We start from the raw sequence: 46917 nt of genomic DNA, 5'->3' as shown, positions 1-46917 counted from the left end.
CTACGCGGACTAACTGCGCCTGGGGCCCCTCCAGCTGTCGGCCCCCGCCGCCCGGGGCACGGCGGCGGCCGGGGCTCAGGGCAAGGTGAAGGCCTGGGCCCGCACGGAGGCGAACCTGCTCTATCCGGCCATGGATCCCCTGCAGACCCTCGACAAGCAGCAGAAGATCGCCCTGCTCGAGCAGATGGACAAGTTTGCCCGCAGCCTGGATCCCGCCATCAATCAGGTGATGGCCTCCATCAGCGGCGTCTATGAAGAGATCCTGGTGGCGGCTACCGATGGCACCCTGGCCGCCGACGTGCGCCCCCTGGTGCGGTTGTCGGTGACCGTCATCGCCGAGAAGGGCGACAAGCGTGAGCGCGGCAGCGCCGGTGGCGGTGGCCGTTTCGGCTATGACTATTTCCTCGAGCTGGATGGTCTGGAGAGCCGCGCCTTCGGCTATGTGCGGGAAGCCGTGCGCCAGGCCCTGGTGAACCTGGAAGCCATCGATGCACCGGCCGGTGCCATGCCCGTGGTGCTCGGCGCAGGCTGGCCCGGGGTCTTGCTGCACGAGGCGGTGGGTCATGGGCTGGAGGGAGACTTCAACCGCAAGGGCTCCTCCGCCTTCGCCGGTCGCATCGGCGAGCAGGTCGCCTCCAAACATTGCACCATCGTCGATGATGGCACCCTGCCGGGTCGACGTGGCTCCGTCTCCATCGATGACGAAGGGACGCCGGGTGGCTACAACGTGTTGATCGAAAACGGGATCCTCAAGGGTTACCTGCAAGACAAGCAGAATGCCCGGCTGATGGGGGTGCCGCTGACCGGCAACGGCCGCCGTGAATCCTACGCCGCCCTGCCCATGCCGCGCATGACCAACACCTACATGCTGGCGGGTCAGTACGATCCGGCGGAAATCATCGCCTCGGTGAAGAAGGGGATCTATGCCCCCAATTTCGGTGGCGGCCAGGTGGACATCACCTCCGGCAAGTTCGTCTTCTCCGCCTCCGAGGCCTACCTCATCGAGGATGGCAAGATTGGTGCTCCCATCAAGGGGGCTACTCTCATCGGCAACGGCCCGGAGGCCATGAGCCAGGTCTCCATGGTGGGCCGGGATCTGCAACTGGATCGCGGTGTCGGCATCTGCGGCAAGGAGGGGCAGAGCGTCCCGGTCGGGGTCGGCCAGCCGACCCTGAGACTCGACAGCCTGACCGTGGGCGGCACCCAGTAAGTCCGCCGTCGACAGACTTGCCTGCAAACCCCGGCCTTGGCCGGGGTTTTTGTTGGGGCCGTGGGTGGGCAATAAAAAGCCCCGGCGAAGGCCGGGGCTGGACAGAGTCGGGTCAGTTGACCGAGATGGCGCGAGCGTCGATGTAGTAATGGGTATTGCCTTGAGGATCCTTGCTGATCCTGGCGATCAGCCGGTTGGCGCTCTTGTACTCCCAGTCCTGTGCGATCTGCGCGGGGTTGGGGCTGGTGACGCCCACCACGTTCAGGTACTCATGAAACAGACTGTAGCCACGGATCTCGGTCAGCAGGTTATCCATCTCATCTCTCCCAGGTGGTCATTAATCGGGCAATACCACTCTAGGCTTCACAAGCTGAACCCGTCATGTACAAAAAACAAACTATCCGGCGAGGCTGCCGCGCCCTCACAAGGTTCAGGATTTGGGGGCAACCTGGCCGGGTTCAATGTGTCTGTCGCCGGTGGGGATATGGTGCTGGACCTGGGCCGCCGGGGCGCCGTGGAATACCGGATCCTGCGCCACTTCCTTGATGCCGTTGATGCAGAACTGCATGCCCATGCACACCAGCAGGAAGCCCATGATGCGGGTCATGGCGTCGATGCCGGTGGCGCCGAGGAGCTTGCACACCGGGTCCGCCAGCTTGAGCACGCCCCAGCTCAACAAGCTCATCAGGGCGAAGGCGGTGACCATGCCGGAGTAGATGACGAAGCGGTTGTAGTCAGCCGGCAGCTCGGCGATCTGGGCGGCGCCGCTGATCACCAGCGCCATGGTGCCGGGACCGCACATGCTGGGCATGGTGAGGGGGACGAAGGCGATGCTCTGGTTGATGTCGTTTTCGGTGGCCTGCGCCGGCGCCGGGAACAACATGCGAAAGCCGATGAAGGCGATGATGAGGCCGCCGGCCAGACGCAGGCCGGGGATGGAGATACCAAACAGATCCAGGATGGAGGAGCCGATGAAGAAGCTGACGCAGAGGGTTGCGAACAGATAGAGGGCGGCCAGATTGATCTGGCGCCGGACATGTTCGCGTGACATGCCTTTGCTCAGGCCCAGCAGCAGGGTGGCGGTGGTGGGCGGGTTGACCATGGGCAGCAGTGCCAGCAAGGCGATGAATACGACCTGGAAGAACATCTTGCACCTCAAGTTAGTTGGCTGAAACGGGAGCCAGACACGGCTCTGGCGAAAGAGGTAGGTTACTCTACTGAGCCTGCCTGAACGGAGGCATAACAGCGAGCCCCGAAAACCGGGGCTCGCTGTCTGAATCGGATCAGGGCTCAGCAACTGGCAGGCCAGTGCGACGCGTCTGGCCTGGGGTTGCTCAGGCTGTCTGTGGCCGGGTCTGATGCTGGCTACGCTGGCGGAGCCAGAAGATCAGGCCGAGAACGAAGCCAAGGGCAGCCAGACTGACCACATAGTGTGATGGTGCCAGCATGTCCTCCTTCATCCACAGGGTCACCAGCATGGGGGTCAGGCCGCCGAAGATGGCGTAGGCCACGTTATAGGAGAAGGACAACCCGGAGAAGCGCACCACGGCCGGGAAGGCGTTGACCATCACATAGGGTACGGCCCCGACGATGCCGACGGCGAAGCCGACCAGGACGTAGAGGGGGATCAGCTGATCCATGCCCGCCGCCAGACCGTGATAGAACGCATAGGTCGTGGCAGCCAGCAGCAGGGAGCCCAGCATGAAGGTGGGTCCGCTGCCGATGGCATCAATGAGGCGGCCATAGCAGATGCAACCCAGGGTCAGGGCCAGGATCGCCAGGGAGTTGGCGGTCAGGGCGTCGGTCGGGGTGATGCCATGCGCCTTCTGCAGATAGGTCGGGGTCATCAGGATCACCACCACGATGCCGGCGGAGAGCAGCCAGGTCAGCAGCATGGAGACGATGACGCTGCCCTTGTGTTCACGGAGCACCGTCTTGAGGGGCAGCTCCTCGGCCAGCGCCTTGTTGGCCTGCATCTCGGCAAACACCGGGGTCTCGTGCAGCCAGCGGCGCAGATACATGGCGACGATGCCAAAGACACCGCCGAGCACGAAGGCCAGACGCCAGCCCCACTCGCTCACCTCGATCGGGCTCATGCCGCGGTTGATGGCGGTGGCGACCAGGGAGCCGAGCAGGATGCCGGCGGTCAGCCCCGCGGTGAGGGTGCCGCAGGCGACGCCGACCCGCTTGGCGGGCACATGTTCGGCCACGAACACCCAGGCACCCGGCACCTCGCCACCGATGGCGGCCCCTTGCAGGATCCGCAGCAACAGCAGCAGCAGGGGAGCGGCGATGCCGAGGGCCGCATAGGTGGGCAGCAGGCCGATCAGCAGGGTGGGCAGGGCCATCATGATGATGCTCAGGGTGAACATGCGCTTGCGGCCGATGAGATCGCCGAAGTGGGCCATGATGATGCCGCCAAGGGGGCGGGCCAGATAACCGGCGGCGAAGATGCCGAAGGTCTGGAACTGGCGCAGCCACTCGGGGATATCGGCCGGGAAGAACAGCTCGCCGATGACCACGGCGAAGAAGACGAAGATGATAAAATCGTAAAACTCGAGGGCGCCGCCGAGGGCCGCCAGGCTCAGGGTCTTGTAATCCTGTCGGTTGAGGGGGCGATTATGCTCACGCGGTGTGGTGACTGTAGTCATATCCTTATGTTTCCCATCGTTTTTTTAGTTATTGTTCCCCATCATCTGCGGGGATACGCTCACCCACGAGGGTATGCTTTTGTATCCTGCAATGTAAATCGCACAATTCGCAACACAGTCTTGCAACACCGAGCTCACAAGCGGGCCGGAGATAGGCTGGCCGTGGATCCCGGATCCGTGGCGGCGGCGATGGTTGCGTGGCTCCCATCTACGAGGGTTGGATAGAGAATGACGAAGACCAAGGTGCTGCTCTCCTGGAGCAGCGGCAAGGACAGCGCCTGGGCACTGCATCGGCTGCGCCAGGACCCGGCCATCGAGGTGGTGGGGCTGTTCACCACCCTCAATCAGGCGTTCGAGCGGGTCGCCATGCACGGGGTGCGCAAGCAGCTGCTGATGCAGCAGGCCGAGTGTGTGGGACTGCCGATAGAGACCATCGACCTCCCCTGGCCCTGCAGCAACGAGGATTACGGCCGCATCATGACCGGTTTCATTGAAGGGGTGGTGGCGCGGAGGATCCGGCACATGGCGTTCGGGGATCTCTTCCTCGAGGACGTGCGCGCCTATCGGGAGCGTCAGCTAGAGGGGACCGGGATCTCGGCATTGTTCCCGCTCTGGGGCAGCGATACTCGCACCCTGGCGGGAGAGATGATGGCGGCCGGGCTGAAGGCGCGGATCAGCACCCTCGACCCCAAGCGGCTGGAGATGAGCCTGGGGGGGCACGAGTTCGACGAGGCTCTGCTGGCGGCCCTCCCGGAGGGGGTGGATCCGTGCGGCGAGAACGGGGAGTTTCACACCCTGGCCTATGACGGTCCCATGTTCTCGCGGCCGCTGGCCATCGAGACAGGGGAAACCGTGGTAAGAGACGGATTCGTCTTTACGGATCTGCTGCCTGCGGGCCACCAGGCGAGATGAATGACAAGGGTGATGCCAGCTGGCCAGATAAAACGGCTGATAACAAAACGCCGACCCCAGGGTCGGCGTTTTTGTTGGCGTCAGCCGGTGGCTAGCGGGCGGCGAAGGTATCGCAACTGGCGGGTTTGCCGCTGTCGAAGCCCTTCTTGAACCAGGCCAGACGTTGGGCCGAGCTGCCATGGGTGAAGCTGTCCGGCACCACCCGGCCCTGTCCCTGCTGCTGCAACCTGTCGTCGCCGATGGCCTGGGCGGCGTTGAGGGCCTCTTCGATATCCCCGTGTTCCAGCACCTGCTCCCGCTCCATGTAGTGGCCCCAGACCCCGGCGAAGCAGTCGGCCTGCAGCTCCAGCTTGACCGAGAGTCGGTTCTGGGCGACCTGGCTCAGTCCCTGTTGCTGCTGGCGCACCTTGGTGGAGATGCCGAGCAGGTTCTGGACGTGATGGCCCACCTCGTGGGCGACCACATAGCCCTGGGCGAAGTCACCGTCGGCCCCGAGCTTGTCGCGCATGTCCTGATAGAAGGAGAGATCGATGTAGACGGACTTGTCCGCCGGGCAGTAGAAGGGGCCCATCACCGACTGACCCTGACCGCAGCCGGTGCGGGTGGCGCCGCGATAGAGCACCAGCTTGGGGGGCTGATACTGGCTGCCGTTCTGGGCGAAGATCTCCCCCCAGGCATCCTCGGTGGAGGCGAGCATCACCGAGGTGAACTTGGCCAGGGGATCGTTGGCGGGTTGAGACACATTCTGGCGCGGCGCCTGGGTTTGCGGGGCCGGATCGTTGAGCAACGGGCTGAGATCCACCCCGTAGTAACCGGCGATCATCACTACGACCACCAGGATGAGGCGTCCCTTGCCGCCGATGGGCAGGCCGCCACCTCCGCTGCCGCCCCCATCCTGACGCCTGTCTTCTACGTTGTTGCTCTCCCGACGATTTTGCCAGCGCATGTCTGCCTGCTCCCGTGATTGGTCGTGGCAGTAATGATAATGGCTGCGGGCGTGCCTTGCCTAACGGATGGCCTTACTCGGCCCAGGGCATCTCGGGCAGGCTGTCGAGGAATTCGGCGTAGCGGGTCAGGTTGAAGGGGCCTTGATCCGCCTCCATCGCCATCAGCTCGGCGCCGAGGGCGCAGGCGATGTATTGCAGCGCCTCTTCCCGCGGGGTGCCTTTCATCACCAGCCGCATCAGGGTGGCCTTCACCTCTAGGGGGTTGCCGTCGGCGAGCTGGTTATCCACCATTTCCAGCAGGGTCTGTTCGTCGAAAAATTCGGTGCTCTCTGTCATGTCTTGTTCCTGAGTCGAAGGGTAGGAGTGTCATTGGGCGGGCATTATAACCGCATCCGGCCCGGGCCTAGGTAGCGCGGTGCCAAGTATCCGCGTCAGGCGGCACTTTTTACCCGCCCCCCTTGCCAAGGGGAAAGCGCGGGGGCAGTCTTGTTGGCTTCTCTCGTCCCCGTTTTCCGACTAGAAGAGCCTTGCCATGATCCTCTCCGAGCGCCTCGCCCTGCGCGAGCTCAATCTCACCGATGCCCCCTTCATCCTCGAACTGCTCAACGATGGCGACTTCCACCGCTGGATAGGCGATAGGGGCGTGCGCACCCTGAGCGGTGCCGAAGAGTATATCCAGCAGGGGCCGGCGGTCAGCTATGCCCGGCATGGTCATGGTCTCTATCTGGTGAGTCGGCGGGAAGATGGCGCCAGGATAGGCATCTGCGGCCTCATCAAGCGCGATACCCTGCCGTGCGAAGACATCGGCTACGCCTTCTTGCCGGCTTACCGCGGTTTGGGATACGGGGTCGAGGCGGCGCAGGCCGCGATCCGGGATGGGCGTGAGCGGCTCGGTATCGAGCGGGTCATCGCCATCGTCACCCCGGGCAACGAGCGTTCGGTTGCGCTGCTGGCCAAGCTGGGGCTCACTCAGGGCAAGCTGATCAAACTGGGTGACAGTGAGGAGGAGTGTCTGCTGCTGGAAGCATCGGACCAGGAGCCGTGCGTTTTATCGTGAGACAAGGGAGGCCGCCGTGAGTTGCGGCCTGTTTGCATCGGGTCTGCCATGGGCAGTGCTGATCAGTTGAGATCCTCGATGGAGAACTCGCCGGGGATGCCGTCACAGGAGATGGCGAAGCCACCACTGAAACGGGTGCTGAACTGGATCAGGAAGGCATCATAATCCTGCTCTTGCGGGGGCAGGTTGACGGGCTTGCTACGACGCAGGGGTTTGTGTGTTTGTACTGCTTTCATCATGGTATTTCTCTATATCAATGAGGTGTTTGCTCCTTGTTTTTGCAAATGTCAGGTCAATGGGCGTGGTCAGATCCACGCAGGAATACCCAGCCCTGTCAGGGGCGTCTGCACTTTTCAAGGAAATGCGCCAAGGATCACGCGGATGCATGATGCTACTTGGAAGTGGGCAGATCGGGTCTGCGCCGTGAAAACCGGGCAACGCAGGCAGACAGCCTGACGGTTTTCGAGGCGAGTAAATCAGAGGGAGGTTATGTGTGTACTGGCAGGATTCATCTAACGGTGAAGCATTGCGAACATAATCAGGGCTGATTAACTAGCCGGCGCGCATTCTCTCCTCGATTTGCCTGAAAAGCAAACAAATATTTGGTGCCATCATTTCACCCCCATGTTTTTCACTGCCGCATCAGACAAAAAAGGGCTCCCGTCGGGAGCCCTTGCTGTTGGCCATCATGGTTTGAGGCAATGGCTTGGTCGCTGCCGCTCGCCTGCTTGGCCGCAGTGATCCATAGGGTGTGATGGCCATGCTCATGTTGGAGATGCCGGATAGAAAAAGGGCTCCCGCCGGGAGCCCTCTCTGTTGGCCATCATGGCTTGAGGCAATGGCTTGGTAGTTGCCGCTCGCCTTCTTGGCCGCGGTGATCCACAGGGTGTGATGGTCATGCTCATGTTGGGTATGCCGGATAGAAAAAGGGCTCCCGCCGGGAGCCCTCTCTGTTGGCCATCATGGCTTGAAGCAGTGGCTTAGTAGCCGCCGCTCGCCTTCTTGGCCGCGGTGATCATGGGGGTGATGGTCATCCCCTGCACCACGATGGAGAACATCACCACCGAGTAGGTCATCACCAGGATGACTTCCCGCAGGTCGACCCCATGTTCCGGCAATATCATGACGCCGGAGGGCAGCGCCAGGGCCATGGCCATGGCCAGGCCACCGCGCAGGCCACCCCAGGTCAGGATGCGGATGGAGAAGGTGTTGTAGCTGCGGAAGCGACGGAAGGCCACATAAGGCAGGGACACGCTGATGAAGCGGGCGGCCAGACAGAGCGGCACCGCGATGACCAGCAGGATCCAGTCACGCCAGGCCAGATCCAGCAGCACCAGCGCCAGACCGATCAGCAGGAACAGCAGGGCGTTGAGGAACTGATCCATCAACTCCCAGAAGTGATCCAGGTGGTGGCGGCTCTGCTCGGAGAAGCCGGAGTGGCGGGTCCAGTTGCCGATCATGATGCCGGTCACCACCATGGCCAGGGCGCCGGAGACGCCGATCATGTTGGCGAAGGCGAAGCCGGCGGTCGGGATGCACAGGGTCAGCAGCAGCTCGAGGGAGCCGTCGTCGGTGGCGCTGATCATCACGTGGGCGATGAGGCCCAGCACGGCGCCGAACAGGATGCCGCCGAGGGCTTCATGCAGGAACAGACCGGCCACGCTGGTGAAGGTCGGTTCTACGCCACCGAAGGCCACGGCAAAGACGGTGGCAAAGATGACGAGGCCGACGCCGTCGTTGAACAGGGATTCCCCCTCGATCTGGATGGCGATCTGGGGTGGCGCCTTCATCTTCTTGACGATGGCCAGCACGGCGATGGGGTCGGTGGGGGAGATCAGGGCACCGAACAGCATGCAGTAGATCAGCGGAACGTCCCAGCCCAGCAGGCTGGAGATGAACCAGAAGCCGTAGCCGATGATGAAGGTGGAGAGCAGGGTCGCGACGATGGAGAGAATGGTGATCTCCCACTTCTGGCTGCGCAACGCCTTCAGATTGATGCCGAGCCCGCCCGCGAACAGCAGGAAGCCCAGGATCCCTTTCAGCAGGAAGTTCTGGAAGTCAATGCTCTCCATGGTCTTGACGGCCAGAGGTTCCAGATTGAACCAACCCAACTTACCAAACAGCACCATCAGGGCGGAGATCAGCATGGATCCTGCGGTGATGGCGATGGTGGTCTGGATCTTTACAACATACTGGTTGGCAAAGGCGATGAAGATCGCCAACGCTGCCAAGAAACAGAGTGTGTAGTAGACGCTCATAGTTATTTTTTCTCGTTTTAGTAGACAGCAAGCACGTATCCCTATCAAGGACGGGCATAGGGTACTCTCGGGACACATCTTACTCATTACCTATTTGTGAGTATATGGCGGTCGGTTACGGACAGATAGACGGCTAGATTTCCATTTGATTTTTTTGCTGTTAGGATGGAGGCCACGTAGTTGCATGGATGTGAGAGGAACGAGCGGTGTCGAACATAAAAAAGAAGCTGGAAGCCTGCCTCAGGGAACGGATCCTGATCATCGACGGGGCCATGGGCACCATGATCCAGGGCTACAAGCTCGGTGAATCGGACTACCGGGGTGAGCGCTTCGCCGACTGGCATACGGACATCAAGGGCAACAACGATCTGCTGGTGCTGACCAAGCCCGCGGTGATCCGCGAGATCCACGATCAATACTGTGCCGCCGGGGCCGACATCCTCGAAACCAACACCTTCAACGCCACCCGTATCGCCATGGCCGATTACGAGATGGAAGAGCTCTCCGCCGAGATCAACCGGGAAGCCGCCAGGCTGGCCCGGGCCGTGGCGGACGAGTGGACGGTGAAAGAGCCGCACAAGCCTCGCTTCGTGGCCGGTGTGCTGGGCCCCACCAACCGTACCGCCTCCATCTCGCCGGACGTCAACGATCCCGGCAAGCGCAACGTCACCTATGACGAGCTGGTGGCCGCCTACACCGAATCGACCCACGCCCTCATCGAAGGGGGGGCCGACATCATCCTGATTGAAACCATCTTCGATACCCTCAACGCCAAGGCTGCCGCCTTCGCGGTGGAAGGGGTGTTCGAGGCGCTGGGCCATGCCCTGCCGGTGATGATCTCTGGCACCATCACGGACGCCTCGGGTCGCACCCTGTCCGGCCAGACCACGGAAGCCTTCTACCATTCCCTGCGCCACGTCAAACCCATCTCGTTTGGCCTCAACTGTGCGCTCGGTCCGGACGAGTTGCGCCAGTACGTGGAAGAGCTCTCCCGCATCAGCGAATCCTGCGTGAGCGCCCACCCCAACGCCGGCCTGCCCAACGCGTTTGGCGAGTACGATCTCGACGCGGTCGAGATGGCGGAACACATCCGCGAGTGGGCTTCGAGCGGCTTCCTCAATCTGGTGGGGGGCTGCTGCGGCACCACCCCGACCCATATTCGCGCCATGGCGGACGCCGTGGCGGGCATCAAGCCCCGCGTCTTGCCAGAGATCCCGGTGGCCTGCCGGTTGTCCGGTCTCGAACCCCTCATCATCACGGCGGAATCCATGTTCGTGAACGTGGGGGAGCGCACTAACGTCACCGGCTCGGCGCGGTTCAAGCGCCTCATCAAGGAGGGGCTCTATGACGAGGCCCTGGATGTGGCCAAGCAGCAGGTGGAGAGCGGCGCCCAGATCATCGACATCAACATGGACGAGGGCATGCTGGACGCCGAGGCGGCCATGGTGCGTTTCCTCAACCTCATCGCCGGCGAGCCGGACATCGCCCGGGTGCCGGTGATGATCGACTCCTCCAAGTGGGAGGTGCTGGAAGCCGGCCTCAAGTGCGTGCAGGGCAAGCCGGTGGTCAACTCCATCTCCATGAAGGAGGGGGAGGAGAAATTCATCCAGCAGGCGAAGCTGCTGCGTCGCTACGGCGCCGCCGTCATCGTCATGGCCTTCGACGAGGTGGGCCAGGCGGACACCCGCGCCCGCAAGTTCGAGATCTGCCAGCGCGCCTATCGCATCCTGGTGGATCAGGTGGGCTTCCCGCCGGAAGACATCATCTTCGACCCCAACATCTTCGCGGTGGCGACCGGCATTGACGAGCACAACAACTACGCGGTGGACTTCATCGAGGCGGTGAAGGACATCAAGGACAACCTGCCCCACGCCATGATCTCCGGCGGCGTCTCCAACGTCTCCTTCTCCTTTAGGGGCAACGAGCCGGTGCGTGAAGCCATCCACGCCGTCTTCCTCTACCACGCCATCCAGAACGGCATGGACATGGGCATCGTCAACGCCGGTCAGCTCGCCATCTATGAGGACATCCCGGCTGAGTTGAAAGAGAAGGTCGAGGCCGTGGTGCTCAACCTCAACCCCGATGCCACCGAGGCGCTGCTGGCCATCGCCGAGAAGTATCGCGGTGCCGGTGCCCAGGCGGAGGATCCGCGGGATCAGGAGTGGCGCAGCTGGCCCGTGGGCAAGCGGCTCGAGCACGCCCTGGTCAAGGGACTCACCGACTTCATCGAAGAGGATACCGAAGAGGCGCGGGCCGGAGCCGAGCGGCCGCTGCACGTCATCGAGGGGCCCCTGATGGACGGCATGAACGTGGTCGGCGACCTGTTCGGCGCGGGCAAGATGTTCCTGCCCCAGGTGGTGAAGTCCGCCCGGGTGATGAAGCGGGCGGTGGCCTATCTGCAGCCCTACATAGAGGCGGAGAAGCAGGGGGGCTACAGCAACGGCAAAATCGTACTCGCCACCGTGAAGGGGGATGTGCACGACATCGGCAAGAACATCGTCGGGGTGGTGCTGCAGTGCAACAACTTCGAGATCGTGGATCTCGGGGTCATGGTCTCCTGCGAGACCATCCTCAAGACGGCTCGCGAGGTGAACGCAGACATCATAGGCCTGTCCGGCCTTATCACCCCCTCGTTGGATGAGATGGTGCACGTCGCCAAAGAGATGGAGCGTCAGGGCTTCAAGCTGCCCCTGCTCATCGGTGGCGCCACCACCTCCAAGGCTCATACCGCGGTCAAGATAGAGCAGAACTACAAGGAGCCCGTGGTCTATGTGTCGAACGCCTCGCGCGCCGTGGGGGTGGCCCAGAGCCTGCTGAGCCCAGAGCTCAAGCCCGCCTTCGTCGCCCGCATCGACAAGGAGTACGAGATTGCCCGCGAGCAGCATGCTCGCAAGCAGCCGAGATCCAAGCCGGTCAGTCTGGCCCATGCCCGCGCCAACCGTCATCAGCTGGACTGGGTCGGCTATCAGCCCCCGGCACCTCGCGAGCCCGGGGTGCAGCAATTCGAGAACGTGCCCATTTCGGTACTGCGTCCCTACATCGACTGGACGCCGTTCTTCCTGAGCTGGGAGCTGGCGGGCAAGTATCCGCGCATCCTGGAAGATGAAATCATCGGCGAGGAGGCAACCAAGCTGTTTGCCGATGCCAACGCCATGCTGGACAAACTCGAGCAGGATCAAAGCGTGCGCTGCGCCGGCATCGTCGGCCTCTTCCCCGCCAACGCCGTGGGGGACAGCATCGAGGTCTACACCGACGAGTCGCGCACCCAGGTACGCAAGGTGCTGCACCACCTGCGCCAGCAGAGCGAGAAGCAGGGCTTCCCGAACTACTGTCTGGCGGACTATGTGGCACCGAAAGAGAGCGGCAAACCGGACTGGATCGGTGCCTTCGCCGTCACCGGCGGCATCGGTGAAGAGGCCATCGCCAACGCCTATAAAGCGGAGCACGACGACTACAACGCCATCCTCATTCAGGCAGTGTGCGACCGTCTGGCCGAGGCCTTCGCCGAGTACCTGCACGAGCAGGTGCGCAAAGTGCACTGGGGCTATGCCCCGGACGAGGCGCTCAGCAACGAGGAGCTGATCCGCGAAAATTACCAGGGGATCCGCCCCGCGCCGGGTTATCCGGCCTGCCCCGAGCACACCGAGAAGGGGAGCATCTGGGAGCTGCTGGGGGTAGAGCCGGCCATCGGCATGAAGCTCACCGAGTCTTACGCCATGTGGCCGGGGGCGGCGGTCTCCGGCTGGTACTTCTCCCATCCAGACAGCAAATACTTCGCGGTGGCGCAGATCCAGCAGGATCAGGTGGAAGACTACGCCGTGCGCAAGGGCATGACTCTGGTGGAAGCCGAGCGCTGGCTGGGGCCTAACCTGCATTGATCGACAGGGTCTGCGGACCCTGTATCGAGGTAATGATGAAGATTGGATTTGTCGGCCTGGGGGCCGTGGTGCAGACGGCCTATCTGCCTGCCCTCGCAGCATTGGCGGAAAATGCTGAAATATGGGGATTTGACCCGGCGCAGACGCTGCCGGGGGTGATGCAAACCCAAAGTCTGGAAGCCTTGCTGGCGCTGCCCCTGGACCGGCTGGTCATCGCGACCCCCTCTTTGCTGCACCTGCCGGTGCTGGAGCAGGCGCTGGCGAGCGCCATCCCCTTGATCCTGGTCGAAAAACCCGTGGTGGCCAGCCTGGCCCAGCACGACCGCCTGCTGGCCCTGCTGGCGGATCCTGCCGTGGCGAGTCGGGTGTTGGCGCTGGATCACTGGATGGCGCGCCGCGCCGCGCAGCAACTGCTCGGTGAGGGACTGGATGCCGGCTGGCAGCCTCAGGGGGCGGCCGTTCGGCCCGCGACCCTTGAGGATGTGGCTGAAGTGGAAGGTTTTTTGCTGGAGCCTTGCGGCATCGACGCACAGGGTCATCCCTTCGCCCTCAACTTCGCCACCGGCGAGCCGGATCAGCGGACCTTCCGCCATCCGGATGGGGTCATCCTCGACATCGGCACCCATGTATTGGCGATGATCCGCGAACTGCTGGTGGCCCTCGGCGGGGATGACAGCCTGCACCTGGTGGCGGAAGGGGTCTGCGATCGGCTGGGGCGGCCCATCGCACGGGGCGATCTGAGTACGGCGGAGGGACGTGCCTGCCTGCGCGGGGAAGCGGCCGGGGTGTCCGTCACCCTCTGGCTCGACAAGTACGCCGGGCCCGGTGTGGAGAAGAAGGGATTACGCCTGACGCTCAAGGATGGCCGGGTGATCGAGCTGCTGCGAAGCGGCAACCTGGCCTGGCTGCACCATCATGAAAACGGGGGGGCGCAACGCTGGCAGCTGGAGGGATCCCTCTATCGTCACTGCATCGCCCAGACCCTGCTGGCGCCAATCCCTGTCGGGGGATGGGGCGGGGTCACCGCCCGCCGCCTGCAGGAGGTGGGGCTGCTGCTCGGCCTGCAACAGCAGTTGCGCGGCCCGCACTGAAACGGCCTTAGAGGGCATTGGCAAGACGGCGCTCTTTGTCCAGGGCCCTTCTTGCAGAACGGCACATGGTGAGGGGAAAGGATTGGCGTTGCCAGTCGTTCATGGCACCTTATACTCTCCAGTCCGATTATCAGGTCTGCCATTTCCATGAATATTGCCATTTTATCCCGTGAGCCCAACAACTACTCCACCCGCCGCCTGGTCGAGGTGGCCCGGGCCCGTGGTCATCAGGTCGAAGTGCTCGACACCCTGCGCTGCTACATGAACATCGCCTCTCACAGCCCCTCTATCCACTACGAGGGCCGGGAACTGGCGGGCTATGACGCCGTGATCCCGCGCATCGGCGCCAGCATCACCTTCTACGGCACCGCCGTGCTGCGCCAGTTCGAGATGATGAACACCATGGCCCTGAACAGCTCGGTGGCCATCTCCCGCTCCCGGGACAAGCTGCGCGCCATGCAGCTGCTCTCCCGCCATGGCATCGGCCTGCCCATCACCGGTTATGCCCACAGCACCCACGACGTGCCGGATCTCATCACCATGGTGGGCGGCGCCCCCCTGGTGGTGAAGCTGCTGGAGGGGACCCAGGGCATAGGCGTGGTGCTGTGCGAAACCCAGAAGGCCGCCGAGAGCGTGATCGAGGCCTTCATCCAGACCAACAACAACATCCTGGTGCAGGAGTATATCCGCGAGGCCAATGGCGCCGACATTCGCTGCCTGGTGGTCAACGGCAAGGTGGTGGCCGCCATGCGTCGTCAGGCCCAGCCCGGTGAGTTTCGCTCCAACCTGCACCGTGGCGGCACCGCCGAGGCGATCAAGATCAGCCCCGAGGAGCGGGCGACCGCGGTGCAGGCCGCCAAGATCATGGGGCTGGACGTGGCCGGGGTGGACATCCTTCGCAGCGCCCGCGGCCCTCTGGTGCTGGAGGTGAACTCTTCCCCCGGCCTGCAAGGGGTGGAAGCCGCCTCCGGCAAGGATGTGGCGGGCAAGATCATCGAGTACCTGGAGCTCAAGGCGAGCCGCAAGCACAAGCCGGCGGAGTGACGGCAAAGCCGATGGTTGGAGATGACAAGGCGCCTTAGGGCGCCTTGTCGTTTTCTGGCCTCAATATTCTATATATGGGCAGGTTGCTGTGGGCAGTCTTCCAATTGCGCAAGATAGCACTCAAGGTTGCTTGAGACTTTTTCCAAAACCCTTGGTAGATAGGGTATTAGGTCTGTGAATCCAGAGCGTTCTGGGCCGCCATGATAGTATCTGCAGTGCCCCAGAATGGCTTCTCGCTCTTCGGCTGCTATTTGCTGCAGCGGGTCACGGTCGTTGTAATCGTGCAAATTGGATAAGTGAATGAATGCGCATCCAAGGTTGTACACAGACTTTGTCCAACCTTGTAGTTGCTGAGCCAGTTCAACCATTTCGCTATCTGTTACACGAGCGCGGCCGCGAGATTGCTGCCATCGTTGGCCATTTACGGAAGCTTCTATCAGGAGAGTTTGTCGATAGGGCTCCTGACTCAGTAAGTAAATGACTCGCACCATTGAGTCCAGCTCTTGACGAAGCACCGCAATCATTTGGCTAGGGATGTTCGCTGATACCAGGAGCTGCATAGCTCTTTTATGGTCGTTAGAACGGTTTCGTATCTGTCTTATAAAAATGGATTTTTCATTCATGTAACATTGCTCCCCATCTCCAGCTTGGCGCTGAACACCCCCTCCTCCAGCCGGGTGATGATGTGCCAGTCCAGCTTCTCGCAGATGCGCTGGATGATGGTGAGGCCGCAGCCATAGCCCAGGATCTGATCCGGCGCCGCCGCCGTGGGGTTGCTGATGGTGAGGGTCTGCCGGCTCAGGGCGATCTCGATGTGGCCATCGGCGTAGCTGAGGGCATTCTTGAGCAGGTTGCCGAGCGCGATGGCGAGCAGGGAGAGGGGGGCCTGCACCTCACTCTGTTCGTCCAGATTGAGCCGGATCTCGACGCTCTCCCGCTGCAGCAGAGGCGCGAGACGGGCCAGCTCCCGGCGGATCAGCGGGGCGACCAGCTGGGGCGGGCGTTCCACCGCCTCCTTGCGACCCAGCAGCAGGAAGGTCTCGGTGAGCAGGGCCATCTCGTCGCTGGCGGTGCGGATGCGCCCCGCCGCCCGGGCCGCCGGAGCAGGCAGATCGCTGACCTTGCCGAGCAGGGCCGCCGAGCCCTGGATCACCATGTTGGGGGTGCGCAGCTCGTGGCTCGCGAAACGGCTGAACTCCTGCTCCCTGGCGAACACGGCGGCGACCTCCTGCTTGCCGGCCAGCAGTGCCTGTTCGATGTCTCTCAGCTCCTGCCAGGGGGCGTCCGGCACGAAGTCGGCCCGATCCGGGGTGAGGTGGGCAACCCGCTGACGCAAGCGCTCCAGCGGCCGGGTGATGTGACGCACCAGCCAGATGCCGAAGGCGACGCAGCCGAGCAGCAGGGTGAGGCCGATCAGTCGGGTGATCAGGTGCAGCCTGTCTTCGTAAGGATCCAGGTAGTCGTCGGCGTCGTCGTTGAAGACCAGATAGAGCAGGCCCTGGCCGGAGGGGTGAGGTCGCACCAGGAAGTGTTTGTCCTCCTCGCCGAGCTGATGCTCATAGAATCCCGGGGTCTGGTAGGGCCTCAGCCAGGCGGGGAGGCGCCCGGCCTGGGTCCAGTAGCTGGAGAACTGGCGCGGGCTGGGGGCGGGGGCCAGTTCTCCCAGCCGCAGCCAGTCATCGCCATAGCGGGTGACCTCGGCCTCCAGCCAGTGGCGCAGGCTCAGCTCCTCCATTTTGCTCTCCGCCGCCACCATCAGCAGGCTGAGGGTGGTCAGCAGCAGGAGCCCGGCTCCCCCCAGTATCAGGATCAGCCGTTTGCGCAGGCTGGGCAGCTTGCTGGCGCTCTCCTCGTGGTCGCGGTTCATGACGAGGCGGTCAGCCGGTAGCCCTGACCGTGCAGGGTTTCCAGCATGGGGGTGGGAAAGGGCTTGTCGAGGGCGTTGCGCAGGGCATAGATGTGGCTGCGCAGGGCGTCGGAGTCCGGCTCCTCATCGCCCCAGACGGTGTCCAGCACCTCCTGACGGGTGACCAGCTGGGGGGCCCGTTTCACCAGCAGACTGAGGATCTGAAACGGGATCTTGCCGAGCCTGAGCTCCACCCCGGCGCGGTGGGCGCGGCCGCTGGCGGGATCCACCGTCAGCTCGCCGAAGCTGAGCGTTCCCATGTCTCCTCTGGGTCCGCGCAGGGCCAGGGCCTGCAACCTGACTTCCAGCTCCTCCATGGCGAAGGGCTTGACCAGGTAGTCGTCGCCGCCGGCGCGAAAGCCCGCCAGCTTGTCGTCCAGGCTGTCGCGGGCGGTGAGAAACAGCACCGGGGTCGGGATGCCATCGGCCCTCAGCTGCTCCACGGTGCGCAGGCCGTCGAGGCGCGGCATCATGACGTCCATGATGATGACGTCGAAGCGCTGCTCCGCCAGCAGCTGCAGGGCGGCCTGGCCGTGGTAGGCACAGTCCAGCTGGTGCCCCGCGAGCTCCAGGTAGTCCATGATGGTCTCCGCCACCTGGGGATTGTCTTCCACCACCAGTATTTTCATGTTCTGATCTCCTGGTTGTGGCCGCGATTTCACGGCCGCTTCACACCGGATGAGGCATGCTGTGTGCCAGTGTAACCCCGAGGATCCCCGATGACGAAGCCCCTCTGCGCGCTCTTGCTATTGATTTTGCTGCCCTTTGGGGCGGCTCATGCGGCTGAGTTCAAATTGATCGGCCGCACCAGCTGGCAGCTTGGCCAGCTGATGGTCAATGGCATCCCCTTTGTCATCGATGAAGATACCCGCTTCAAGGACGGTCTGGACGAGGACGATCTCGGCGGAACCTGGGTCGAGCTGGAAGGGGAGATGCGAGGGGATCGCCGCCTGATCCACAAAGTGGAGGCGCTGGAAGAGGATGATGAGATGGATCTGGAGGGGCCGGTGGCGCAGGGGCGGATCTGGGGCTATGCCGCCTCGGACGGCAGCCTGGCCCCTTTTGAAGGACGCTGGCTGGAGCTGGAGTGCAAGTTTGACGGCATGCGGCTGAGTCGTTGCCAGGAAGAAGATTGAGCCACCTCGACCGTAGGCCGGAAAAAAGAGCGGATCCGGCCCATAGTTAAACCTCGCGTCACCACGACCCCGAGGTCCCCATGACAAACGCCCCACTGATCCTCTGTCTGCTGCCCCTCGGCGCCCTGGCCATGGAGCCCGAGCTCTGGCTGGTGGAACTGGAACATAACGATGGCATTCGCCTGCAGTTTCAGGGGGCCGAGCTGGAGCTCGGCAGCGCCGATCTGGTGGGGATCGACGGGCCGGATGCCCTCCAGCCGGGCATGCGCCTCGCCATCGAGAGTCGTCATGGCGTCGCCGAGCAGATCCGCTTGCTCACCTCGGCACCGACCCTGACCCAGAGCAGCCAGTGGTCACGGGCAGAGGACAGGCTGCTGGCCGCAGCGGGGCAGACCCTGTTGCTGCAGGAGCTGGGAGTGCTGGTGTTCGATGGGAACACGCGCTGGCAAAATGGCAGCCCGGCGGATCTGCAATCGGGACGCAAACTGGTGCTGACCCGTGACGAAGAAGGGCACCTGACGGACATATTGATCCCCAACCCGGAAGAAGACCCTGAATAGGGCTAAATAATATTCAGATATGATGGGTATTATTTAATCGTATTAACTAGCACACATGGCTCGTCGGTAATTAAAAACTTAAACACCACGAAATTCATAAAATAAATAATAAAGTAATAGCTCTGATATCAAGCTTGTCATTATTAAATAAGCTCAATGTTAATTGCCGGATTCACGGTTTATATAAAGTAAACTGTGGACTCGATCGCAATTGGCTTTGTTCTTCGCTGATATTTTCCCTCTTGCATGCAGCAAGAAAAATAATTTGCATGCCAAACATTAAATATTGGGGGAGCTATGGATAAATTAAAAACAAGCAGTTTGGCGTTGACCATCTCGACGCTGCTGATGAGCCAGGCCTATGGGGCTGAGCCCATCTACCCTGATCAGCTGCGCCTCTTCTCACTCGGAACCGGGGTATGCGGGGATAATTACCGCCCCGTAAATCGGGAAGAAGCACAGAGTGTCCGCAATAATATTGTGGCCATGATGGGGCAATGGCAGATCAGCGGGCTGGCCAATAACTGGGTTATTATGGGGTCAGGCTACAATGGTGAAATAAAACCCGGAAACGCATCTGATACCTGGTGTTATCCAACCAATCCGGTCACCAGTGAAATACCCGTATTGCCTGCGATGAATATTCCAGACGGCGATGAGGTGGACGTACAATGGCGGCTGGTGCATGACAGTGCCAATTTCATCAAACCCGCCAGCTACCTCGCCCATTATCTTGGCTATGCCTGGGTGGGGGGTGACCACAGCCCCTATGTGGGCGAGGACATGGACGTGAGCCAGGATGGCGACAGCTGGCTCATCCGCGGCAACAACAGCGGCGGTTGCGACGGCTATCGCTGCGGCGAGAAAACCAGCATCCGGGTCAGCAACTTCGCCTACACCCTGGATCCCGAGAGCTTCAGTCACGGCGAGGTGACCCAGTCCGATCGCACCCTGATCAAGACGGTCGTAGGGTGGGCCGTCAACGACAGCGACACCCCCCAGTCCGGCTATGACGTGACCCTGCGCTACGACACGGCCACCAACTGGTCCAAGACCAACACCTATGGTCTGAGCGAGAAGGTCTCCACCAAGAACAAGTTCAAGTGGCCCCTGGTGGGGGAAACTGAGCTCTCCATCGAGATCGCCGCGAGCCAGTCCTGGGCCTCCCAGAACGGGGGCGCGACCACCACCTCTCTGTCCCAGTCGGCGCGCCCGACCGTGCCCGCCCACTCCAGGATCCCGGTGAAGATCGAGCTCTACAAGGCGAACATCTCCTACCCCTACGAGTTCAAGGCGGACGTCAGCTACGATCTCGCCCTGAACGGCTTCCTGCGCTGGGGCGGCAACGCCTGGCACACCCATCCGGACAACCGCCCGACCTGGAACCACAGCTTCGTCATGGGCCCGTTCAAGGACAAGGCGAGCAGCATTCGCTACCAGTGGGACAAGCGTTACATCCCGGGTGAGGTGAAGTGGTGGGACTGGAACTGGACCATACAGCAGAACGGTGCCGATACCATGAAGCAGGCCCTGGCCAGGGTGCTGCGCCCGGTGCGCGCCAGCATCACGGGTGACTTCCACGCCGAGAGCCAGTTTGCCGGCAATATCGAGATCGGTGCGCCCGTTCCCATCGGGAGTGACAGCAAGGTGCGCCGCGCCCGCAGTGTTGACAGCCAGGCTGGCGGGCTGCGCCTGGAGATCCCCCTGGATGCCGGCGAGCTCTCCGCGCTGGGCTTTGACAACGTCCAGATCAAGCTGGAACCCGCGACCAACCAGTGAATTCGTGGCAGTGAAATAAGTATGTTAAACCGGGCTTTTGCCCGGTTTTTATTTGTGAAAAATAAGATAAACAGTGCTTTCCACTGCCCTGATCACGTCGCCCGTTTGCCGCTTATACGTGTTTCCGAGTGCAAGCAGGGCGCATCCCGCCGACTTCCCTTGCTGGCGGGCGACCTGAACGATATAAATTCAGCTCAAATGGGGCTATTGATGAGCCATTCCCCTATCAAAAGAAGGTCAATAGGGATTGCCGCAGAAGTGGCTTCTACACTCAATGCCAGGCCCGCAAGAGGATGCGGGCCGCGAGAGGACAAGGATGAGCTGCGATGGAACAAGAGACGGACGGGATCAGGATCTCCGATCTCAATGAGGCAGTGGTGCACGGCATCCTCGAGGTGATCAGCGAAGGGATCTGGGACTGGAATGCCAACACGGGGTTCGTTTACCGCAATGCCGGCTGGTATCTGATGCTGGGTTACGATCCCCACTCCCTGGAGAACACGGTATTCACCTGGGAGAGCGTGATCCACCCCGACGATCTGGCCCACGTCATGGCCTGTTTCGATGACTGCCTGAACGGCAAGGCCTCCGACTACAGGGCCGAGTACCGTTGTCGCTGCCGCAATGGGGAGTACCGCTGGATAGAGGACAGCGGCCGCATCATAGCGCGCAACCCCGATGGTTCCGTGGCCCGGATGATCGGGGCCCATCGTGATATTCACGCCCAGCGCGAGCTCTATGTGCGGCTGGAGCTGCACAACCGCAGCCTGGAGCAACAGGTCGCCGAGCGCACGGCCGAGCTGGAGTGCCTCAACCGGGCGCTGCAGCATCAGGTGGAGGAGAACCGCCGCCTGGCGGAGACGGATGTGCTGACCGGTGCCGCCAGCCGGTATCGGCTGGAACAGGCGATCCGGCTGGAACACGAGCGGGCGCGGCGCTTCCAGGAGCCCTTTTCCGTGATCGCCATGGATGTGGATGACTTCAAGCAGATCAATGACAGTCATGGTCACGGGGTGGGCGACAAGACCCTCATCGACATCGTCAAGGCGACCCGGGGCGGGATCCGCGAGATCGATCTGCTCGCCCGATGGGGAGGCGATGAGTTCATGCTGATCCTGCCCAACACCCGGCTGGCGGATGCCCTGCTGGTGGCCGAGAAGCTGCGCCTGCGACTCGGGCATCTGCGGGTGATGGAGCGGGACCCCATCACCCTGAGCTTCGGGCTGGTGGAGTCGCAGCCCGAGGAGGCGGTGGCCCAGCTGATGGCGAGGGTGGACAGGGCGCTCTACCGGGCCAAGCTGGCGGGCAAGGACCAGCTCTGTGGCTAGACATGGGCCGGGCCGAGGGGCTGCCATGGGCCTCTCTTCCCCCGAATGCGGCTTGATCTCGCTCTCTGCTTGACGCCAACCCGGCTCACTGGTCTGATGCGCGCTCTTTTCATACCTGTGAGATATACCTTGATGAAGAAGTGCCTCCTGATTGCCCTGACCGCCCTGCCGTTGATGGTCCACGCCGGCCTGATGGACTCCCTGACCGATACCATGACCAGCAGCCTCACCAACAGTGCCAAAGAGATGGCCGGTACGGCCATGGATGACGCCGCCAATGCCGCGGTCAAACGGGCGCTGGAGATCAAGGAAGGGGGCTCCAGCAAGGATGCCATCAAGGCAAAGCTGGGAGCGCCGGCCAGCACCGAGACCGTCGAGGGGCGGGAAGTGTGGCGTTATGACCTGACTGCCCTGAACAAGATCTCTCCCACCCTGGCCGAGACCAGCAAGGTGCTGTTCAAGGATACCGAGATAGAGAACAAGCACGTGCTCATCCAGTTCGACGGCGAGACCGCCAAGACGGTGAGCCTGGCGGACAAGGCCAGGGCATAAGCCAGACAACAAGGGGCCATGGGCCCCTTGTTGTTATCGATGGCCAGGGCTCTGCCTTGGCACCATGACAAAGAGGGTGGCCATGGCCACCCTCTTTGGGTTGTCGGAGCGCTTACTTGTTCGCTTCGGCAAACTGCTTCATCACTTCGGCATGCTTGGTCATGCCGTCGGCGCGCAGCTCCAGATTCTTGACGAACTCGGCCTTCTTGGCCGGATCTTCAATCTTGTCGTAGCGCTGCTGCAGGTGGGCCTGGATCTGCTCCGGGGTCATGTTCTTCATGCGGGCCATCTTGTCGTGGCGACCGCCATGATGCTTGCCATCCTTCATGGCACAATCGGCCATGGGGGCACCGGGCTGCGCCGTGCTCACGGCTTCACTGGCGGCATAGGCGCCGAGCGGCAGGCCGAGGATCAGGGTGGCGGTCAACAGGGTCTTGGTCAGCTTTTTCATAGGTAACTCCTTTCGGATGAATGCGGGATTCGGCTCGTTCGCCTTGGTACTCAGTAAACACCGAGGAAGTGTCTGAAATTTGCCAGTTGAAGCCTATTTTGTAGCAGAGTGTGGCATCCAGGCACGTTGGCACACTTTGACATAACCCCCAAGACCGATTTTCGTATAATCGTCCCAGCTCGATAACGGGAGAGACAGTGATGAACCAAGGCAGCCCTCATATTCTGGTGGTGGACGACCACAGCGAGATCCGCGATCTGCTCAAGCGCTTTCTGGAACAGCACGGGATGCGGGTCAGCTGTGCCCGCGATGGCAAGGAGATGAAACGCCTGCTGGAGGAACGGGAATTCGACCTGCTGGTGCTGGATCTGATGATGCCGGGGGAGGATGGTCTGACCCTGTGCCGCGAGCTGCGCGTCAAATCCAGCCTGCCCATCATCATGCTCACCGCCATGGGGGAGGAGACCGACCGCATCATCGGGCTGGAGATGGGGGCCGACGACTACCTCGCCAAGCCCTTCAATCCCCGCGAGCTGCTGGCCCGGATCAAGGCGGTGATGCGCCGTACCCAGGCCGAGCCCCAATCCCTGCCCGAGACCCTGACCCGGGATCTGCGCTTCGATCGCTGGCTGCTGGACATCCATCGCCGGGAGCTGGTGGATGAGGAAGGGGTGGGGATGAGCCTCTCCACCGCCGAATTCGATCTGCTGAAGGTTTTCCTCGAGCGCCCCCAGCGGGTGCTGAGCCGGGATCAACTGCTGGATCTGGCCCGTGGCCGGGAGGCGGTGGCCTTCGATCGCGCCATCGACACCCTGGTGAGCCGGCTGCGGCGCAAGCTGGAGCGGGATCCCAAGAACCCGGAGCTCATCAAGACCATCTGGGGTGGTGGCTACCTGTTCGCCGCCGACGTGACCCAGGAGTGAGCCGGTGACTGCCTTCAAGCGACTCTTTGCCAGGCTGTGGCCCAAGGGGCTGACCGGCCAGATAGTGCTGGTGGCCCTGGCCGGGCTGGTGTTGATCCAGCTGCTCAGCATCCAGATCTACCGCACGGATCGGGAGGAGGCGCTCGGCTACGTCAACAGCCGCAACGCCATGCAGCGCATCGTCTCCGTGGTGCGCCTGCTGACGCTCTCTCCCCCCTCTCTCTATCACGAGATCCTCAAGGCGAGCCGCAGCGAGACCCTGTTGCTGCGCCTCTCCGATGAGCCGCTGCAGCCGGACAACCGCAGCCCCCGCTTCGAGCGGCTGGTGCGCTCCAAGCTGGATTACCCGCCCCAGCTGGCGGTGGAGATCAGTGCCGAGCTCAAGCAGGAGTTCCAGCGCAGCCAGGCCTGGCGCCACCACAACCGCATGATGAAGGATCGCGCCGGCATGCCGCCGCCCCAGGACATGCGGCTCTATGGCTCCATCCAGTTGCCAAACGGGGGCTGGCTGCAGTTCAGCTCTCTGGTGGACAAGGAGTCGGCCAGCTGGTCCTGGCAGACCACCCTCAACCTGCTGCTGGTGGCGAGCCTGGTGATCGGCCTGATGATCTGGCTGTTCCGCCGTGCCACCCAGCCGCTCAAGCAGTTGGCGGCCAACGCGGATCGGCTGGGACGCGGGGAGGACATAGAGCCCCTGCGGGAAGCCGGGCCGACGGAGATCCGTGAATCCATCCAGGCGTTCAACCGCATGCATACCCGGCTCGATCGCTTCGTGCAGGACAGGACCCGGATGCTGGCGGCCATCTCCCACGACCTGCGCACCCCCATCACCAGCCTGCGCCTGCGCAGCGAGTTTCTGGCGGATGGGGAAGACAAGGATCGCTTCCAGCAGACCCTGCAACAGATGGAGCAGATGCTGGCGGCCACCCTCAGCTTCGCCCGGGAGGAGGGCTTGCAGGAGGCGACCCGGGAGCTGGATCTGGTCAGCCTGCTGGAGAGCCTGTGCGACGACTATGCGGATACCGGCCAGCCGGTCACCTGCCTGGCACAGGGCAAGGAGGTCTATGCCTGCCGTGCCAACACCCTGCGCCGGGTGCTGCAAAACCTCATCGGCAATGCCATCAAGTATGCGGGGTCGGCCGAAGTGTCCCTGGATCGCACTGATGGCGAACTGCTGATCCGGGTCTGCGATCGAGGGCCTGGCATCGAGCCGGGTCAGCTGGAGGAGGTGTTCAAGCCCTTCGTGCGTCTCGACGGGGCCCGCAATACGGAGTCCGGCAGCGTGGGGCTGGGGCTTGCCATCGCCCGCACCCTGGTGCATCAGCACGGCGGGGAGCTGACCCTGCACAACCGGGACTGCGGGGGGCTGGAGGCGAGGATCAGCCTGCCACTGTGAAAAAGAGTGAATGAAGAAGGGCGCCGATGGCGCCCTTCTTGTCGATGGCATCGTGAGCCCTTGGTCAGAACAGGAAGGTCATGCCCAGGTTGTAGCGGCGCCCGTCCAGCACGGTGCCGTAGCTGCCATAGTCTACCGTCTTGTCGAACAGGTTGTAGATACCGGCGGTGACATTGAGCTGCGCATTGGCCTTGTAGACCAGGCCGGTGTCGAAGAAGGTGTAGGAGGGGGTGCCTTCGGCCATCCGGGTGCGACTCAGGTAATCAGAGGTCTTGCTGCGGAAGTTGACTCTGGACCAGAGGCTGACCTCGTCGGTGGTCTGCCAGTCGACCGAGCCGTTGAACATGTGGCGTGGCATCTGGTTCAGCGGCTGGCCTTCCATGGGGCCGCTCTTCTGCTCGGACTGGGTGTAGGTGTAGCTGGTGGCCAGGGACCAGTCCTGGTTGATGGCCCAGTTGGCCGTGCTCTCCACCCCGCGCATATTGGCTTTGTCGACGTTGATGCGATCGCTGATGAAGTCGTAGGTATGGCCGTTGAAGGTACAGACCGGGTCGCTCTTGCTGGAACAGCGGCGGATCTCGGTGAGCATGTCTTCAAAGTCGGTGTTGAACAGGGTCAGGCTGGCGCTGAGCCCTTCACGCCCATCCCATAGCAGGGCTATCTCTTCGCTGACGCTGGTTTCAGGTTTGAGGTCCGGGTTGCCGATGATGATCCCATCCTGGGTACCACCGCCGCTGGCCTGACCCCAGTTGGCAGCGGACATGCGCAGATCCGGCGAGCGGTAGCCGGTGGAGACGCCCCCCTTGAGGGTCCAGAACTCGGCGGGATGCCAGACCCCGTACAGGCGCGGACTCCAGTGGCTGCCGTAGTTCTCGTCCCTGTCCATGCGAACGCCGCCGGTCAGGGCGAAGGATTCCGTCAGGGACCACTCATCCTCCACGAAGAGGGCCCAGCTCCAGCGTGTCAGCTGATCAGCACGATTGCCCACCTTGAGCTGATTGCCCTGATCCTGCAGATCCTCATAGCGATACTGGCCCCCCACGCTCAGATAGTGATCCCCCAGGATGAACTGGGTGTGGGTATCGGCAATGCTGTTGATCATCTTCATCTGGCGGCCGGGATTGGTGTTCTCCTCCCGCTGCAGGTAGCTGCTGGAAGAACCGAACTCGTACTGACCGTTGTGGGTGATGGCGTAGTTGGTGCGCTCGTAGGTATTGAGGCTCGGCTTGGACGTGGCCGACAGGGAGTTGCCCGGGGTTCTGTCCCTGTCCTGCAGGGTGCGGCTGATTTCGACGTCGAAGCCGTTGTGCTCATCCGGCGTGAGGCTGAACACGGCGGTGCCGCTCTTCGTCTCCTGCTCGGCGAAACCGTTCTGGAACTGATCCTCGCCCCGATGGGAAAGTTGACCGTTCAGGCGCATTCCCAGCAAGCCGTCCACCAGATTGCCCGCGGTGTAGCCATCGGTCTGGAAGATGTCGCCAGACGCCTTGTTCTCCTGGAAGGTGGAGTCGGCGTGCAGGGAGCCTTGCCAGGCGCTCATGTCGCTGGTCTTGCGGGTGATGACGTTGATGACCCCACCCATGGCATCCGAGCCATAGCGGGATGACATGGGGCCGCGCACCACTTCGATGCGGTCGATGGCCTGCAGCGGGGGCAGCCAGCCCTGTTCGATGCCGGGGCCGTCGCTGTTGGGACGGGTGCCCCGGCTGTCGACCCGTTTGCCGTCGACCAGCATCAGGGTGTATTTCGACCCCATACCGCGAATGCTGATGTCGCTGCTGCTGCCACCGCCGGTGATCACCACACCGGGCACGTCTTTCAAGGCATCGGTGACATCGCGATAAGCGCGTTTCTCCAGTTGCTCGCGGGTCACCACGGAGATGGACGCCGCCGTGTCCTCGATCTTCTGCTGGAAGCCGGAAGCGGTCACGACCATGACCTCCGGCTCGTCCGCATAGGCAGGGGGGGCGAGTGAGACGAGCAGGAGAGGCGTCAGCTTGTGAGGGGGGATCTTTATCATCTTGGCCTGAACTCTTGAGTGAGAGACAACGGCGCTCTTGGCGGTGCCGCAGGGTGACGCCGCGGTCGGTGTGCCGCAAAAAATAAGCGTCAAACGGATAACTAATTAATCCGTCGGCGGCATTGTAGAGATCCATTCAATGCATGTAAATGATAATCAATATCATTTAATTGTTGTGGGAATTCAGGGAAGGGACAGATGAAAATAGGGGAGAGGGGCTGAGCCGGGCGGGCTCTGGTTGCGGTGACGGGGAGAAAAAGCGTAAGGAAACGGGCAACAAAAAAACCGCCGAAGCGGGTTTTTTCAATTCTTGCAGAAGGTCTTGTCGATGAACGGCAAGGCTTCCTGGCTTGAATTACAGACCAACTACGTTGGCAGCAGCCGGGCCTTTCTGGCCTTGCTCGATGGTGAACTCAACGCGCTGACCTTCTTCCAGGGTTTTGAAACCGTTGGACTGGATGGCGGAGAAGTGTACGAACACGTCTTTGCTGCCGTCAGCCGGGGAGATGAAGCCAAAACCTTTCTCAGCGTTGAAGAACTTAACGGTACCAGTCATTTTGTTGGACATGATAATTTCCTTGAATAGTGATATTGAAACGCCACCTGGTGTGGCAATCCATGATTTTTCGTCAGCAATACGTATGGGGAGCACTAAAGAAGGATAATTATTTGGCGTGAATCTTCTATGAAGAGCTCATGCACCAATCACTGCTTTAAAATGACTGCCTAACATAATCAGGTCTGAACTACCGAACCATCGAATCGATTAGAACACGCACACCTCGTCATGGCAATCTTTATCTCGGCGTTAACTGCCTGCCTTCGTCCGCTTTGGAGTGGTTTATGTGGCGAAAACCGGGTTCAACCGCATGAATCGGGGCGGCTTCTGGCCGCCATTCCGGTGGCAGGATAGTTGATATCCAGATTGCCATATTCCTATCTGGACAGGCCATGCGGGGTTAGCGTTTGCTTCGATATTTGTTGCTGACGGAGTCTGACCAACTGAAAGTTTCAGACGTCGATTGCTCCTTGGCCCGTGCCTTGGCCTTCTCTCTTGCCTGGGCCGAGGCTGCCTTGGCGGCCTTGTTGCGATCGGCCTCGATTTTCTGGCGCCCCTCTTCGCGGATCTTGTTGCGTTCCCCGTTGCTCAGGGTGTGATCCGCGTTGGCTTGGGCTTTTTGCAGCAACAAGGTGATCTCGGCTTTTTCGGCCTCGGTGAGATCCTTCATCTCGAGTTTCTTCATGGGGCACTCCTTTGGCAGGGATGGTTCACCCTAGCACAGTCGGCTGAAGCATCTCTTCTGGAATCGCCATTTCCATCATAAAAATGAATATGCCGACAGCGTCTGACGGGTTGCAGATGACCAGCTGGGTGGCTGCCCTGCGAGCTCATGCCGTGAGGCTGGATCCGGTCGGGAGGTTGGGGGTATGCTGAGGTGAGTGCGATCCAGGATCGTCACTGCAAGCGTACTGAAGTCTATGATTCGGATGGCATGCTGGAACTCTGGTTCCAACTGTCTGGGTAACATTTTTGGAGTCTGATGATGAGTAACAAAGAACAGCATCACGGCAAAGATGCCAAGAAAAAACCGCAGATGTCACTGAAAGAGAAACGCGAAGCCAAGCGGCAGAAAGCCGATCTGAAAAATGGCGGCGCGATGAAGTAACGCTCCTACACTGTTGTTCCTTTGGAGCCAGTATCAAGCCAGCCTGTCATGGGCTGGCTTTTATGTTTTCAGCGTTCGGTGATGCGCCATAGGTGGCGAAGATCCGGGCATAACGACCATCCTCCCTCATCCTGGCCAGCTGGCGATCGAACCACTGTTGCTGCGCCGCCTCGCGAAAGGCGAAGTGGTAGTGGGTGGGAGGAAACAGATCGTGCCGGCGTACCCGTCCGGGGTGATAGAGCCCCTGGTTGCGCCTATCCCGATTGAGTTGGGCCAGATAGTAGTAGAACACCCGCTGCTCCAGGATCACCGCATCCGTGCGCCCCAGCAGCAGTTTCTGCACCTGGCTCTCTTGCCGTGCCACTTCCTCATACCGCGCATTCCGTGTGCTGATGCGGGCAAACTCCTCCCCCAGGATCTGTTGCGCTCGCTGAAAGGCGCTGACCCTCAGGGTGGTCAGGTCTGACAGGGTTCGCACAGAGACCTCATCCAGCGTAAACACCCGGTTGTAAAAGGTGATCACCGGTTGGGAGAGATGCACCCGCGTCAGCATGCCGGGTCTCACATTGATGACGGCATCCAGCTTGCCTTCTGCCAGCATGCGGAAGGTGCGCTCCAGCGGCAGATAGATGAACCTGGGTTCATAGCCGCTGCCGGCGAAGGCGGTCGTCAGCAGATCCAGCTCTATGCCCCGGCCTTGTTCCTGTATCACATAAGGGGGAATGGCAAAGCTGACCCCAACGCGCAATGGCTCGGCCAGCAGCGGGCTCATATAAAGCAGCAGGATGCCGTACAGCAGATGGTTGAACCGGGTCATCGGGGATCTCGGATGGGATTTTTCCTCATGGTAGCCACAAGGGGCGGCAATGGCGCCCAGACGGAGAAGTGCAGCCCTCCAACGTGCAGAACAGGACGCTGGCTGCGTCAGAAGCGGACAAAAAAAGGCCCTGAATTGTCAGGGCCTGTGTGTCTTAGAACGGAATGTCGTCGTCGAAGTCCATCGGCGGCTCGTTGTAGACCGGCGGCGCGGACTGCGGCTGTTGCTGCGGACGGCCATAGCCACCCTGTTGCTGTTGCATGTTCTGCTGCGGTGCGGCGGCAGGGCGTTGCATGTTCTGCTGGGGAGCCTGCTGTGGCTGGCCCCAGTTGCCCTGGGATTGCTGACCACCCATGCCCTGACCGCCTTGCGGGCGACCACCCAGCATCTGCATCACGCCGGTGAAGCTGTCGACCAGCACTTCGGTGGTGTAGCGCTCCTGGCCGCTCTGATCCTGCCACTTGCGAGTCTGCAGCTTGCCTTCGACATAAACCTGGGAACCCTTCTTCAGGTATTCACCTGCGACCTCGGCCAGCTTGCCCATGAACACGACGCGGTGCCACTCGGTGCGCTCTTTCTGCTCACCGGTCTGCTTGTCACGCCAGGTCTCGGAGGTGGCTATGGTGATGTTGGTCACGGCACCGCCACTCGGCATGTAGCGCACTTCAGGATCCTGCCCCAGGTTACCGATCAGAATGACTTTGTTGATGCCTCGACTGGCCATAATCTCTCTTCCACCTTTATATGCCGACCAGCTGACTGGTCTGGGTTCACTCACAATATTGCTGCCGTACAAGTCCATCATCGTCTTGTCTGACGCGGGATTGCCAGCGGGTCGCTGATGGGGCCTGGCCCTGTCATCGACCTACGGATTAGCTCGCCATAGTAACAGTTGATGTGCGGGTTCGCACATCTTTAGCGCCGCAGGAGCGGTTTGAATCAGGGCCCTGGCGGATGGGAATACGCTATCGCAGTTGCCGCGATCCCGGCAAGTGCGGTCATGGGGGCTGGCTCACGTCCTGGTATTTTTGTGGGGATCAGGAGAGTGATCACAGTTCGTGCAATCATGTCTCATTTGCCCCCCCAAATAGGGGGGATCTCCTAGTTCACTGTATTGCCTGATAAAAAAACGATTTTATTGCGGTTCGAACGAGGCCTAATGCTTTTTTAATGCTGTGTAAAAACTTCGACTTGTTACTCTCTTGCGACCATAGCTGGCGTATGAAACGACGATTCAAGCCGACAGGCACACAGTTCAAGGAAGAGCCCCATGAAGACCGAGACTCCGCTGGTACTCGTGACCGAAGGCAACGTTCAGGCAAGTACCTTTACGAGCTATCTGATGGTTCAACTGGGTCAGCCCATATGTCTCATCAGCCATCCGGATCAACTGCTGACCATCACGAACTGCAGCCTGTTTCTGGTCGATCTGGACTACCTCAAGTCAAGCCAGCAGTTTGGCTGGCATCGGGACATCGCCGCCTTCGATTCGGCCCATACCGTGTTGCTCAATGCGCCGACCAACACGGACCGGGATCTGCTGCTGATGTGGCCCAACACCAGCGGTCTCTTCTTTCGTCAGGATCCTCTGGATCGGCTGGTCGCCGGCATCAAGAAGGTGATGCAGGGGGAGTTCTGGATCCCCCGTCATCTGATGTGCGAGCTGGTCAGCTATTACCGTCAGGGGATCGAGCCGACCCAGCGCAGCCAGAGCCTGTTGACGGTGCGCGAGCGCGAGATCATCCGCTATCTGATGACGGGAGCCTCCAACACCGAGATCGCCGACAGCCTGTTTGTCAGTGAGCACACCATCAAGTCCCACCTTTATAACGTCTTCAAGAAGTTGAACGTCAAAAACCGGCTGCAGGCGGTGAGCTGGGCCAAAGAGTACCTCGACATGACGAGCTCCCACTGATGCGGGCCTGGGGGCTGTGCCTCTGGCTGCTGTCCGGTGTCGTGCTGGCCAGCGAAGGGGGGATCAAGGATGCCAACGCCCCGCTGGAATCCCTGCAACCCGAGCAGGAGAACGATCGCATCGAGATCGGGGGTCTGGTGATAGATCGTACTTTCACACGCTTTGGCCAGAGTTTTTATCGCCACTTCAGCCGGCTTCGAGAGGATGAAGATCCTGCCGGACGGGATAACCTCACCATACACGAGCGGCCGACGGCACGCTGGGGCAGCCTTATCTGGATCACCGCCAATCGCAAGGTGCTGTTTCGCACTAGCCTCTCACCGGTGCGTAGCCAGGGAGAGGAGAGTGCGCAGCAGGCCTGGGGGCAGGTGAAGACGGTTTTACAGCAGCAGAAGGTGGCCATGCTGTTCATGGATACCTTCGATCTGGAACACGATGAACTATAAGGACATGACATATGTGCTCACGCCTGCTGCTCCTGGCGTTGACGGTCGGCATGACGGCCTCTGCCTCGGAGCTTGTGTATAAGCCCATCAACCCCAGTTTTGGTGGCAACCCCCTCAACAGTGCCCATCTGCTGGGCACGGCGAATACCCAGAACGACTACAAGGATCCGTCTGCCGGCAGCAGCTCGGGGGGAACCTCGGCTCTGGACAGGCTCACCTCCAACCTGCAGTCGCGGCTGGTGAGTCAGCTGCTTGCCGATATCGGCAGGGATGGCAGTCAAAGTGGCAGCCTGGTCACCGACGAGTTCGCGATCAATGTGCTGGATCAGGATGGCACCCTGGCCATCTCCATCACGGACAGGGCAACGAACGAAACCACCCTGATCGAAGTCAACGGCCTGATAGCCGACTGAGGATGCCATGACAAGGATACAGTTATGCGCGGCCTTGCCCGTGCTCGCCAGCTTGCTCCTCGGGGGGTGTGCCACCCATATCGGCTCCCCGGAGCCGGAGGAGAAGGCGACCCTGATGCCAAGATCCATCTCCTACAAGGAGCTCATCAGTCTGCCCAAGCCCAAGGGCAAGATAGTGGCGGCGGTCTACGATTTTCGCGATCAGACCGGCCAATACCTGCCGGCGCCCGCCTCCAACTTCTCCACGGCCGTGACCCAGGGCGGTGTCGCCATGCTGAGCACGGCGTTGTGGGATTCCCAGTGGTTCGTGCCACTGGAGCGGGAAGGGCTGCAGAACCTGCTGACCGAGCGCAAGATAGTGCGCGCTACCCAGAACAAGCCCAATGTGCCCGGCAACAACCAGCAGCAACTTCCCTCGCTGGTGGCGGCCAATATCCTGATCGAAGGGGGCATCGTGGCCTATGACAGCAATGTGCGGACCGGCGGGGCGGGGGCCAAGTACTTTGGCATCGGTGCCAGCGGGGAGTACAGGGTCGACCAGGTCACGGTCAACCTGAGGGCGGTGGATATCCGCTCCGGCCGCATCCTCAACAGCGTGACCACCTCCAAGACCATCCTCTCCCAGCAGGTGCAGGCCGGGGTGTTCCGCTTCGTCGAGTACAAGCGGCTGCTGGAGGCGGAGGCGGGCTTCAGTACCAATGAACCGGTACAGATGTGCGTCATGTCCGCCATCGAATCGGCGGTGATCCGGCTCATCGCCAACGGGGTGCGAGACAACCTCTGGCAGCTTGCCGACAATCGCGATCTGGAAAACCCCATCCTGCAGGGCTATCTGCAAGACAGCGCCCCCATCCTGTGATCCGGATGCGCGGCGTGCGCTGCGCAAGTCGACGTGAGAATGACAGACCTTCAGGGGTCTGTTTTTTTATGCCCGATACCTCTTGGCCGCAACCCTACCCGCCCCATCAACGGACTCAGCATGAGCTCACACTTTCTGCTCAGAAAGTGAACGCTTGAGAATCATTCTCGAATCAGCTTTGTGCCTGATAGCCGCCTTTCAGGGGGCTGGTGATACTGGTTCGGCACTCCAAAAAGGTAATCAACGATGAAATACCTGCAACGCTTCCTGTTGACCCTGAGTCTGCTCGGCCTGCCCGTGCTGGCGCAGGATCTGGCGTCGCTGAATGAACTCGACACGGGCAATGAGCTCGAGCTGGTTCAGCGTGGGGACGCCAATCAGGCACAGCTTTGGCAACTCGGATCGGACAACAAGCTGCAACTCGGCCAGCAGGGCAATGACAACCGGCTGCGTCTGGTGCAACGGGGCTCACAGCAGTCCCTGAGTCTGGATCAGGTCGGCGATCAGCACTGGGTCGAGGCCGTGCAGCTTGGCGTGGGCAACAGCGCCGAGCTGTATCAGGCGGGCATCGGCAACCAGATCTGGCTATGGCAGCAAGGAGTGGATAACCAGGCCTGGATCAGCCAGAGCGGATATGACAATCGGGCGCGGGCCGTGCAGCTCGGTGATGGCAACCTGGCCAGCATAGAGCAGAACGGCACCAGTCTGTCGGCCACCGTCATTCAGGCGGGCGCCAACCAGCAAGTGAAAATCGTTCAAACCAACTGAGCTTCGGCTCACCGCAAAGCACGAGAGGGAAATCATGTTCAAACGTACCATTATCGCCTCTGCCGTATTACTGGCGACTTCCAGTGTCTGGGCCGCTTCCGCCAACAACCAGGCGACGGTTGCCCAGTCCGGCAGCAACAACCTGGCCACGGTCGAGCAGATCGACAACAGCAACCACAACGAGGCCAGCATCAGCCAAATCGGGGCTGACAACCAGGCGAAAACCGTCCAGAAGAACACCAGCCAGTCTGACGCCAAGGTGGCCCAGACCGGCGCGGGCAACGATGCCCTGGTGACGCAGGAGTCCAGCACCGCCGGATCCCTCGCCGAGGTGGCGAGCACGGGCAACTTCAACGTCGCCACCGTGACCCAGCAGGTGTTCAACGAAGGCTCCCATGCCTCGGTGAATCAGGTCGGCAATCACAACGTCGCCGATGTGAAGCAGGACAACGGTGATGGTGCCAGCTCCATCGTGAGCCAGGTGGGCAACAACAACGATGCCAATATCGACAACTACTGGTCCGATAAAGCCATTGCCAATGTCAGCCAGACCGGCAATGACCATGAGGCCCGGGTCTCCCAGCAGATCGCCGACGGGGCGGAAGCCCAAGTGAGTCAGAGCGGCAACCTGAACAAGGCGACCGTCACCCAGGCCACTGGCAGCTATGGCTACACCTACCCGGAAGGCACCCTGGCCAAGGTGACCCAGTCTGGCAACGGCAACGAGGCCGTGGTCGATCAGCGTGACCTCGACAACAAGGCCTATGTCACCCAGAGCGGCGTCGACGGCTATGTGAAGACGGCGCAATCCGGCTCGGCGGCCGGTGAAGGCAATACCCTGACGGCCATTCAGGGCGGGATTGGCGAGAGTGCAACCCTGACCCAGACCGGCAACCGCAACGACATCCAGAGCAACCAGGCGGGGCAGGATGACGTGCTGACCGTCCTGCAGTCGGGCGATGACAACCGGGCGATTGCCTATCAGAACGGTCTGGGCGAGCAGGCCAGCATCATTCAGGTCGGGGACGGCAACGAGGCCGATACCGAGCAGCGCGGCGCGGGCAACCAGGCGCGGGTGGATCAGCTGGGTGAGGGCAACGAGGCTGTGGTCAAACAGCTGGCGAGCAGTACGGACGGGGTTGTAGCCATCGATCAGCAGGGTAACGACAACTACGCCAATGCGGTGCAGGAAGCGGGCAGCAACAACCAGATCGCCATCGAGCAGACCGGGGATCGCAACCAGGTGGCGGCCGCCCGTGACGTGGAAGGCAAGGGGGCCTGGACCTGGGGGTCGGACAACGAGCTGACCGTGACCCAGACCGGCAACGACAACTGGGCCTATGCCGATGCGTCCCACTCCGGGTCGACCGTTACCGTGACCCAGACTGGCGAGCTGAACAACGCCTCCGTCGAATCCTACCTGGGTAGCGACAACGTGCTGACCGTCAGCCAGACCGGCAACCATCATGTGGCCGATGTCTATGTCAACGCCGGCAGCAATGGCGGTGGCAACCTGGTCGACGTGGTCCAGACCGCCAGCTACAACACGGCCCAGGTCGATGTGTATGGCAGCAACAACACAGCCTATGTCTATCAGGGCGGCAATTGATGAGTCTGTGTGCATCCGGGGGCCTGCGGGCCCCTTTCTCATTGGGGGCGGGTCGGCGCCGAGGGTGGCATGCCGGATGGGCAGGCGCCCTGCTCTGCCTCTGTGCCCTGATGCCAGCGCAGGCCGCGCTGCAAGGTCCGGCCCCCGAGGTCACTCTCAATGCCTTGCAGGACAAACATGGCCTCTCGCTGGCACCCATGCTGCTGAGCAAGCAGGGGCAAACCCTCTATTATCGACTGGATCTCTGGAGCCAGAGCGGGGCCGGACAGAGCCATCAACAGCAACGAGGACGGCTCGTGCTGGCGGCGGATCGCCCCCATGGACTGGGGCGACTGACCCTCGGCCTGAGCTGCCCGTATCACGTCAGGTTCAGGCTGCAACTGTGGCAGGAGGAGCGATTGCTGAGTGAAACAGAGCGACCCTTCCAGTGCGGGTCGGCCCCATGATTTCCGCTGCTAACTGTCTATTCATCCAGTAGTCTCTATGCCATACTGGTTCGCTCTGGTTTGTGTATCGAGCGTGCAAGAAGATGGAAAAAATCGTGATTCGGGGTGCCCGCACCCACAATCTCAAGAACATCAACCTGATCCTGCCCCGCGACAAGTTGATCGTGGTGACGGGTCTGTCCGGATCCGGCAAGTCTTCGCTGGCGTTCGATACTCTCTATGCCGAGGGGCAGCGCCGTTACGTGGAGTCTCTCTCCGCCTATGCCCGCCAGTTCCTCTCCCTGATGGAGAAGCCGGATGTGGATCATATCGAGGGGCTCTCTCCGGCCATCTCCATCGAGCAGAAGTCCACCTCCCATAACCCGCGCTCCACCGTGGGCACCATCACCGAGATCTACGACTACCTGCGCCTGCTGTTTGCGCGGGTGGGTGAACCCCGCTGTCCGACCCACGCCATTCCGCTCACCGCCCAGACCATCAGTCAGATGGTGGATCAGGTGCTGGCCCAGCCGGAAGGCAGCAAGCTGATGTTGCTGGCCCCCGTGGTGCGCAACCGCAAGGGGGAGCACACCAAGCTGCTGGAGAACCTGGCGGCCCAGGGTTACATCCGTGCCCGCATCGACGGCGAGGTGTGCGATCTCTCCGATCCCCCCACCCTGGAGCTGCACAAGAAGCACACCATCGAGGTGGTGGTGGACAGATTCAAGGTGCGCGATGACCTGGCTCTGCGTCTGGCCGAATCCTTCGAGACGGCGCTGACGCTCTCCGGTGGCATCGTGCTGGTGGCCCCCATGGACGGTGAAGAAGGGGTGGAACCCATGACCTTCTCCGCCAACTTCGCCTGTCCGGAGTGTGGCTACTCCATGTCGGAGCTGGAGCCGCGGATCTTCTCCTTCAACAATCCGGCCGGTGCCTGCCCCACCTGTGACGGCCTCGGGGTACAGCAATATTTCGATCCCGCCAAGGTGATCAGCGATCCGGGCCAGAGTCTGGCCGGTGGTGCCATCCGCGGCTGGGACAAGCGCAGCTTCTACTACTTCCAGATGCTCAAGTCCCTCGCCGAACACTACAAGTTCGATCTGGAGAGCCCCTGGGAGGATCTGCCCCTCAAGACCCAGGACGTGATCCTGCGGGGTTCCGGCAAGGCCGAGATCGAGTTCCGCTACATGAACGATCGCGGCGATGTGGTGGTGCGCAAGCACCCGTTCGAGGGGATCCTGCACAACATGGAGCGCCGCTACCGGGAAACCGAGTCCAACTCGGTGCGGGAAGAGCTCTCCAAGTACATTGCCAACAAGTCCTGCACCAGCTGCGGTGGCAGCCGGCTGCGGGAAGAAGCGCGCCACGTGTTCGTGGACAACCGCAACCTGCCCGCCATCGCCGAGCAATCCATCGGCGACGCCCTGGCGTTCTTTGCCGGTATCAACCTCACCGGCCAACGCGCCCAGATCGCCGAGAAGATCTTGAAAGAGATCGTCGAGCGACTCGGCTTCCTGGTTAACGTGGGCCTCAACTATCTGAGCCTCTCCCGCAGCGCCGAAACGCTGTCCGGCGGTGAGGCCCAGCGGATCCGGCTGGCGAGCCAGATCGGCGCCGGTCTGGTGGGGGTCATGTATGTGCTGGATGAGCCCTCCATCGGTCTGCACCAGCGCGACAACGAGCGGCTGCTCAAGACCCTGACCCATCTGCGGGACCTCGGCAATACGGTGATAGTGGTGGAGCACGACGAGGACGCCATTCGCCTCGCCGACCACGTGCTCGACATCGGCCCCGGCGCCGGGGTGCACGGCGGTGCCATCGTCGCGCAAGGGACGCCGGCAGAGATCATCGCGAATCCCGAGTCCCTGACCGGTGACTACCTGTCCGGCCGCAAGCAGATCGCCATCCCTGCCGAGCGTACCCCGCTCACCGGCAAGTGGTTGAAACTGAAAGGTGCGAGCGGCAACAACCTGCGCAACGTCAACCTGGACCTGCCCATCGGGGTGATGACCTGCGTCACCGGCGTTTCCGGTTCCGGCAAGTCGACCCTGATCAACGACACCCTGTTCCGCATCGCTCATCGGGAGTTGAACAAGGCCACCGAATCCACCCCGGCGCCTTATCGCAGCGTGGAAGGGCTGGAACATCTGGACAAGGTGGTGGACATCGATCAGAGCCCCATCGGCCGTACCCCGAGATCCAACCCGGCGACCTATACCGGCCTGTTCACCCCGATCCGCGAGCTGCTCTCCGGTACCCAGGAGGCGCGCTCCCGCGGCTATCAGCCGGGCCGTTTCTCCTTCAACGTCAAGGGGGGCCGCTGTGAGGCCTGCCAGGGGGACGGGGTCATCAAGGTGGAGATGCACTTCCTGCCGGATGTGTATGTGCCCTGCGACGTCTGCAAGGGCAAGCGCTACAACCGCGAGACCCTGGAGGTGAAATACAAGGGCAAGAACATCCACGAAATCCTGGAGATGACGGTGGAAGACGCGCGCGAGTTCTTCGACCCCGTACCGGCGGTGGCGCGCAAGCTGCAAACCCTGATGGACGTGGGCCTCTCCTACATCCGTCTCGGTCAGTCGGCCACCACGCTCTCGGGCGGCGAGGCGCAGCGGGTCAAGCTGGCACGGGAGCTCTCCAAGCGGGACACCGGCCAGACCCTCTACATCCTGGATGAGCCGACCACGGGCCTGCACTTCCACGACATCCAGCAGCTGCTCAAGGTGCTGCACCAGTTGCGGGACAGAGGCAACACCATCGTCATCATCGAGCACAATCTGGATGTGATAAAAACCGCAGACTGGATCGTCGATCTGGGGCCGGAAGGGGGGTCTGGCGGTGGCCGCATCCTGGTCACCGGCACGCCGGAGGAGATGAGTCGCTGCAAGGAGTCCCACACGGCGCGCTTCCTGGCACCGCTGCTGGGAAAATAGAGCGAGCAAGACGAACAAGGGGCCTTTATGGCCCCTTTTTCATGGGGGCTCAAGGCCGGAAAATCTCGAGGGAGGTGGCTGACAGGGGTCAGTGGGTCAGCATCAGGAAGGCGAGGGCAACCACGAAGCCCAGCAAGATAAACAGGAAGGAGCCGATGCCCCAGATGGCTGCCAATATACCCAGTATTTTGTCTTTTCGAGTCTGTGGTTTCATAAATCTTCTATTACAGCCTGCTTACACCGCATTAATAAAATACGCCGTCAGCGACAGTTAAACAACATCCAGGCGGGGTAGTCAGCAAATTAAACATATATTTCATTGGTATTTATAGCGCGATTTATAAATGCGTTCCATGTATAAGTGTATGTATACAATGTAGTTTTTATTGGAGGCTGATGGTTTCGTGATCAAGCAAAGTTGCGGTGTCAATCCATCTATTTCTTGATAACTATTGAGCTAAATCAATAACTCTTCATTCACATCCTTTTATAGTTTTCGCGCTTACAACATAGAAAGAAAACAAAAAAAGGGAATTAAGTGATGAAAAAGATCCTTCCTCTGGTAATCGCAGCCGCCTTTGCTTCCCCCCTCGCCATGGCACACCAGGCCGGTGATATCCTGGTGCGTGGCGGGCTGGCATTTGTCTCCCCCCAGACCAGCAGCGACGATGTGCTGGGCACGGGTGAGCTGGATATCGACAGCAACATGCAGCTGGGGCTGACCCTCTCCTACATGATCACCGACAACTGGGGCGTCGAGCTGCTGGCGGCAACGCCCTTCTCCCACTCGGTATCGACTCCGGGGCTGGGTGAGGTGGCCAAGGTCAAACACCTGCCGCCGACCCTGATGGCGCAATACTATTTTGGCGATGCCAACAGCAAGGTGCGTCCCTACATAGGGGCGGGCGTCAACTACACCTTCTTCTTCGACGAAGAGGGCCGCGGCGCACTGGATGGCACCGATGTCAGCGTCGACTCCTCATGGGGGCTGGCGGGTCAGGTGGGGCTGGATATGGCCATCAACGACCGCTGGTTCGTCAACGCCTCCGCCTGGGTCATGGACATCGACACCGATGTGCATACCGCGGTGGGCACCATCAACACCTCCATCGACCCGGTCGCCTTCATGTTCGGCGTTGGCTACCGCTTCTGATCCCCATCGGATTGGCCCATCGTGGCCAACTAACCCAGCACGTCTCTTTGGCCCGGCACAGTCCGGGCCTTTTCTATTCACGGCCGGACGACGCCTTCACGGCAGAATCCTCCCGGGCCAAGAGGTCTTCATCAGGTTTGCCAGCGGCACAGACTGCCGATGCGGGCGACGGGGACGAAGCCCAGACTGCGATAGATGCGCTGGGCATGATAATGCTCGTCGGCAACTATGATGAGGCGTTCGACCTGCGTCAGACCCTGGCGTGATACCTGGCTCAGCAGCTGGCGACAGAGCCCGCGGTTGCGCCAATCCCTGTGGGTACGCACCAGTTGGAAGCGTCCCTGGGTAGCGGTGAAGAAGAGGCCGCAGCTGGCGAGCAGCTCGTCTCCTTGCCAGATCCCCCACCATTGCCCGAGCCCATCGGCAATCATGCCCTGATAGAGATTGCGCCGCGCGTGCAGATACGTGAGGTAGTGTTCGGCGGGGTGAGCCGGCTCCCGCTCGGCCATCTCCAGCGCCAGCCAGTCATCCCAGTCTGCGGTGGTGAAGGGACGCGCGGGGGCAAACGTCGTCTGGGCCGGGGCCTGCCAGCGAGGGGACTCCAGCGCTAGCACCACGCACTCCATGTATTGGTAGCCCGAGGCCACGAAGCCCGCGACCCGGCTGTTCTGCCCCTCGGCAAGGGGCCACTGGAAGGTGCGGTGACGGATCCTGGGATCCTGGCCTATCCAGTGATCGAAACTGGCTTCGAGCCAGCCCTTGTCACGGTCATTGGGCGGGGAGGGGAGCAGCAGATAGTTGCCGAAGTAGTAATCCGGCGCCGACGGGGTACGCACAGCCCAGAACTGGCCGTGATCCCTGACCTCGCCTTGATAGCGGTCAAACAGCAAGTCGGTGGCAAAGCCGGGGTGATCTTCCATGATGGATTCCTGCAAGTGACTCAAATGATTATCGGCAGGAGGAGGGGAAAGTTAAAAAAAGGCCGGGAAGACCCGGCCAAACAATCACACGCAGATTCAGAACGTCCTAGACGATCCGCCCGCATCATAGCGTGCCTGAGATCATTTTGGGATGGGGGTTCATGTTTACTTAAGTCGAATTGCCGAATAAAAAAACCATCGATCCGAAATTCGATGCAAATCGATGTTGACTTTGATCGGTTTTCTCATAAAGATAGCAAGACGTTTAGACGTCCAAACATCCGTTTTGACGTACCAAAGCAGATGGCAGGACAGGGAGAGAACAGATGGGATTTCACAGCGCGCGTCAGGTTGAGGCTCTCAACCAGAGTCTGGCGGATTTGGGTAACAACATTTCGGTCAGCTTCGAATTCTTCCCCCCCAACAGCGAAGGGATGGAAAATACTCTGTGGCAATCCATCGAGCGGCTGCAGGTGCTGGAGCCCAAGTTCGTCTCCGTGACCTATGGCGCCAACTCGGGTACCCGGGATCGCACCCACAAGGTGATCAAGGACATCAAGGAACGCACCGGTCTCATCGCCGCGCCGCACCTGACCTGCATCGACGCCAGCCGTGACGAACTGCGCACCATCGCTCGCGACTACTGGAACAGCGGCATCCGTCATATCGTCGCCCTGCGCGGTGATCTGCCGCCCGGTGTCGACAAGCCGGACATGTATGCCACCGACCTGGTTGCCCTGCTCAAGTCCGAGGCGGATTTCGATATCTCGGTGGCCGCCTATCCCGAGGGTCACCCCGAGGCACGCAGCGCCCAGTCCGATCTGCTGAGCCTCAAGCGCAAGATCGATGCGGGTGCCAACCGTGCCATCACCCAGTTCTTCTTCGATGTAGAGACCTACCTGCGTTTTCGGGATCGCTGCGCCGCCATCGGTATTGACGCCGAAATCGTGCCGGGGATACTGCCGGTTTCCAACTACCAGACCCTGGCCAAGTTCGCCGGTTTCACCAACGTGAAGATCCCGCGCTGGATGCATCAGCGTTTTGAGGGGCTGGACAACGACCAGACCACCCGCAACATGGTGGGGGCCAGCATCGCCATCGATCAGGTGCGGGTGCTGAGCCAGGAAGGGGTGAAGGATTTCCACTTCTATACCCTGAACCGCTCCGAGCTGACCTACGCCATCTGCCACACCCTGGGGGTGCGGCCCAAGTCCCAGGCCTGATCCCGGCAGGCAGCGCAATGAAAAAAGCCAAGGAGTCACCTCATTGGCTTTTTTGCTATGGCTGGGCGTCAGGGCCGGGTCGGCTGTATCTCCTTGGGCTCCAGGGTCATGACGGCATTGCCGGCAGCCCCCGGATACTGGTCATAACGCTGGTCTTGCTCCAGGGTGTAGAAGGTATCCAGGTAATCGTCGTTGTTGGTCATCCAGGAGTCAGGCAGGGCCTTGACGATGCGGCCACCGAGGTCGAGGAAGGGCAGGGCTTCCGGCACGCCGCCGGCGGTGAAGCCGAGTTTGAGCGCCTCGATCAGCAGGGCGCTCAGCTCCTTGTAGTTGACGTTGTCATCCTGCTCCATCATGACGAGATCGACGGCCCCCCAGCGATAGCGATCCCAATACACCAGGATCTGGTTCGGGCTGTAGTCCGTGTTGTCGTAGTCGAGATAAGGCATGTCGACGATGTCCACCACGGGCTCATCCCGGCTGGGATTGACCCCGGCCACCACGGCGTAGACTTCGGCGGCCCCGAGCAGCCAGGGTTCCTGGTCATCGCTTAGTCTTATCTTCTTCAGGATGCTGGTTTTAAGGGGGGTTGTGCTGCTTTTCTCCATGGGGGCAGCTTGCAACTCTGCGGCGGCCAGCGCTTTTCGCATCACCTGCAGCCCGGCGTTCTTGGCCTTGACGGGATCGGCCTCCACCACCAGAACCGGCCGTGCCGGCGCTTGGTTCACATCGAGATAGACGGGGTTGCCAGCCGTATCGAAGGCTTCGATGGCGCTCCAGCTCTGTTCATCTCCACTGGGCACATAGGCGATGAGCGGTTCACTCCCTTGCTTGAGTGCAGTCGCCTGCTCGGGGTTGGCCAGCCTCAGCTGCATCAGCTGCTTGACCTCTCCCTCCAACCCTTGCCGGCTGATGGCCGCCTGGTCGGCAGCCACGGCCTGCCGCTTCAACCTGGGGCTGGCTTTTTGCAGCAGATCCGGCAGCGGGGCCTGGTAGTGCTGATTGGCGAGCAGGGGATGCAGGTTCTTGTGTTGCAGCGCCAGCTCCCGCGCCAATTCCCTGTCCCGATCGGCGGCGTGAGCCGCAGTGGTGCCCAGTAGGGCCAGTAATAATATGACAGCCTGATTCCTCATTATCTTTCTCCAGTATTGAGTCTGACGAGGCACATCCCGGGAAGAATGGACGCCTCCAGCCCACTAGACGGCAATGAGTTTCAGCTGTGAACAATATTCTCCGAATTATGTGCGGAGTCTCACTGGGGTCTCCCCAGATGGTCAGGTCAGCCGCGCAGTCGATTGACTTGATGCAGGACTATGCCGACCAGCAGGCCCCAGCAGGCGGAACCTATGCCGAGCAGGGTGATCCCGGAGGCGGTGATGATGAAGGTGAGCAAGGCGGCCTCCCGCTCCTCATCCTGCTGCAGCGCTCCCTGCAGGCTGCTGCCTATGGTGCCGAGCAGCGCCAAACCGGCCACGCAGGTCACCAGCGCACTGGGGAAAGCGCTGAACAGTGCCACTACGGTGGCCCCGAAGCAGCCGGTGAGGAGATAGAAGCAACCGGCCCAGACGGCGGCGGGCCAGCGGCGGTTGGCATCGGGATCCACCTCTTTGCCCATGCAGATGGCGGCGGTGATGGCGGCGAGGTTGAAAGCATAGCCACCGAAGGGAGCCAGCAGCAAGCCGGTCAGGCCGGTCCAGGTGATGAGGGAAGAGGTGGCGGGCTGATAACCGTGGGCCCGCAGGATGGCGATGCCGGGCATGTTCTGCGAGGTCATGGTGACGATGAACAGCGGCAGGGCTATCCCCAATAGGGCATCAAGGGAGAATGTCGGGGTGGTCCAGACCGGGCTGGAGAGTTGCCAGCTGACGCTGCTCAGCTGCAGCTCCCCTCTGAGGGTGCAGAGCAGCATGCCGGTCACCAGTACCAGCACCATGGTATAGCGTGGCAAGCAGTGACGACCTATCAAAAATGCTGCTAACAGTGTTCCCAGTAGCAAGGGATCCTGCGGTGCGACCTTGAACAGGTCGAGTCCGAAACGGAGCAGCACCCCGGCCAGCATGGCGGCGGCCAGAGGGGCGGGAATGTGGCGCATCAGCCGATCGAACCAGCCACTGATGCCACACAGGGTGATCAGCAAGGAGGAGATGGCGAAGGCGCCGATGGCCTCCGCTAGGCTGAAGTTTCCCAGATTGGTAATGAGCAGGGCGGCGCCGGGGGTGGACCAGGCGGTCAATACGGGGACGCGATAATAGAGGGAGAGGCCGATGCAGCTCACCCCCATGCCAATCCCAAGGGTCCATAGCCAGGAGGAGACCTGGGCGACATCGGCTCCTGCGGCGGTTGCCGCCTGAATGATCAATACGACGGAGCTGGTATAGCCAACCAGCACGGCGATCAGGCCTGCGGCCAGATGGGGTAGGGCGAGGGGCATGGGACTTCCTTGTGCAGGCTGGCGGCCTGTGCGTTATTGCGTACAATGTGATCCTGACTATAGCCTTGTGCGTTATTGCGCACAAGATGGTGGAATAAGATGTCGGGGAGGAGTGATGCAAGAGATGAGTCAGCACCTGGCGACGCGGTTGAAGGCACTGCGTGCCGAGCTGGGTTGGAGTCTGGATGCCGCCGCCCGGGAAACCGGGGTCAGCAAGGCCATGCTGGGGCAGATTGAGCGGGGGGAGTCGAGTCCGACGGTGGCGACCCTGTGGAAGATTGCCACCGGTTTTCGCGTCTCCTTCTCCAGCTTCATCGAGCCGACCCCGAATGAACAGGAGCGGACCCTCTATCGCGTCGCCGATGCCATTCGCCAACAGCCGGCGGGGGAAGGCATGCAGGTGGCGCCGCTCTTTCCCTATGAGGGGCGATTCGGCTTTGAGCTGTTTGAGCTCACCCTGCTACCCGGTTATCAACGGGAGTCCGAACCCCACGAACCAGGTGTCACCGAGCATGTGATCGTCATCAGTGGCGCCATGGAGGTGCTGACTGACGGAGAGTGGCGGGCTCTGGAACAGGGAGAGGCGGTACGTTTCGCCGCCGACCGTCCCCACGGGTATCGCAATCTGGGCATTGCTCCCGCCGTCTTCCACAACCTGATCCACTATCCCGCCCGTTCCTGATGGATTAGCCCGGGCGCCCATCCACCCTCGGGCTCATTAGTATGGGGGTGTAGACCCAGACGAACAGTCCGTAGGCCAGTATCCAGCTCCAGCCACTCAGATTCCACCCCGTCAGGGTCAATGCCGGCCAGAGCTGAGGGATCAGGACCCGCATCAGCGCAGAGAGGATGATCAGGGCGAAAGCCGCCGTGATCCTGCGGCCCACTTGCAAGGCTCTGCCACTATGGCCGAGGGAGACTCTGGCGATCATCCCGAGGATCATGGTACCCATGCAGCCCGCACTCAGCAGATGGCTGGCCAGCGATAGAGTGATGGGCCAGCCAGCGGCCTGGGCCGCGAAGGCGAGCAAGCCCAGCGGGATGAACAGATATGCCAGATGCAGGGACCACAGCAAAGGGTGAGGAAGAGTGGCTGCAGGGCGCCAGCGCAGTTGCCGCCACAGGTGCAGGGATGCCGCCACTATATATAGAGGGAATGTATAGAGAGGGTTGATCCCGGCAAGGGGCTGCAACAACCAGAGCAGCAGGATCAGCCACAGGGATGCCAAGGCTCCGCGTTCCAACCAGAGGCGGGGAATGGCTTTCTCCGTGTTGGTGGCTCTGGCGGTAAAGAAGGGGATGACCCGGCCTCCCATCACGGCGATCAGCGTCGTGAAGAGCAACACAGTGGTGATCAGCAGATGCTCGGTGATGAGCCAGTCGCTTCGCCACCACCAGCTGGCGCCATTGAGCAGGGTCAGCAGGATAAGTAGAGGGACAAAGAAGAGGTTGCGCCACTGACGGGTCAGGATGATGGGCTTGGCGAGAAACCAGGCGCACAGTGGCAGCCAGATGAGGTCGGCCAACATCAGCGGAATATTGCCCTCCCCCAGCCAGGGTAACAAAACCCTTGGCAAGGCCCAGAGCCCCACCACCAGAGCCAGCGACCAACTGCGTACGCCAGGGTGGGCCGTCCAGTTCTGGACTGCGGTCAGCAGAAAGCCTGCGACGATGGCCGCACCGAAGCCGAACAGCATCTCATGAGCGTGCCACCAGATGGGATTGGTTAGCCCGGGCAGACTGAACCAGCCGTTGAGTTGCCCCAACCACCCTATCATGGCCAGGATCGAAAACAGGGCTCCAAGCAGAAAGAAGGGCCTGAACCCCAAGCGAAACAGGGGGACTATCCGTTCTTCCTTGCGGCTATCCAGAATCTGATGCATGGCGACAACCTAATTGGGTATTTGAAAAGTTAATTATAAAGTGACTTTTCAAATGTTCAATTGGAATTCGGCCCGAGAGAGAGCAAGAGTGGGGCGGTCGGAGTGAAAAAGAGTCGATTTGTTTCATATGTGAGCGAACGGACGCCGAATGCGAACTTTATGCGAAATCGCTCTTGCCAATGTGATCTATGTCTCTATAATGCGCCTCCATCGACAGGGCAAGCGGCAACGCAAACAACCCCGGTCGGTGCCTCGAAAAGCCTCGTAAAATAAGGCTTGACTCGAGAAGGCGGTTGAGTAGAATGCCACTCCCGCAGCAGCCAAAAGCTGCGTCGCTCTTTAACAATTTGAATCAA

45 protein-coding genes and 1 pseudogene are annotated in these 46917 nt (G+C 61.2%); 25 read left to right on the top strand and 21 right to left on the bottom strand.

Annotated features, from left to right (window positions below; all coding sequences use genetic code 11):
• Positions 1-13 precede the first annotated feature (13 nt).
• A pseudogene (tldD, locus tag ACW5W7_RS20440) lies at positions 14-1210 on the top strand (metalloprotease TldD); the annotation flags it as partial.
• Positions 1211-1322: 112 nt separating this feature from the next.
• Here the strand turns inward: tldD and ACW5W7_RS20435 are convergent.
• The 3 genes from ACW5W7_RS20435 to ACW5W7_RS20425 form a co-directional block, all read right to left on the bottom strand.
• Positions 1323-1526 (bottom strand): hypothetical protein, encoded by a 204-nt coding sequence (locus ACW5W7_RS20435; protein ID WP_349920717.1) that lies wholly within the window; start codon positions 1524-1526, stop codon positions 1323-1325.
• A gap of 114 nt (positions 1527-1640) precedes the next feature.
• Positions 1641-2357, bottom strand: a complete 717-nt coding sequence (locus tag ACW5W7_RS20430; RefSeq protein WP_456502889.1) for a MarC family NAAT transporter — start codon at positions 2355-2357, stop codon at positions 1641-1643.
• Between the two features lie 187 nt (positions 2358-2544).
• The gene (locus ACW5W7_RS20425) at positions 2545-3861 is read right to left on the bottom strand and encodes an MFS transporter (RefSeq protein ID WP_456502888.1); all 1317 of its coding nucleotides are present in this window, start codon (positions 3859-3861) and stop codon (positions 2545-2547) included.
• 228 nt (positions 3862-4089) lie between these two features.
• Here ACW5W7_RS20425 and ACW5W7_RS20420 point away from each other — a divergent pair, with 228 nt between their 5' ends.
• Entirely contained in the window at positions 4090-4773 is a 684-nt protein-coding gene (locus tag ACW5W7_RS20420; protein ID WP_456502887.1) for a Dph6-related ATP pyrophosphatase, read from the top strand.
• A gap of 91 nt (positions 4774-4864) precedes the next feature.
• Here the strand turns inward: ACW5W7_RS20420 and ypfJ are convergent, their stop codons facing one another.
• Positions 4865-5719: a KPN_02809 family neutral zinc metallopeptidase gene (ypfJ, locus tag ACW5W7_RS20415; protein ID WP_456502886.1), complete on the bottom strand. Its 855-nt coding sequence runs from the start codon at positions 5717-5719 to the stop codon at positions 4865-4867.
• Between the two features lie 73 nt (positions 5720-5792).
• A complete protein-coding gene (locus ACW5W7_RS20410) occupies positions 5793-6056 on the bottom strand; it encodes a hypothetical protein (protein ID WP_434665240.1) in 264 nt (87 codons plus the stop codon).
• Positions 6057-6252: 196 nt separating this feature from the next.
• Between ACW5W7_RS20410 and ACW5W7_RS20405 the strand changes: the two genes are divergently transcribed.
• Positions 6253-6777 carry a GNAT family N-acetyltransferase gene (locus ACW5W7_RS20405; RefSeq protein WP_456502885.1) on the top strand — a complete coding sequence of 175 codons (525 nt, stop codon included), beginning with the start codon at positions 6253-6255 and terminating at the stop codon, positions 6775-6777.
• 62 nt (positions 6778-6839) lie between these two features.
• Here the strand turns inward: ACW5W7_RS20405 and ACW5W7_RS20400 are convergent, their stop codons facing one another.
• On the bottom strand, positions 6840-7016 hold the full coding sequence (locus ACW5W7_RS20400) for a hypothetical protein (protein ID WP_100858785.1): 177 nt from the start codon (positions 7014-7016) through the stop codon (positions 6840-6842).
• A gap of 741 nt (positions 7017-7757) precedes the next feature.
• Positions 7758-9035 (bottom strand): cation:proton antiporter, encoded by a 1278-nt coding sequence (locus ACW5W7_RS20395; RefSeq protein ID WP_456502884.1) that lies wholly within the window; start codon positions 9033-9035, stop codon positions 7758-7760.
• Between the two features lie 206 nt (positions 9036-9241).
• Between ACW5W7_RS20395 and metH the strand changes: the two genes are divergently transcribed.
• The 3 genes from metH (at position 9242) to rimK (ending at position 15048) form a co-directional block, all read left to right on the top strand.
• Complete coding sequence (gene metH, locus ACW5W7_RS20390) at positions 9242-12913, top strand: methionine synthase (RefSeq protein ID WP_456502883.1); 3672 nt, start codon at positions 9242-9244, stop codon at positions 12911-12913.
• A gap of 35 nt (positions 12914-12948) precedes the next feature.
• Complete coding sequence (locus tag ACW5W7_RS20385; RefSeq protein WP_456502882.1) at positions 12949-14004, top strand: Gfo/Idh/MocA family oxidoreductase; 1056 nt, start codon at positions 12949-12951, stop codon at positions 14002-14004.
• 147 nt (positions 14005-14151) lie between these two features.
• On the top strand, positions 14152-15048 hold the full coding sequence (gene rimK, locus ACW5W7_RS20380; protein WP_349920727.1) for a 30S ribosomal protein S6--L-glutamate ligase: 897 nt from the start codon (positions 14152-14154) through the stop codon (positions 15046-15048).
• A 68-nt stretch (positions 15049-15116) separates the two neighbouring features.
• Here the strand turns inward: rimK and ACW5W7_RS20375 are convergent, their stop codons facing one another.
• The 3 genes from ACW5W7_RS20375 to ACW5W7_RS20365 are packed head-to-tail and all read right to left on the bottom strand — an operon-like array spanning position 15117 to position 17583.
• Positions 15117-15671 carry a hypothetical protein gene (locus ACW5W7_RS20375; RefSeq protein WP_456502881.1) on the bottom strand — a complete coding sequence of 185 codons (555 nt, stop codon included), beginning with the start codon at positions 15669-15671 and terminating at the stop codon, positions 15117-15119.
• Entirely contained in the window at positions 15668-16915 is a 1248-nt protein-coding gene (locus ACW5W7_RS20370) for a sensor histidine kinase (RefSeq protein ID WP_456502880.1), read from the bottom strand. The genes ACW5W7_RS20375 and ACW5W7_RS20370 overlap by 4 nt, the downstream gene beginning before the upstream one ends.
• Entirely contained in the window at positions 16912-17583 is a 672-nt protein-coding gene (locus ACW5W7_RS20365; protein ID WP_434665253.1) for a response regulator, read from the bottom strand. Before ACW5W7_RS20365 ends, ACW5W7_RS20370 begins: the two co-directional genes overlap by 4 nt.
• A gap of 90 nt (positions 17584-17673) precedes the next feature.
• Between ACW5W7_RS20365 and ACW5W7_RS20360 the strand changes: the two genes are divergently transcribed.
• The 5 genes from ACW5W7_RS20360 (at position 17674) to ACW5W7_RS20340 (ending at position 22309) form a co-directional block, all read left to right on the top strand.
• Positions 17674-18090, top strand: coding sequence for a DUF5666 domain-containing protein (locus tag ACW5W7_RS20360; RefSeq protein WP_456502879.1), 417 nt, complete (start codon positions 17674-17676; stop codon positions 18088-18090).
• Between the two features lie 80 nt (positions 18091-18170).
• Entirely contained in the window at positions 18171-18650 is a 480-nt protein-coding gene (locus tag ACW5W7_RS20355) for a hypothetical protein (protein ID WP_456502878.1), read from the top strand.
• A 297-nt stretch (positions 18651-18947) separates the two neighbouring features.
• The gene (locus ACW5W7_RS20350; RefSeq protein WP_456502877.1) at positions 18948-20429 is read left to right on the top strand and encodes an aerolysin family beta-barrel pore-forming toxin; all 1482 of its coding nucleotides are present in this window, start codon (positions 18948-18950) and stop codon (positions 20427-20429) included.
• A gap of 326 nt (positions 20430-20755) precedes the next feature.
• Positions 20756-21757: a sensor domain-containing diguanylate cyclase gene (locus ACW5W7_RS20345; RefSeq protein ID WP_349920733.1), complete on the top strand. Its 1002-nt coding sequence runs from the start codon at positions 20756-20758 to the stop codon at positions 21755-21757.
• A gap of 132 nt (positions 21758-21889) precedes the next feature.
• Positions 21890-22309, top strand: a complete 420-nt coding sequence (locus ACW5W7_RS20340; RefSeq protein WP_456502876.1) for a hypothetical protein — start codon at positions 21890-21892, stop codon at positions 22307-22309.
• A gap of 112 nt (positions 22310-22421) precedes the next feature.
• On the opposite strand, the gene ACW5W7_RS20335 is transcribed toward ACW5W7_RS20340, so the two are convergent.
• On the bottom strand, positions 22422-22760 hold the full coding sequence (locus tag ACW5W7_RS20335; protein ID WP_349920735.1) for a hypothetical protein: 339 nt from the start codon (positions 22758-22760) through the stop codon (positions 22422-22424).
• 200 nt (positions 22761-22960) lie between these two features.
• On the opposite strand from ACW5W7_RS20335, the gene ACW5W7_RS20330 reads away from it, so the two are divergent.
• Both ACW5W7_RS20330 and ACW5W7_RS20325 read left to right on the top strand, forming a co-directional pair.
• Positions 22961-23683: a response regulator gene (locus tag ACW5W7_RS20330; RefSeq protein WP_349920736.1), complete on the top strand. Its 723-nt coding sequence runs from the start codon at positions 22961-22963 to the stop codon at positions 23681-23683.
• Between the two features lie 34 nt (positions 23684-23717).
• Positions 23718-25079 carry an ATP-binding protein gene (locus ACW5W7_RS20325; protein WP_456502891.1) on the top strand — a complete coding sequence of 454 codons (1362 nt, stop codon included), beginning with the start codon at positions 23718-23720 and terminating at the stop codon, positions 25077-25079.
• A gap of 64 nt (positions 25080-25143) precedes the next feature.
• On the opposite strand, the gene ACW5W7_RS20320 is transcribed toward ACW5W7_RS20325, so the two are convergent.
• From ACW5W7_RS20320 to yjbD, 3 genes are all read right to left on the bottom strand, one after another.
• On the bottom strand, positions 25144-27090 hold the full coding sequence (locus ACW5W7_RS20320) for a ligand-gated channel protein (protein ID WP_456502890.1): 1947 nt from the start codon (positions 27088-27090) through the stop codon (positions 25144-25146).
• Positions 27091-27454: 364 nt separating this feature from the next.
• Entirely contained in the window at positions 27455-27667 is a 213-nt protein-coding gene (gene cspE / locus ACW5W7_RS20315) for a transcription antiterminator/RNA stability regulator CspE (protein ID WP_349920739.1), read from the bottom strand.
• Between the two features lie 391 nt (positions 27668-28058).
• Positions 28059-28343, bottom strand: coding sequence for a DUF3811 domain-containing protein (gene yjbD / locus ACW5W7_RS20310; protein ID WP_349920740.1), 285 nt, complete (start codon positions 28341-28343; stop codon positions 28059-28061).
• A 300-nt stretch (positions 28344-28643) separates the two neighbouring features.
• Here yjbD and ACW5W7_RS20305 point away from each other — a divergent pair, with 300 nt between their 5' ends.
• Positions 28644-28766, top strand: coding sequence for a hypothetical protein (locus ACW5W7_RS20305; protein ID WP_080675244.1), 123 nt, complete (start codon positions 28644-28646; stop codon positions 28764-28766).
• Positions 28767-28812: 46 nt separating this feature from the next.
• Here ACW5W7_RS20305 and ACW5W7_RS20300 read toward each other — a convergent pair whose 3' ends face one another.
• Together ACW5W7_RS20300 and ACW5W7_RS20295 are read right to left on the bottom strand one after the other, a co-directional pair.
• On the bottom strand, positions 28813-29583 hold the full coding sequence (locus ACW5W7_RS20300) for a substrate-binding periplasmic protein (RefSeq protein ID WP_456502875.1): 771 nt from the start codon (positions 29581-29583) through the stop codon (positions 28813-28815).
• 154 nt (positions 29584-29737) lie between these two features.
• Positions 29738-30307 (bottom strand): single-stranded DNA-binding protein, encoded by a 570-nt coding sequence (locus tag ACW5W7_RS20295; protein WP_434665269.1) that lies wholly within the window; start codon positions 30305-30307, stop codon positions 29738-29740.
• Between the two features lie 546 nt (positions 30308-30853).
• On the opposite strand from ACW5W7_RS20295, the gene ACW5W7_RS20290 reads away from it, so the two are divergent.
• The 8 genes from ACW5W7_RS20290 to uvrA all read left to right on the top strand — a co-directional run bounded on the left by ACW5W7_RS20290 (position 30854) and on the right by uvrA (position 38951).
• Positions 30854-31498, top strand: coding sequence for a LuxR C-terminal-related transcriptional regulator (locus ACW5W7_RS20290; RefSeq protein ID WP_456502874.1), 645 nt, complete (start codon positions 30854-30856; stop codon positions 31496-31498).
• Complete coding sequence (locus ACW5W7_RS20285; protein ID WP_456502873.1) at positions 31498-31944, top strand: curli production assembly/transport protein CsgE; 447 nt, start codon at positions 31498-31500, stop codon at positions 31942-31944. The genes ACW5W7_RS20290 and ACW5W7_RS20285 overlap by 1 nt, the downstream gene beginning before the upstream one ends.
• An 11-nt stretch (positions 31945-31955) precedes the next feature.
• Positions 31956-32357, top strand: a complete 402-nt coding sequence (locus ACW5W7_RS20280; RefSeq protein WP_456502872.1) for a curli assembly protein CsgF — start codon at positions 31956-31958, stop codon at positions 32355-32357.
• A 7-nt stretch (positions 32358-32364) separates the two neighbouring features.
• Positions 32365-33216, top strand: coding sequence for a CsgG/HfaB family protein (locus ACW5W7_RS20275; protein WP_349920746.1), 852 nt, complete (start codon positions 32365-32367; stop codon positions 33214-33216).
• 246 nt (positions 33217-33462) lie between these two features.
• Positions 33463-33984 (top strand): curlin, encoded by a 522-nt coding sequence (locus ACW5W7_RS20270; RefSeq protein ID WP_456502871.1) that lies wholly within the window; start codon positions 33463-33465, stop codon positions 33982-33984.
• A 34-nt stretch (positions 33985-34018) separates the two neighbouring features.
• Entirely contained in the window at positions 34019-35593 is a 1575-nt protein-coding gene (locus ACW5W7_RS20265; protein ID WP_456502870.1) for a curlin, read from the top strand.
• 110 nt (positions 35594-35703) lie between these two features.
• Positions 35704-36039 (top strand): curli-like amyloid fiber formation chaperone CsgH, encoded by a 336-nt coding sequence (csgH, locus tag ACW5W7_RS20260; protein WP_456502869.1) that lies wholly within the window; start codon positions 35704-35706, stop codon positions 36037-36039.
• Between the two features lie 83 nt (positions 36040-36122).
• Positions 36123-38951, top strand: coding sequence for an excinuclease ABC subunit UvrA (gene uvrA, locus ACW5W7_RS20255; protein ID WP_456502868.1), 2829 nt, complete (start codon positions 36123-36125; stop codon positions 38949-38951).
• Positions 38952-39039: 88 nt separating this feature from the next.
• Here the strand turns inward: uvrA and ACW5W7_RS20250 are convergent, their stop codons facing one another.
• On the bottom strand, positions 39040-39165 hold the full coding sequence (locus ACW5W7_RS20250) for a hypothetical protein (protein ID WP_349920751.1): 126 nt from the start codon (positions 39163-39165) through the stop codon (positions 39040-39042).
• A 327-nt stretch (positions 39166-39492) separates the two neighbouring features.
• Between ACW5W7_RS20250 and ACW5W7_RS20245 the strand changes: the two genes are divergently transcribed.
• Positions 39493-40104 carry an OmpW family outer membrane protein gene (locus tag ACW5W7_RS20245; RefSeq protein WP_349920752.1) on the top strand — a complete coding sequence of 204 codons (612 nt, stop codon included), beginning with the start codon at positions 39493-39495 and terminating at the stop codon, positions 40102-40104.
• Between the two features lie 131 nt (positions 40105-40235).
• Here the strand turns inward: ACW5W7_RS20245 and ACW5W7_RS20240 are convergent, their stop codons facing one another.
• Positions 40236-41024, bottom strand: coding sequence for a GNAT family N-acetyltransferase (locus tag ACW5W7_RS20240; RefSeq protein WP_349920753.1), 789 nt, complete (start codon positions 41022-41024; stop codon positions 40236-40238).
• A 326-nt stretch (positions 41025-41350) separates the two neighbouring features.
• Here ACW5W7_RS20240 and metF point away from each other — a divergent pair, with 326 nt between their 5' ends.
• Positions 41351-42247, top strand: coding sequence for a methylenetetrahydrofolate reductase (gene metF, locus ACW5W7_RS20235; RefSeq protein WP_456502867.1), 897 nt, complete (start codon positions 41351-41353; stop codon positions 42245-42247).
• A gap of 68 nt (positions 42248-42315) precedes the next feature.
• On the opposite strand, the gene ACW5W7_RS20230 is transcribed toward metF, so the two are convergent.
• Together ACW5W7_RS20230 and ACW5W7_RS20225 are read right to left on the bottom strand one after the other, a co-directional pair.
• Entirely contained in the window at positions 42316-43380 is a 1065-nt protein-coding gene (locus tag ACW5W7_RS20230; RefSeq protein WP_456502866.1) for a DUF3103 family protein, read from the bottom strand.
• Between the two features lie 146 nt (positions 43381-43526).
• Positions 43527-44678, bottom strand: a complete 1152-nt coding sequence (locus ACW5W7_RS20225; protein WP_456502865.1) for a benzoate/H(+) symporter BenE family transporter — start codon at positions 44676-44678, stop codon at positions 43527-43529.
• Positions 44679-44793: 115 nt separating this feature from the next.
• On the opposite strand from ACW5W7_RS20225, the gene ACW5W7_RS20220 reads away from it, so the two are divergent.
• Positions 44794-45360: a helix-turn-helix domain-containing protein gene (locus tag ACW5W7_RS20220; RefSeq protein WP_349920757.1), complete on the top strand. Its 567-nt coding sequence runs from the start codon at positions 44794-44796 to the stop codon at positions 45358-45360.
• Positions 45361-45364: 4 nt separating this feature from the next.
• Here the strand turns inward: ACW5W7_RS20220 and ACW5W7_RS20215 are convergent, their stop codons facing one another.
• The gene (locus ACW5W7_RS20215) at positions 45365-46561 is read right to left on the bottom strand and encodes an NnrS family protein (protein ID WP_456502864.1); all 1197 of its coding nucleotides are present in this window, start codon (positions 46559-46561) and stop codon (positions 45365-45367) included.
• Positions 46562-46917 lie beyond the last annotated feature (356 nt).

Source organism: Aeromonas intestinalis, assembly GCF_054052485.1.
Note: the sequence above shows the minus strand (reverse complement) of the source record. Positions and strands in the feature narration are given on the sequence as shown.

Bases quoted from the DNA above. Each gene is read 5' to 3' on its own strand.
- ACW5W7_RS20435 (WP_349920717.1), bottom strand. From the start codon at position 1,526: ATGGATAACCTGCTGACCGAGATCCGTGGCTACAGTCTGTTTCATGAG.
- ACW5W7_RS20430 (WP_456502889.1), bottom strand. From the start codon at position 2,357: ATGTTCTTCCAGGTCGTATTCATCGCCTTGCTGGCACTGCTGCCCATG.
- ACW5W7_RS20425 (WP_456502888.1), bottom strand. From the start codon at position 3,861: ATGACTACAGTCACCACACCGCGTGAGCATAATCGCCCCCTCAACCGA.
- ACW5W7_RS20420 (WP_456502887.1), top strand. From the start codon at position 4,090: ATGACGAAGACCAAGGTGCTGCTCTCCTGGAGCAGCGGCAAGGACAGC.
- ypfJ (WP_456502886.1), bottom strand. From the start codon at position 5,719: ATGCGCTGGCAAAATCGTCGGGAGAGCAACAACGTAGAAGACAGGCGT.
- ACW5W7_RS20410 (WP_434665240.1), bottom strand. From the start codon at position 6,056: ATGACAGAGAGCACCGAATTTTTCGACGAACAGACCCTGCTGGAAATG.
- ACW5W7_RS20405 (WP_456502885.1), top strand. From the start codon at position 6,253: ATGATCCTCTCCGAGCGCCTCGCCCTGCGCGAGCTCAATCTCACCGAT.
- ACW5W7_RS20400 (WP_100858785.1), bottom strand. From the start codon at position 7,016: ATGATGAAAGCAGTACAAACACACAAACCCCTGCGTCGTAGCAAGCCC.
- ACW5W7_RS20395 (WP_456502884.1), bottom strand. From the start codon at position 9,035: ATGAGCGTCTACTACACACTCTGTTTCTTGGCAGCGTTGGCGATCTTC.
- ACW5W7_RS20385 (WP_456502882.1), top strand. From the start codon at position 12,949: ATGAAGATTGGATTTGTCGGCCTGGGGGCCGTGGTGCAGACGGCCTAT.
- rimK (WP_349920727.1), top strand. From the start codon at position 14,152: ATGAATATTGCCATTTTATCCCGTGAGCCCAACAACTACTCCACCCGC.
- ACW5W7_RS20375 (WP_456502881.1), bottom strand. From the start codon at position 15,671: ATGAATGAAAAATCCATTTTTATAAGACAGATACGAAACCGTTCTAAC.
- ACW5W7_RS20370 (WP_456502880.1), bottom strand. From the start codon at position 16,915: ATGAACCGCGACCACGAGGAGAGCGCCAGCAAGCTGCCCAGCCTGCGC.
- ACW5W7_RS20365 (WP_434665253.1), bottom strand. From the start codon at position 17,583: ATGAAAATACTGGTGGTGGAAGACAATCCCCAGGTGGCGGAGACCATC.
- ACW5W7_RS20360 (WP_456502879.1), top strand. From the start codon at position 17,674: ATGACGAAGCCCCTCTGCGCGCTCTTGCTATTGATTTTGCTGCCCTTT.
- ACW5W7_RS20355 (WP_456502878.1), top strand. From the start codon at position 18,171: ATGACAAACGCCCCACTGATCCTCTGTCTGCTGCCCCTCGGCGCCCTG.
- ACW5W7_RS20350 (WP_456502877.1), top strand. From the start codon at position 18,948: ATGGATAAATTAAAAACAAGCAGTTTGGCGTTGACCATCTCGACGCTG.
- ACW5W7_RS20345 (WP_349920733.1), top strand. From the start codon at position 20,756: ATGGAACAAGAGACGGACGGGATCAGGATCTCCGATCTCAATGAGGCA.
- ACW5W7_RS20340 (WP_456502876.1), top strand. From the start codon at position 21,890: ATGAAGAAGTGCCTCCTGATTGCCCTGACCGCCCTGCCGTTGATGGTC.
- ACW5W7_RS20335 (WP_349920735.1), bottom strand. From the start codon at position 22,760: ATGAAAAAGCTGACCAAGACCCTGTTGACCGCCACCCTGATCCTCGGC.
- ACW5W7_RS20330 (WP_349920736.1), top strand. From the start codon at position 22,961: ATGAACCAAGGCAGCCCTCATATTCTGGTGGTGGACGACCACAGCGAG.
- cspE (WP_349920739.1), bottom strand. From the start codon at position 27,667: ATGTCCAACAAAATGACTGGTACCGTTAAGTTCTTCAACGCTGAGAAA.
- yjbD (WP_349920740.1), bottom strand. From the start codon at position 28,343: ATGAAGAAACTCGAGATGAAGGATCTCACCGAGGCCGAAAAAGCCGAG.
- ACW5W7_RS20305 (WP_080675244.1), top strand. From the start codon at position 28,644: ATGAGTAACAAAGAACAGCATCACGGCAAAGATGCCAAGAAAAAACCG.
- ACW5W7_RS20300 (WP_456502875.1), bottom strand. From the start codon at position 29,583: ATGACCCGGTTCAACCATCTGCTGTACGGCATCCTGCTGCTTTATATG.
- ACW5W7_RS20295 (WP_434665269.1), bottom strand. From the start codon at position 30,307: ATGGCCAGTCGAGGCATCAACAAAGTCATTCTGATCGGTAACCTGGGG.
- ACW5W7_RS20290 (WP_456502874.1), top strand. From the start codon at position 30,854: ATGAAGACCGAGACTCCGCTGGTACTCGTGACCGAAGGCAACGTTCAG.
- ACW5W7_RS20285 (WP_456502873.1), top strand. From the start codon at position 31,498: ATGCGGGCCTGGGGGCTGTGCCTCTGGCTGCTGTCCGGTGTCGTGCTG.
- ACW5W7_RS20280 (WP_456502872.1), top strand. From the start codon at position 31,956: ATGTGCTCACGCCTGCTGCTCCTGGCGTTGACGGTCGGCATGACGGCC.
- ACW5W7_RS20275 (WP_349920746.1), top strand. From the start codon at position 32,365: ATGACAAGGATACAGTTATGCGCGGCCTTGCCCGTGCTCGCCAGCTTG.
- ACW5W7_RS20270 (WP_456502871.1), top strand. From the start codon at position 33,463: ATGAAATACCTGCAACGCTTCCTGTTGACCCTGAGTCTGCTCGGCCTG.
- ACW5W7_RS20265 (WP_456502870.1), top strand. From the start codon at position 34,019: ATGTTCAAACGTACCATTATCGCCTCTGCCGTATTACTGGCGACTTCC.
- csgH (WP_456502869.1), top strand. From the start codon at position 35,704: ATGCCAGCGCAGGCCGCGCTGCAAGGTCCGGCCCCCGAGGTCACTCTC.
- uvrA (WP_456502868.1), top strand. From the start codon at position 36,123: ATGGAAAAAATCGTGATTCGGGGTGCCCGCACCCACAATCTCAAGAAC.
- ACW5W7_RS20250 (WP_349920751.1), bottom strand. From the start codon at position 39,165: ATGAAACCACAGACTCGAAAAGACAAAATACTGGGTATATTGGCAGCC.
- ACW5W7_RS20245 (WP_349920752.1), top strand. From the start codon at position 39,493: ATGAAAAAGATCCTTCCTCTGGTAATCGCAGCCGCCTTTGCTTCCCCC.
- ACW5W7_RS20240 (WP_349920753.1), bottom strand. From the start codon at position 41,024: ATGGAAGATCACCCCGGCTTTGCCACCGACTTGCTGTTTGACCGCTAT.
- metF (WP_456502867.1), top strand. From the start codon at position 41,351: ATGGGATTTCACAGCGCGCGTCAGGTTGAGGCTCTCAACCAGAGTCTG.
- ACW5W7_RS20230 (WP_456502866.1), bottom strand. From the start codon at position 43,380: ATGAGGAATCAGGCTGTCATATTATTACTGGCCCTACTGGGCACCACT.
- ACW5W7_RS20225 (WP_456502865.1), bottom strand. From the start codon at position 44,678: ATGCCCCTCGCCCTACCCCATCTGGCCGCAGGCCTGATCGCCGTGCTG.
- ACW5W7_RS20220 (WP_349920757.1), top strand. From the start codon at position 44,794: ATGCAAGAGATGAGTCAGCACCTGGCGACGCGGTTGAAGGCACTGCGT.
- ACW5W7_RS20215 (WP_456502864.1), bottom strand. From the start codon at position 46,561: ATGCATCAGATTCTGGATAGCCGCAAGGAAGAACGGATAGTCCCCCTG.